The 57,671-nt window shown below is 41.8% G+C and carries 39 protein-coding genes and 6 pseudogenes (2 of these 45 cut by a window edge); 21 read left to right on the top strand and 24 right to left on the bottom strand.

Annotated elements, in window-relative coordinates:
* Nucleotides 1–218: the 5' portion of a 2Fe-2S iron-sulfur cluster-binding protein gene (locus tag F6K53_RS16430; RefSeq protein ID WP_293022465.1), read on the bottom strand. The gene continues 121 nt to the left of window position 1, outside the view; 218 of the gene's 339 nt are visible here — the first part of the coding sequence; the start codon lies at nucleotides 216–218; its stop codon lies off the left edge, out of view.
* Between the two features lie 244 nt (nucleotides 219–462).
* Here F6K53_RS16430 and cimA point away from each other — a divergent pair, with 244 nt between their 5' ends.
* Complete coding sequence (gene cimA, locus F6K53_RS16425) at nucleotides 463–2,307, top strand: citramalate synthase (RefSeq protein WP_293081354.1); 1,845 nt, start codon at nucleotides 463–465, stop codon at nucleotides 2,305–2,307.
* Nucleotides 2,308–2,347: 40 nt separating this feature from the next.
* Here cimA and F6K53_RS16420 read toward each other — a convergent pair whose 3' ends face one another.
* The 5 genes from F6K53_RS16420 to F6K53_RS16400 all read right to left on the bottom strand — a co-directional run bounded on the left by F6K53_RS16420 (nucleotide 2,348) and on the right by F6K53_RS16400 (nucleotide 6,491).
* Entirely contained in the window at nucleotides 2,348–2,920 is a 573-nt protein-coding gene (locus F6K53_RS16420; protein ID WP_293067304.1) for a DUF1131 family protein, read from the bottom strand.
* A gap of 284 nt (nucleotides 2,921–3,204) precedes the next feature.
* On the bottom strand, nucleotides 3,205–4,059 hold the full coding sequence (locus tag F6K53_RS16415; protein WP_293067301.1) for an alpha/beta hydrolase: 855 nt from the start codon (nucleotides 4,057–4,059) through the stop codon (nucleotides 3,205–3,207).
* A gap of 18 nt (nucleotides 4,060–4,077) precedes the next feature.
* A complete protein-coding gene (locus F6K53_RS16410; RefSeq protein WP_293022457.1) occupies nucleotides 4,078–4,908 on the bottom strand; it encodes a bile acid:sodium symporter in 831 nt (276 codons plus the stop codon).
* On the bottom strand, nucleotides 4,902–5,747 hold the full coding sequence (locus tag F6K53_RS16405) for an acyl-CoA dehydrogenase family protein (RefSeq protein ID WP_293022526.1): 846 nt from the start codon (nucleotides 5,745–5,747) through the stop codon (nucleotides 4,902–4,904). The genes F6K53_RS16410 and F6K53_RS16405 overlap by 7 nt, the downstream gene beginning before the upstream one ends.
* Nucleotides 5,748–6,491: an acyl-CoA dehydrogenase family protein gene (locus tag F6K53_RS16400; protein WP_293022455.1), complete on the bottom strand. Its 744-nt coding sequence runs from the start codon at nucleotides 6,489–6,491 to the stop codon at nucleotides 5,748–5,750.
* Between the two features lie 228 nt (nucleotides 6,492–6,719).
* Between F6K53_RS16400 and F6K53_RS16395 the strand changes: the two are divergent.
* Nucleotides 6,720–7,904 (top strand): annotated as a pseudogene (locus tag F6K53_RS16395) (IS4 family transposase); the annotation flags it as partial.
* A 506-nt stretch (nucleotides 7,905–8,410) separates the two neighbouring features.
* Here F6K53_RS16395 and F6K53_RS16390 read toward each other — a convergent pair.
* On the bottom strand, nucleotides 8,411–9,778 hold the full coding sequence (locus tag F6K53_RS16390) for a chloride channel protein (protein ID WP_293022452.1): 1,368 nt from the start codon (nucleotides 9,776–9,778) through the stop codon (nucleotides 8,411–8,413).
* Between the two features lie 802 nt (nucleotides 9,779–10,580).
* Here F6K53_RS16390 and F6K53_RS16385 point away from each other — a divergent pair.
* From F6K53_RS16385 to F6K53_RS16370, 4 genes and pseudogenes are all read left to right on the top strand, one after another.
* Nucleotides 10,581–10,817: pseudogene (locus F6K53_RS16385) on the top strand (IS1 family transposase); the annotation flags it as partial.
* On the top strand, nucleotides 10,810–11,007 hold the full coding sequence (locus F6K53_RS16380; protein WP_293022449.1) for a hypothetical protein: 198 nt from the start codon (nucleotides 10,810–10,812) through the stop codon (nucleotides 11,005–11,007). The pseudogene F6K53_RS16385 and the gene F6K53_RS16380, both read left to right, overlap by 8 nt.
* Before the next feature lie 337 nt (nucleotides 11,008–11,344).
* Entirely contained in the window at nucleotides 11,345–13,540 is a 2,196-nt protein-coding gene (locus tag F6K53_RS16375; protein WP_293022446.1) for a transglycosylase SLT domain-containing protein, read from the top strand.
* 56 nt (nucleotides 13,541–13,596) lie between these two features.
* The gene (locus F6K53_RS16370) at nucleotides 13,597–13,773 is read left to right on the top strand and encodes a hypothetical protein (protein ID WP_293022443.1); all 177 of its coding nucleotides are present in this window, start codon (nucleotides 13,597–13,599) and stop codon (nucleotides 13,771–13,773) included.
* Nucleotides 13,774–13,797: 24 nt separating this feature from the next.
* Here F6K53_RS16370 and F6K53_RS45865 read toward each other — a convergent pair.
* Nucleotides 13,798–14,052: pseudogene (locus F6K53_RS45865) on the bottom strand (transposase); the annotation flags it as partial.
* Between the two features lie 82 nt (nucleotides 14,053–14,134).
* Between F6K53_RS45865 and F6K53_RS16365 the strand changes: the two are divergent.
* A pseudogene (locus F6K53_RS16365) lies at nucleotides 14,135–15,443 on the top strand (transposase).
* Here the strand turns inward: F6K53_RS16365 and F6K53_RS16360 are convergent.
* Nucleotides 15,431–16,078 carry a hypothetical protein gene (locus F6K53_RS16360; RefSeq protein ID WP_293067295.1) on the bottom strand — a complete coding sequence of 216 codons (648 nt, stop codon included), beginning with the start codon at nucleotides 16,076–16,078 and terminating at the stop codon, nucleotides 15,431–15,433. The pseudogene F6K53_RS16365 and the gene F6K53_RS16360 overlap by 13 nt on opposite strands.
* 116 nt (nucleotides 16,079–16,194) lie before the next feature.
* Between F6K53_RS16360 and F6K53_RS16355 the strand changes: the two genes are divergently transcribed.
* Entirely contained in the window at nucleotides 16,195–16,371 is a 177-nt protein-coding gene (locus F6K53_RS16355; RefSeq protein WP_293081351.1) for a hypothetical protein, read from the top strand.
* A gap of 534 nt (nucleotides 16,372–16,905) precedes the next feature.
* Here F6K53_RS16355 and F6K53_RS16350 read toward each other — a convergent pair.
* The 3 genes from F6K53_RS16350 to F6K53_RS16340 all read right to left on the bottom strand — a co-directional run bounded on the left by F6K53_RS16350 (nucleotide 16,906) and on the right by F6K53_RS16340 (nucleotide 23,392).
* Nucleotides 16,906–17,040, bottom strand: coding sequence for a hypothetical protein (locus F6K53_RS16350; protein ID WP_293067292.1), 135 nt, complete (start codon nucleotides 17,038–17,040; stop codon nucleotides 16,906–16,908).
* Nucleotides 17,041–17,082: 42 nt separating this feature from the next.
* Entirely contained in the window at nucleotides 17,083–22,131 is a 5,049-nt protein-coding gene (locus tag F6K53_RS16345; RefSeq protein WP_293067289.1) for a caspase family protein, read from the bottom strand.
* Between the two features lie 229 nt (nucleotides 22,132–22,360).
* A complete protein-coding gene (locus F6K53_RS16340; RefSeq protein ID WP_293067286.1) occupies nucleotides 22,361–23,392 on the bottom strand; it encodes a PfkB family carbohydrate kinase in 1,032 nt (343 codons plus the stop codon).
* 594 nt (nucleotides 23,393–23,986) lie between these two features.
* Between F6K53_RS16340 and F6K53_RS16335 the strand changes: the two genes are divergently transcribed.
* On the top strand, nucleotides 23,987–24,553 hold the full coding sequence (locus F6K53_RS16335) for a hypothetical protein (RefSeq protein ID WP_293022432.1): 567 nt from the start codon (nucleotides 23,987–23,989) through the stop codon (nucleotides 24,551–24,553).
* 345 nt (nucleotides 24,554–24,898) lie between these two features.
* Here F6K53_RS16335 and F6K53_RS16330 read toward each other — a convergent pair whose 3' ends face one another.
* On the bottom strand, nucleotides 24,899–26,557 hold the full coding sequence (locus F6K53_RS16330; RefSeq protein WP_293067283.1) for an AMP-binding protein: 1,659 nt from the start codon (nucleotides 26,555–26,557) through the stop codon (nucleotides 24,899–24,901).
* Nucleotides 26,558–27,109: 552 nt separating this feature from the next.
* The gene (locus tag F6K53_RS16325) at nucleotides 27,110–27,967 is read right to left on the bottom strand and encodes an FkbM family methyltransferase (protein ID WP_293067280.1); all 858 of its coding nucleotides are present in this window, start codon (nucleotides 27,965–27,967) and stop codon (nucleotides 27,110–27,112) included.
* A gap of 543 nt (nucleotides 27,968–28,510) precedes the next feature.
* On the opposite strand from F6K53_RS16325, the gene F6K53_RS16320 reads away from it, so the two are divergent.
* Nucleotides 28,511–28,717 (top strand): hypothetical protein, encoded by a 207-nt coding sequence (locus F6K53_RS16320; RefSeq protein WP_293030268.1) that lies wholly within the window; start codon nucleotides 28,511–28,513, stop codon nucleotides 28,715–28,717.
* Between the two features lie 59 nt (nucleotides 28,718–28,776).
* Here the strand turns inward: F6K53_RS16320 and F6K53_RS16315 are convergent.
* From F6K53_RS16315 to F6K53_RS16285, 7 genes and pseudogenes are all read right to left on the bottom strand, one after another.
* Nucleotides 28,777–30,304: pseudogene (locus tag F6K53_RS16315) on the bottom strand (IS66 family transposase).
* A gap of 113 nt (nucleotides 30,305–30,417) precedes the next feature.
* Nucleotides 30,418–31,677: a Gfo/Idh/MocA family oxidoreductase gene (locus F6K53_RS16310; RefSeq protein WP_293067277.1), complete on the bottom strand. Its 1,260-nt coding sequence runs from the start codon at nucleotides 31,675–31,677 to the stop codon at nucleotides 30,418–30,420.
* Nucleotides 31,678–31,687: 10 nt separating this feature from the next.
* Nucleotides 31,688–33,046, bottom strand: coding sequence for a D-arabinono-1,4-lactone oxidase (locus F6K53_RS16305; RefSeq protein WP_293067274.1), 1,359 nt, complete (start codon nucleotides 33,044–33,046; stop codon nucleotides 31,688–31,690).
* Between the two features lie 100 nt (nucleotides 33,047–33,146).
* On the bottom strand, nucleotides 33,147–33,827 hold the full coding sequence (locus F6K53_RS16300) for a hypothetical protein (protein ID WP_293026001.1): 681 nt from the start codon (nucleotides 33,825–33,827) through the stop codon (nucleotides 33,147–33,149).
* Nucleotides 33,828–34,508: 681 nt separating this feature from the next.
* A complete protein-coding gene (locus F6K53_RS16295; protein ID WP_293025999.1) occupies nucleotides 34,509–34,640 on the bottom strand; it encodes a hypothetical protein in 132 nt (43 codons plus the stop codon).
* Nucleotides 34,641–35,092: 452 nt separating this feature from the next.
* Nucleotides 35,093–35,404: a transposase gene (locus tag F6K53_RS16290; protein ID WP_293025997.1), complete on the bottom strand. Its 312-nt coding sequence runs from the start codon at nucleotides 35,402–35,404 to the stop codon at nucleotides 35,093–35,095.
* Nucleotides 35,405–35,471: 67 nt separating this feature from the next.
* The gene (locus F6K53_RS16285) at nucleotides 35,472–35,999 is read right to left on the bottom strand and encodes a hypothetical protein (protein WP_293025995.1); all 528 of its coding nucleotides are present in this window, start codon (nucleotides 35,997–35,999) and stop codon (nucleotides 35,472–35,474) included.
* A gap of 629 nt (nucleotides 36,000–36,628) precedes the next feature.
* On the opposite strand from F6K53_RS16285, the gene F6K53_RS16280 reads away from it, so the two are divergent.
* Complete coding sequence (locus F6K53_RS16280) at nucleotides 36,629–36,925, top strand: transposase (protein ID WP_293081366.1); 297 nt, start codon at nucleotides 36,629–36,631, stop codon at nucleotides 36,923–36,925.
* 728 nt (nucleotides 36,926–37,653) lie between these two features.
* Here F6K53_RS16280 and F6K53_RS16275 read toward each other — a convergent pair.
* On the bottom strand, nucleotides 37,654–38,604 hold the full coding sequence (locus F6K53_RS16275; protein ID WP_293046417.1) for a glycosyltransferase family 2 protein: 951 nt from the start codon (nucleotides 38,602–38,604) through the stop codon (nucleotides 37,654–37,656).
* A gap of 93 nt (nucleotides 38,605–38,697) precedes the next feature.
* Complete coding sequence (locus F6K53_RS16270) at nucleotides 38,698–39,981, bottom strand: pentapeptide repeat-containing protein (protein WP_293046421.1); 1,284 nt, start codon at nucleotides 39,979–39,981, stop codon at nucleotides 38,698–38,700.
* Nucleotides 39,982–40,266: 285 nt separating this feature from the next.
* Here F6K53_RS16270 and F6K53_RS16265 point away from each other — a divergent pair.
* The 6 genes and pseudogenes from F6K53_RS16265 to F6K53_RS16240 all read left to right on the top strand — a co-directional run bounded on the left by F6K53_RS16265 (nucleotide 40,267) and on the right by F6K53_RS16240 (nucleotide 48,259).
* A pseudogene (locus F6K53_RS16265) lies at nucleotides 40,267–41,717 on the top strand (IS66 family transposase).
* Nucleotides 41,718–41,732: 15 nt separating this feature from the next.
* Nucleotides 41,733–42,026: a hypothetical protein gene (locus F6K53_RS16260; protein WP_293067262.1), complete on the top strand. Its 294-nt coding sequence runs from the start codon at nucleotides 41,733–41,735 to the stop codon at nucleotides 42,024–42,026.
* 1,033 nt (nucleotides 42,027–43,059) lie between these two features.
* The gene (locus tag F6K53_RS16255; RefSeq protein WP_293067259.1) at nucleotides 43,060–44,247 is read left to right on the top strand and encodes a glycosyltransferase; all 1,188 of its coding nucleotides are present in this window, start codon (nucleotides 43,060–43,062) and stop codon (nucleotides 44,245–44,247) included.
* 134 nt (nucleotides 44,248–44,381) lie between these two features.
* Nucleotides 44,382–45,524, top strand: a complete 1,143-nt coding sequence (gene rffA, locus F6K53_RS16250; RefSeq protein WP_293025983.1) for a dTDP-4-amino-4,6-dideoxygalactose transaminase — start codon at nucleotides 44,382–44,384, stop codon at nucleotides 45,522–45,524.
* A 378-nt stretch (nucleotides 45,525–45,902) separates the two neighbouring features.
* On the top strand, nucleotides 45,903–46,934 hold the full coding sequence (locus tag F6K53_RS16245; protein ID WP_293025981.1) for a GNAT family N-acetyltransferase: 1,032 nt from the start codon (nucleotides 45,903–45,905) through the stop codon (nucleotides 46,932–46,934).
* 182 nt (nucleotides 46,935–47,116) lie between these two features.
* Nucleotides 47,117–48,259 (top strand): glycosyltransferase family 4 protein, encoded by a 1,143-nt coding sequence (locus tag F6K53_RS16240; RefSeq protein WP_293025979.1) that lies wholly within the window; start codon nucleotides 47,117–47,119, stop codon nucleotides 48,257–48,259.
* Nucleotides 48,260–48,414: 155 nt separating this feature from the next.
* On the opposite strand, the gene F6K53_RS16235 is transcribed toward F6K53_RS16240, so the two are convergent.
* The gene (locus F6K53_RS16235) at nucleotides 48,415–50,082 is read right to left on the bottom strand and encodes an alkaline phosphatase family protein (protein ID WP_293025977.1); all 1,668 of its coding nucleotides are present in this window, start codon (nucleotides 50,080–50,082) and stop codon (nucleotides 48,415–48,417) included.
* 442 nt (nucleotides 50,083–50,524) lie between these two features.
* Between F6K53_RS16235 and F6K53_RS16230 the strand changes: the two genes are divergently transcribed.
* From F6K53_RS16230 to F6K53_RS16215, 4 genes are all read left to right on the top strand, one after another.
* Nucleotides 50,525–52,252 carry a cellulose-binding protein gene (locus F6K53_RS16230; protein WP_293081346.1) on the top strand — a complete coding sequence of 576 codons (1,728 nt, stop codon included), beginning with the start codon at nucleotides 50,525–50,527 and terminating at the stop codon, nucleotides 52,250–52,252.
* Nucleotides 52,253–52,425: 173 nt separating this feature from the next.
* Entirely contained in the window at nucleotides 52,426–53,469 is a 1,044-nt protein-coding gene (locus F6K53_RS16225; protein WP_293025974.1) for a glycosyltransferase, read from the top strand.
* A gap of 459 nt (nucleotides 53,470–53,928) precedes the next feature.
* Nucleotides 53,929–55,152, top strand: coding sequence for a glycosyltransferase family 2 protein (locus tag F6K53_RS16220; RefSeq protein ID WP_293081343.1), 1,224 nt, complete (start codon nucleotides 53,929–53,931; stop codon nucleotides 55,150–55,152).
* Nucleotides 55,153–55,879: 727 nt separating this feature from the next.
* On the top strand, nucleotides 55,880–57,671 hold the 5' portion of the coding sequence (locus F6K53_RS16215) for a tyrosine-protein kinase domain-containing protein (RefSeq protein WP_293067238.1). The gene runs 401 nt beyond the window's last position; only the first 1,792 of its 2,193 coding nucleotides appear in the window; its start codon is at nucleotides 55,880–55,882; the stop codon falls past the right edge of the window.

The following is a 57,671-nucleotide window of genomic DNA, read 5'->3' as shown; positions in this document are numbered from 1 at the left end:
TGGGGCGGAAGCGATCGCCTAGCTTTATCCTTCCAATTTGGCTCGGATACTTCCCCGTCTATCTCAACCGCACAGGTACCACAGCTACCTAATCCTCTACAGTTAATTAGTTTAGCGTTGCCGTTGTATAGGGCAACCCCATGGTCTAGTAACACCTTGCGCAGATTACTGCCCTGGTCACATTCAAAGCTTTTTCCTTGTGCTGTTACTTTAGGCATTATTCAAGATTACTCCTTATCTGTAGCTTATTTTTTAATACAATTAGATGCAGCTATGTTTAGTGTTGTGAACAAAGCCAATCTGGCAATACACTAAGGTGCTCTTATTGTTTGATGGTTCTAGATAAGCTGCGTTTATAAATATCTAGAGGTCTAGTCCTCTGACTAAGCTTTAGGCCCTCAAAGCTTACCCTTAACTACAATTTACATTTCTTTACGATAAAGTCAACTTTTATAACTGCCCATGACTTCAACAACTTCTCACCCCATCTGGATTTACGATACAACGCTGCGGGATGGTGCCCAGCGTGAAGGAATTTCATTGTCTCTAGAAGATAAGTTACGCATTGCTCGACAACTGGATGAGTTAGGTATTCCCTTCATTGAAGGAGGATGGCCAGGGGCAAATCCGAAAGATGTGCAATTTTTCTGGAAGCTCAAAGAAGAACCTCTCAAACAAGCAGAAGTAGTAGCCTTTTGCTCAACTCGACGGCCAAACATGATCGCTGCAGAAGACCGGATGCTGCAAGCTATTTTAGCTGCAGGAACGCGCTGGGTGACGATTTTTGGGAAATCCTGGGATCTTCATGTCACCGAAGGGCTGAAAACTAGCCTAGAGGAAAACCTAGCCATGATTCGGGATACCATAGAATACCTCCGTAGTCAAGGGCGTCGGGTGATTTACGATGCAGAACACTGGTTTGATGGCTATAAAGCCAATCGAGACTATGCCCTCAAAACCCTGAAAGCTGCTAAAGATGCGGGTGCAGAATGGCTAGTACTGTGTGACACCAACGGTGGTACCCTACCCGATCAAGTTAGTCAAATTGTTAGAGATGTAGCTAAAGAGTTGAACGTTGGAAGGTTGAATGTTGAAAGTGAGTTGAACGTTGGAAGGTTGAATGTTGTTCGCGAAGCGTGGCCAAAAGGCCAAGGTTCTAAGCTTCAACCCGCTAAGCTTCAACCCGCTAACCTTCAACCCGCTAACCTTCAACCTGCTAACCTTCAACCTGCTAACCTTCAACCTGCTAACCTTCAACCTGCTAACCTTCAACCGCCTAACCTCCAACCCATGTTAGGAATCCATACCCATAATGATTCAGATACAGCGGTTGCTAATGCCTTAGCTGCGGTATCTGAGGGAGCCTGTATGGTTCAGGGAACGATTAATGGTTATGGTGAACGTTGTGGTAATGCTAATCTCTGTTCTGTGATTCCTAACTTACAGTTGAAGCTTGGTTATTCCTGTATTGAGGATAATCAGCTGGCCAGACTGACCCAAGCTAGTCGTTTAATTAGCGAGATTGTCAATCTTGCTCCCAATGACCATGCTGCCTTTGTGGGTCGTTCAGCCTTTGCTCACAAAGGTGGCATCCATGTGTCAGCGGTGGCAAAGAATCCTCTGACCTATGAACATATTCAGCCAGAACAGATTGGTAATCAGCGTCGGATTGTAATTTCTGACCAGTCGGGATTGAGCAATGTCTTAGCAAAAGCCCGTAGTTTCGGTCATGATTTGGATAAAAAAGACCCCGCCTGTCGCGAAATCCTGGAACGCCTCAAAGATCTAGAAAATGAAGGGTATCAATTTGAAGCAGCGGAAGCCAGTTTTGATTTGTTGATGCGGGATGCTTTGGGATATCGAGAACATCCCTTTGAACTCAAAGGCTGTCAGATACATTGCGATATGCTACAAGGGGTCCGTAAACCCTACAGTAATTCTGTGGCAACCATTAAAGTATCTGTTAACAACCAGGATATTTTGGAAGTAGCAGAAGGGAATGGACCAGTGTCAGCCCTTGATGCAGCCTTGCGCAAAGCCTTAGTGAAGTTTTACCCAGAGATTGCTGATTTTCATCTAACTGACTACAAAGTGCGGATTCTAGATGGTGCTGCTGGCACATCGGCTAAGACAAGGGTGCTAGTGGAATCGAGCAATGGAGAAGAACGCTGGACAACTGTGGGGGTTTCTAGCAATATTCTCGAAGCGTCCTATGAAGCTGTGGTGGAAGGCATTGAGTATGGTTTGCTGTTGGAATCTTCAGCAAAAACACCATTGAGCAATTCCCCAGCCCTGAAAGAGCGGTAATTAGAGCGCTAATTAGTAATTAATATTTGCTATTTGCGCACTAAGGTGATACCCAAAGTAGACTATCTAGCTTAGCCTTGGTGAGAACCTCTTGGGGAGGTAACTTATGATAAGGTCCTTCCCAGTTAAGGGGTTGATAGACGTATAGGATTGAGGCATTTTCCTCAAACCTACAAATCACTTTACCAGTGGACCCTTCCTCACCTGGCAAGCAGTCTAGTTTCTCTTGTCCAGGAGTGGCTGAGTAGGCTATTCCTACTTTCACATCCTTTGGACCAGGGATGCGATCGCTTAGTATTTCAATCCTGCCGATTTTTTGCTGGGAGATGTCGGCATCGATTTCCACTACCGGGCTATCTTGCCAGTATGCTTTGAAAATATCGTAAGTTTCGCCTTCAGCAGAGGTGGTTTCTTTTTTTACGGTATAACTGGGCAAAGCACTCTTGATGGTATCAGCATCAAAGTTGCTGGTTTTGTTGAGTGTTCCCAAACCTTCCGGAGTCAGCCTGAGATTAGACTTAGTTTCAGGCGGGGAAGGTTCCTTGGTGCAAGCGCCCAGGATACTGGTGACTAGGACTATGCTGGTTAGGGTAAACAGTGTTTTTCTATACAATAGACCTCTCCAAAAACTTGAAAGTATCTCAGTAACTGCTTTTCAGCAGCCAAATTGAGCAAGTCAATTTTAGGTTGAGTTAACGCTATAACAGGCTTGACGAAGCTATTGATGTTAATTTAGCACCAAAACTATGAGTATAGAAAACCTCAATTGTTTCAGCCCTTTAATGAGATGCCTTTACCCTGCAAGTGAGTTTGAGTAAGCTTAATGAAGGCAAGCAGCAGGAACAGCAGGGAGATGGAAAACCTCCGGGTTCAGCAAAACCGAGTGTCTGGCTTAGTTTAACACTTTTCCCCCTGTTGGTTAAGCCACTCAAGTAAATGCTTATTAATTTCTTGTGGCTTTTCCAATTGAAGCCAATGATTGCATTTAGATATTTTTATATATTTCCACTCCGACTGCACTAGAGCACTCGATTTCCTCATCTGTTCCTCAGCCATAAAGTTGTCTCCAGAACTCCAAATACCAAGAGTTGGAACTTTTATTAAAGTTAGCTGTGATTGTTGTTGGCGAAGTGAAGATAAAATAAATGGAAGTATCGGATTAGCTTTTTCCCAGACTTGAATATAAAAAGGTTTTTTTTCAAGTAAAAATTTTTCAACTACATTTTCTTTGTCGGGGTGACCACGCAGTACCCACCTAAAAATCAATCCATTCATTGCACGATATATAGGGATTGCCACAGGTAAGGGGTTGAAAATTAGATACCAGCTTTTTAGGATTGACTCTAGGGAAAAGTTTTTTACTAATGCCAGAGGATGCCCTACTGATAAGGCAACATATGACACGAGCCGTTCTGGATACCTTGTGGCTAATTCCCAACCTACTACTGCACCGTAATCGTGAGCAATGCAATGGGCTTTTTCCAGATTCAGTGCGTCCATCAATCCGATCACATCAGCAGATAGGGAGGCGAGGGTATATTTATTTAAGTCTTCAGTTTTTTCACTCTGCCCATGACCAAGCCAATCAAGACAGATAACACGGTATCCAGATTGTATCAGAGCCGGAATCTGAAATCTCCATAAAGAACTGTCATCCGGCCATCCATGTAGCAGGATTACGCTATCGTTTCCATTACGCGAATCTTGGACATAATATTCACAACCGTTAATTTTGATATAAATTTCTTCCATATTCCCGTTAATCCGAACTTAGGTTGAATAAAACCAGCGAAAGTAGACCGCTACCAGCAGTGTAATTCCTAGCTCAACAATACCGAAAGCGATGACAGCACCCTCTATACCCATTTTTTGAAAATTCTCTACTGCAATCAGTAGTACAATTCCTAAGTTCCGCGAGGCAGTCGTCAAGGTCACTGATTTCCGCGTGCGAGTTTGAGAACCACCTAGTCCCCAACCACTGACCAAAGTCACGACGGTAAATAGTACCATAGCGGTAAAGGACAGCCATCCAATACTAAAGAGTATGTCGAAATTTTGGCACAGAACCAGAAGCAGGAGTGCTACAAACAGAATATCTGAGAGCATCTTGACTGGAGAAAGTAAGCGCTTGGCAAGTCGCACACTCTTGTGGCGAATAGCAAAACCAGTAAGTAAAGGAAGTAACTGAAAGAATACCAGGCTCCAAATAATGGGCAGAGTGTTGATGAGTGTATCTTCAACCCCAGCGTAACTTAAGCGAACCATCAAGGGTGTGATGCCCACTGCTAAGATCGATAAAGTAAATGTCAGGCCAATAGCAGAAGCCAGATCGCCACCAGCAATAACAGCTAATTTTGGTGCAAAGGGTGCTCCTGGCGCTGCTGATGCAAGCAAGAGAGTTACTGCTGTAGTTTTTGGTAAAGCAAGCCCCTGTGTGAGTAGCAAAGCCGCGATCGGTACAATCAGGAAGTTGATTAACAACGAACGTACTATCAAATCTGATTTGCGAAATGTACGCAGGATATCCTCTATCGTAAGTTTAAAGCTAACCGACAGCATTAGGGTTGTAATGAATAATTGCAACAGAAATGTAACTAGCACGAGCAATACAGCATCTCATCTAATTCGCGTTCTTCTCCTGGGAGAGTCTGTTCAATTTCGCCAATTGCGTTGGAATAATCGGATATTAGCTCAGTAATAGTGTCAGAGCTAGACATTACCAGTTCTGCCGGTGTCCCAGATAAAACTCTTTCAAGTTTCTGTTCAAAATTAAGTTTTGCCCAAGTAACAGTACGATATAGACGCTCCGAACCAGAACGTTTAAAAGCACCTTCAACTGCAGCTAGTAGGATTGCTAGAGTAACTACTTCGCCAGTACAAGCATAGAGCCAGCGACTAGCGACACTCCTCTCGGAAAAAGGAATTTTAGAACTAGTGTAGCGAGCGTTAATTTGTTCCACCGCTACTTTTAAGATATCAGCAATTTGAGGTGCTTCCAGACCCTGGCAAATAAATTGGTATAATTCTTCGCTTTTATTGCTGATTTTAGAGCCAATAAACATATTCAAGGTTTCAGTAGGTCCTTCATAAATGCGAAGAATCCTAGAATCGCGCAGAAGTTGAGGTGCAATATTTGTTTCGATATAACCCCGACCTCCTAGCATCTGAACCAGGCTATCAGCCGCTTGCCAGAAGAACTCTGGACCAACTATTTTGCAGGCAGCATAAGCCTCTACAGGAATAGCACATCCGTCATCCAGTAGCTTAGCAATTCGAGTTACTAAGCTTTCAACAGCCATAATACCTTCTGTAATATCGGTCAATTTAGCCAGTGTTACTGGATTTTTTAGCAATTGACCTGTTGATATATTTCGGCGTTTTGCATAACGAAGCATTAATTGAGCGCAACGTTTCATTCCCCCAAGACTAGCTGCTGTAATTCATAATCGCCCGTGCATCATCGCATCTTGGGCAGCTTTCATGCCTACGCCCATTTCACCTAACAAATGCTCTGAATCTATAGAAACGTTATCTAGATAAACAGCATTTTGAACCATACCACGCAACCCCATAGTCAGTGCTTCGGGACCTTGCCGTAGACCAGTGGTTCCTTGACGAACTACAAAACCACTAACTCCTAGGTATTGCCCTTCAGCATCAAAGGTCTGGACAAAAACATTGATTACGCTTGCCCATGCTGCGGAGCCAATCCAGATTTTTGTACCTTGCAATCGCCAACCTCCTTGACTATCGGGTGTGGCTTTTGCGGAAATAGCTTGAGGGTTTGACCCTGCTCCTGGTTCTGTGAGGGCAAAAGCAGCTAATTCTCGACCTGTAGCAATGAGGGGAAGAAGTTCATCTCTGAGTTGATCACCAGCATAGTTCATCAAGGGACGAATCCCAAGGACATTATGAACGCCAACAAATGAGGCCAAAGTCGGATCGATAGCCCCTAATTGCTGTATTACACGCAAAGTATCTTGATTACTCAGACCAATACCACCGTAGTTCGGTGGAACCTGCATCCCCAAGAGTCCACGATTTCCTAGATCGAGCACGATATATGGTGGGATGCAACGGCGTTCATCGATTAGCCGAGAATTGATGCGCTCATTTGCGTAGCTACGAAGCCACTCGAGTAAATCATCAGCACGTGCTTTGCTTTGTTTATCTTGAGATAACATCTGTTAATTGGTTCTTATTCCAAAACTATAACTCTTGACAAATCTTCATGTATTTGTTTTTATTAGTATTTTTATACTTACTTTATAAAGTAGTTTTACCTTCTAATGTAATCAGGTTTGTAGTTAACCCTAAATACCAAGTAATCAGTCGATCTAAGACCAGGTCTGGCAATAGTTTTGATAACCAAATATTGATCTTGGCATCTAATCCGATAACATATCGAGTTTTTGGCCTTTTCTCAATCAGTCTCAAGCTTGGGTACAATTATACCTCACGATCCCATAGCACAAGCGATTGAACAGAGCCAGAGTCAACATCAAAGAAAGCGTAGCCTCCCTACGGATGTAGTAGTTGCCCTGTTAATAGGGATGAGTTTCTGGGCAACTGACTCGATTGTCGATGTCTTCAAAAATCTGATGGCGGGACTGAATGGGACTTGGATTCGTCAGCTAGTCCGTCTAAAAACTCCAACTTCTTCATCAATTAGCGAAGCCCGCCAACGAGTTGGTCCAGCGGTAATGACTCGTTTATTTGAGTTAGTAGCACGTCCGATGGCAACAGTTAAAACTAAGGAAGCTTTCTTAGGTGGACTAAGATTGATGGCAATTGATGGCACTGTCTTTGATGTGCCCGACACCGAAACTAATAGCAGAGTTTTTGGCTATCCAGGAACGAGAAAGGGAACGAAAGCAGCTTTTCCGAAAGCCAGATTGGTGTTGTTAGTTGAGCTAGGGACTCATTTAATTACGGATGCCTTGATTAGTCCTTATCGAATCGGAGAAAGAGTCAGAGCCAGAAAACTCCTTCGTGGAGTTGGACCGGGAATGCTTGTCATGTGGGATAGAGGATTACATTCATTTAGGATGGTGTTGGAAGCCCTTAAGCAAAAATGTCACATTTTGGGTCGTGTTCCTGCTAATGTTAAGTTTGAAGTCGTCAAAATTTTGCCGGATGGCTCTTATCTATCATGGATTGCTCCTGACCGAAAATCCAAGAAGAAAGGAGCTACCCGGAAACCGGTTCGGGTGATTGAATATGTGATAGAAGAAAACGGAGTTGAACAAGTATATCGTCTGATTACAGATTTGGTTGATGTGGATCTATTTCCGGCTCTGTTACTGGCTCAAGAGTACCACTGGCGCTGGGAAGCCGAGAATACTCTTGACGAAATGAAGACTCATCTCAACGGTCGAAAAACGTTGATTCGCTCGAATAATCCCCGTGAAGTTATCCAAGAAATTTATGGTTGGTTGTTAGCACATTATTGCATTAGATGCTTAATGTTTAAAGCCGCCGAAAAAGCTGAAATTTCTCCTTTAAGATTAGGATTTACTGGAACCCTCAGAATAATGCGTCGTGCTGTTCCCTTGTTTCAGCAGGCAGTACCAGAAGAGATAAATTTATTTATGAGCTGGCTAATTGCAGAGATTTTAGATAATCAAATCCCTGCAAGAGAGGGTAGAATTAATCCACGAGTTGTCAAAAAGTCTCGGTCAAAATTCAATGCAGCTAAACCATACCATCGAAAACAAGGAACCAAATTACAACAATTAACCTTCAAGACGGTTAAAGTTGCTTAGATAAACAATGGTTTTGTTCTAACTCTTCAATTAAGTTACCTTATTATCAATTCTTCTGAGTTCTTCTTTCTTAGCCTCTTCTGATAGTTTGACACAAGGAAGGTAAAAATTCAGAATTAATCTGAGCCCTTGTTCGCGTAAATAACACGCGAACAAATACTTCCCTCTTTCCTTAACCGAGCAGTATTGGCCCAGCGCCTCCTAAGCGATGGCCGGATTGCCTGGGAAGTCTACACTGAACCCAACGGGTCAGTGTAGGAGCTGTCACCTAACTTCTCAACAAAAAAACTGATTTTGTTGACTGACTCAATCCTTTACTAAGTTAGACTTAAGTCTTCTTAAGCCATTACTGGGATACCCTCCTGACTACGCGATCGCTGAGTTTTCAGCAAAGAAATATTAGTAGTTAACAAGAAACTGGCAAAGCTAGCAATAGCAATAATTGGAAGAATCGATGTATCAGACAGAACGCTAAGAATAACCGTGCTACTGACCGGTGTTTTGGTGACCGCCACATTCACCGCTGCCATCAGGCAAAGCATAGCAATGGTGGGGTGAATTCCGGGTAAGGCGATGGAGATAGCTAAACCCAGATTGGCACCGATGAAAAATAGAGGAAAGATAAATCCGCCTCTAAACCCACCGTGGAGGGTAAAACTGATCGCAAACATTTTTGCCAAGGCAATCCCTAGTAACATGGTTACCCCCAAAGTGGGACCTTGTTCAATCACTGTTTCAATTTGCTCCTCACTAAAAAATAGGGTTTGGGGAAAGAATACAGCAATCAACCCAATAGATAATCCGCCTAGTGTAGCTAGCAAAATATGGCGATGTTCAATAGATTTAATCCAAGACTTGGTAAAGCGAAAGATATAGATAAACACGATAGCAGCTAATCCACCAGCAACCCCGAGTAATGCACCCTCAATTAAATTTAGCCAGGATAGAGCAGGTAACGTATCAAAAAGGTTAAAGCGGTAAATTCCTCCCACATCTAACCCAGTACCAAAGCGGAAAACAGAGAAGCTAAAAATTGACGCGACAATGGCTGGTACGATGGCTTCATAGTATTCCAGACTCCGGCGGTGGGGAATTTCTAGGGCAAACAATGCCCCCCCGATCGGCGCACCAAAAAAGGCACCAAGAGCAGCACTCATCCCGCAGAAGGTCAATATCCGGATATGGCTGATTGCCAGTTTAAGCTTGACTCCTAGCCAGCTACCTAAGCTACCATTAATCTGTACCAATGGTGCTTCTGGTCCTGCACTCCCCCCAGCGGTGATGGAAATTAGAGAGGTCACAATCATGCCAGGAGTTTGACGAGGCTCCATCCTACCTGGATCGTGGACTTTTTCGATCACCAACGCCATTTCACCGGGTAACCCCAAGAAGTAGAGGGATAAGCCCACGAAAAACCCACCAATGGTAGTGGCAATCCACACATAATTCCAAGAGGGTAGCCAACTCGGGAAATAGGGTTCTAGAAATTCGGGTAACCAATGCCAAACAAAATGCAAACACTGTTCTAGGACAAAATAGTAGCTAGTTGCTACTAATCCGCCAGCAATGCCAATTCCTGTAGCGCAGAGGATTAGCTTGATATAGCCTAGCTTGACGGGTTTATTGTCGCTATCTGATTTTTCCGTCTGATTAGTCCTTTGATTTACTGATGATACTTTAGCCGTCTCTGATGTCATTGTTGTCATGACCCAGTTGTCTTTTACGAAAATTGGTTATTTTTTCATCATGGACAACAAGAACTTAAATAGATAGAGTTACTATGTATGGGGTACATGAAATTAAATTGCTTTTTACATAAAAAATTGTTTAATGTATATTTTGCATAAATTTAAAATGTTTTTTGCATAAAGTAGTTTTCATAACCTTTAAAACTGACTTATCATTAACAATGGAAGCCCTTGGTGAATCAGGGGTGATCGGTTAGGGGAATTTTGCCCTCGTCTAGTCTGATGGTTCAATACCTAACATTGATTGAGGTAAGCCTGACAAGAGTTTGCCTGAGTCGGGGGTGTTGCTACAGACTACAACAAACCCTCCGAGTGCAACTCCTCTAATTGGTAAGCCAGATGCAGCAGCTAGTCCACAACTGCTCGCTTCAAATCATTGGTCTAGCTGCAAAGCACTGGCTTAAGGTTTTAGCTGTAAGCATTCAGCTGTAAAAAAAAAACAAAATTTGGGTTTGAGACGAAACCTTGGAGAGGGTAGCCAATGAGCGTCGGCAGGTTATGAGTAATAGTTTTAAGTCTTTTGTAATAAGGCTACCCTCTCCTACGGTAACTTTAAAGGACAGCAGCTGACAAGAAGTATCCCGGGATTTTAAACTTTATAGTTGGTGACCGTAGTGCTGAAACTTTTAAAAAGCTTTGGAAAATCGTAAAGCGATGCAGCGCGGTCTTGGGGAGGCAGTGCGGTCTTGGGGGTTCCCCCCATGAGCAACTGCCGTGGTTTCCCCCATGAGCGACTGCATCAAGACAAGGCTGGCATAGCTTTTGGTATGTCACTGATAAATATATTGTTTATCAAATATTTATCAGTGACATTGACCATTTAACAAAAAAAAGTTATATGACTAGAATCGAGAGTGAAAATACGAGATTGAGACACTACTTGGCTAGGCTACATCGACGAACTCTGTGTTACTCTAAATCTCAAGAGATGTTGAAGTTATCAATCAGGCTTCTTATTTATTATTTAAAGTTTCATACAATCCCAGTTTTTGCTTAACCATTCTATTATTCAGCAACGCCTGGCGTTTTACCACAGAAGATGCACGAGTCAAACTCAAACACCAAAACCGCTGTTTTTGAAACTACTGATGAAGACTCCTCTGTCTAATGCACTCTTTAAGAGTGGTCATTCCACTACGCCACTCCCTATTCCCTACTCCCTACTCCCTGTTCCCTTCGCTAAATAACAAAATTATAGGCAATCTTACCATAAATCACCACAATTTCAAGTTATCCTTGTTCAAAGATGTGGGATGGGGCGCGGGAAGGGTGGGAATAATGTGCCTCATCAGGATGAGAAACAATATAGTTACCATAATACTTATCATAGTTATCTAGTTATTGCTGGCTTCGTGCTCTGTTAAATCTGACCAAGTCTGACCAATTCTGACTAAGTACGGTTTCAGGTTCTTAGCCAAGAAATTTTTATAATGGTTCATAACTCAAGAGGGAAACCAGATTCCCCTGGTGAAGGGTCATATGCTAAGAGACTTTCAACTGCTGAACTTTGTTGGGTGAGGATTTATGTTAAAAGAGCGTAAACAGCAATTTCGGTTATTGGCTGGAGCCATAGTGTTATTGGTATCAGTATGCCTGGGAGTTGTATTCTTAGGTGTCACCGTAGCAAATCAACTAGAGGAAAAAGAGGAAAACAAGACTGCCAGCCAAGGCTTAACGGAGTCAACAGGCAAATCCGCTGTAGCACGGCTGGTTTCCCTGCCACCTCAACAACGAGCAACTAACCTAGATGCCTTTGCCTCCGGTCCGAAGTCTCGGGAACAGTATCGCGCCCGTTATCTGTTGGCATCGGATTTAATTCAACAAAATCAACCAGAACAAGCCCTAAACCATCTCGAAGGACTTGAGTCAGATTATCCGGTTTTAGCATCCCACGTTGTCCTCAAACGTGCTCAAGCTTACCAAGCCATGGGGGATAGCGCTAAGGCTACAGCAGCCTGGGGTACTATCCTGAAAAAGTACCCCAACCAAGCAGTGGCAGCAGAAGCCCTTTATCATCTAGGCAAATCTAATCCTAAGCACTGGGACGATGCGATCGCAAAATTTCCCAGCCATCCCCGTACTCTAGAAATTGTCCGACAGCGCCTCAAAGCCAATCCCAACCAACTCCCATTACTATTACTCTTAGCCAAGCACACTCCTAAAGCCTTAGGAATGCAGGAGATCCGAGACCGGATCGTTGACAAGTACCCTGAGCAACTCACCCCCGAAGACTGGGAAATGATTGGCACTGGTTACTGGGAAACCTGGAAATATGGCAAAGCTGGTAAAGCCTACGCTAAAGCCCCCCGCACTCCCCGCAATCTCTACCGGGCAGGTCGAGGGCTTCATTTAGATACCAAAGCAACCAAAGGCAAAATCTTTTATCAACAGTTAATCAGCGCCTATCCCAATGCCAAAGAAACCGGATTAGCCTTAAGGCGTCTTGCTAGTATATCTAAGCCACCAGAAGCCTTAGCTTATCTGGATCAAGTCATCCAGAATTATCCCGATGAAGCTCCTCAAGCCTTGCTCGACAAAGCCAAAATCCTAGAAAAGCTCAACAGCAAAGTGTCTGCTGGCCAAGCTCGGAAGTCGGTATTGACCCAATATGCTAGTTCTGATGCTGCGGCTAATTATCGTTGGCAAATGGCTCAAAAAAAAGCAGCAAAAGGCCAGCTACAACAAGCATGGCAATGGGCGCAACCGATTACCACCAACAATCCCGATAGTGACATCGCTGCCCAAGCTGGCTTCTGGGTAGGTCGATGGGCAAGTAAGTTGGGGCGTCCTAATGATGCTAAAGCTGCCTTTGAGCATGTACTAGCTCGTTATCCAGAATCCTACTATGCATGGCGGTCGGCCAACTATTTAGGCTGGAATGTAGGGGACTTCACCTCCGTGCGCTACTTAATGCCAAAAGTGGTCAGACCCCAAGCTAGACCTTTACTAACCGACGGTTCTGCTACTCTCAAAGAACTGTACAAGCTTGGTCAAGATCAGGATGCTTGGGCTCTGTGGCAAGTGGAATTAGGAGACCGTAAGGAACTCAGTGTCTCAGAGCAATTTAGTGATGGTTTATTGCGGCTAGGGATTGGGGATAATCTCAAAGGCATTAACCAAGTCTGGAGCCTAAAACGACGAGAGACTCCCCAAGAACAAGCCGAATGGGCAGCACTGCGTGACGACCCAAAATACTGGCATGCTCTATTTCCCTTCCCTTTCCTAAATTCAATTGTTAACTGGTCTGGTCAACGGGAGCTTAATCCCTTACTCGTAACTGCCCTAATTCGCCAAGAGTCTAGATTTGAACCAGAAATCCGTTCCGTTGCTGGTGCCATGGGTTTAATGCAAGTGATGCCAGCAACAGGTAGTTGGGTTGCCCAAAAAATCCAGTTGAAAGAATACAATCTTAAAAACCCTGATGACAACATTAAATTGGGGACATGGTATCTAAGCTTTACCCACCAACAAAATAGTAATAACTCCCTATTAGCCGTTGCCAGTTACAATGCCGGTCCCGGTAATGTATCCAAATGGGTGAATAGATACGGTTTTAGTGACCCCGACGCCTTTATTGAAAAAATCCCCTTTCGAGAAACCAAAGGTTACGTGAAAACAGTGTTTGGTAATTATTGGAATTATTTGCGACTCTATAATCCTGATATTTCCCGGATGGTAGAAGCTCACGCTGCTACTAAATCCGTAGCATCATCCAATTAATTTTAGGGAGTAGGGAGTAGGGAGTAGGGAGTAGGGAAGTGTGGGGAGATGGGGAGATGGGGAGATGGGGAGATGGGGAAATAGGGAGATGGGGAGATGGGCAAATTTTTTGGTGTTTTGATCAATCACCATTGGTTTTCATATTAATGAGATACAAAGCATTTTTTCCCGATTCCCGATTCCCGATTCCCGATTCCCGATTCCCGATTCCCTGTTCCCTTTTATCGCCATAAAACTGCCCTTTTGTATTCAGAAAATCAGTAACGAATCAATCTACTGGTTACAGTTTTGATATTTGCTATTAACTTAACCGGAGCTACTTTAGGATTGAGATCCACGAGCAGATGGAGGTGGTCACTTTCTCCGTTCAACTCTATCAGGTTGCATTCCCACTTAACACAAGTTTCAGAGCAGATTTGCTGCGCGCCTGTTCGCGCAGCGGAGGCCGTAGGCCACATCAAAATTTGTTGTGATCTAACTTGACGTCTGTTTATCGTCTTACTGTACACCTTGTAATAGTAAGACGATAAACAGACCTGTTTTCTTTTGTATAATTACCTTTCATAACTATAGGATAAATGCTACAATACTAGTATGATAATCACTTACTGCTACCGAATCAAGCCAAGTCCTGAACAAATTGTCACCATGGAACGGTGGCTCGAATTGCTTCGACGCCACTGGAACTATGCATGTTTGACAAAGGCTTGATTGGCTCAATCGGACTCGTTCCCCGATTGATAGGTGTAGTCTGGTAAGTGAGCCGATCGGTGAGATTCCAGAAGAGGTAAATTACTACACTCAACAAACAGCCCTTAAGGAGACAAAACGACTGTTTCCTGAATATAAAAAAATTTATGCAGAGACTCAACAAGTTAATCTGCAAAGGTTAAACAAAGCCTGGGAAAGATGGAGAAGACCTGACGCAAGTGGTAAACGTGGGGGTAGACCTCGCTTTAAAAAAGCTGGAGAACTTAGATCGTTTGTATTCCCTAGGGTCAATAATTCTAAGGCTGGGGCACACTTGGTTGATGGTGTTTTAAAGTTAAGTCGAATCGGGTCAATGCCTGTTGTAATGCATCGACCATTGCCTGTTAGCGAAGCTTGCCCGAAGGGCGTGGGTTTTGTCCTTAAGCAATGCACCATTGTCAAGAAGGCTGATGGTTGGTACTGCTGTCTTTCAATGAAAGACGACACTGTACCTGAACTACTATCCATAGATTCAGTTAAGTCTGCCGTTGGTATTGACGTTGGCCTAGAGAAATTTTTGACCACATCTGACGGAGAGGCAGTACCTATTCCGCAGTTTTACAGGAAAGCTCAGGATAAACTTGCTCAGGCTCAAAAAGTAATGTCGCGCCGCGTCAAGGGTTCTAAGAATTGGAAAAAATCAAAGCATAAAGTAGCTTTGTTGCACCTTCACTTAACCCGTTGCCGGAAGGAATTTCATTATCAGGTTGCTCATTGGCTATGTAGTAAATACGACCTAATTGCTCACGAAAATTTAAACATCAAAGGACTCGCTAGAACTAATTTAGCAAAATCAATACATGATGCGGCCTGGGGAGCATTCTTGGAAATATTGCAAGCAGTGGCGGTTAAACGCGGTTTGTTAGTTCAGGAAGTTAACCCACGTGCCACAAGTATCGAGTGTTTTAGTTGTGGTTCTAGGGTCGAAAAAACTTTAAGCGTTCGCATTCATTGTTGTTCCAGTTGTAAAGTTAAAATTGACCGCGACTGGAACAGTGGTATCAACATTTTGAATCGTGGACTATTGGCGGTTGGACTGCCGCTTAATGGCTGTGGTAAATCGGTACAGGATATCGTTCGCGTAGCGGAGGCATCCGCCGAGGAGCAGCAAGTCTCATTCGTGAGTTTGAGAAGCCCACATCATAATCTTTGATTTGATGTGAGAGTAGTCACAGCAGCTAATCCTAAGAAACCTAACAGTGATGTGGTTTCAGGAACAGGGGCAGGCTGAACATCAAGACTTTGGTTAGCTGGTTTAAAAAGACTGCTTACCTCTATACCATTGGCATCAATTGCAGAAGTAACAGTAACTGCTAAGTCAGGCAATCCATCATTCTTAAACCCAGGAAGTACTTCGTAAGTTGCCCCAACTATTTCTAGAGTAGAGTTTGGAGAAACTCCAACTGAATCACTACGTTGAAAAAGTACTGTAGGTATTCCAAAGGGTGGGTTTTCTACTGGGCTCCCGCTAAAGTCTGAAAAAGCAGCTCGATCTGCATCTGTCCTAAATACGTCTAGAGTAATAAGCTCAGTAGGATCTTGTTGAAAAAGAAGGTCCAATGACTGTAAATTAGCGGTGAGACCGCTAGTATCTAAAATGAAAGAGAAATCAATGGTGTCACCAACATTGACTTCAAGGTCATTGATGGCATCTTGGTCTAATTGTGACCCAGTCGGAGTGAAGGATACCGAGGCTCCATAAGCTGGAGTAACTGCGATCGGCGAAGCCGCGCCAAAGGCGATCGCTCCCAGGAATACTAAAGAAGCACTAATGTGAGTTAATTTCATCAGTTTTGATATAAAAAACTACTATCAATAGTTAATCAAACATTGTTTGATTTAATTTTGAAGAGTAAGTAAAGTTAACTAAAAGATTAAGTGATGAAAGGAAAAACTAAGCCTAAATGCGATTGACCTTGGCCTTTGGGCCACGCTACGCGAATGGTCACGCTTCGCGAATGCATCTGAATATATGGTTCTTCAGTACCTACTATGCTAAGAGGATATCTGAAAAGTTTTTTGATACTGAATTTTGCCCCCCTAGCCCCCCAACTTTGGGGGAAGAGTCAATTTGCTTCTAAAAGTCCCCCGAGCGAGGGATTGCTCGCTCGGGGGATTTAGGGGGCTTGGATGTAGCAAATGAGACTTCTCAGACAACCTCTAAATTTCCAGTTAAAAAAACTCAGAAAGCTTGCTGAATAAGGGTTATAAGGCAATTTAACTAATAAAATTTTCTGAATACTGCCTCTTTACCCTGCTCCCTGCTCCCTTTGCCAAAGTGTTTATTAGACCTCTTGTAAAAGTATTTTTCTGATAGTGTTTCCCTGGCCGTAGGCCACGCTACGCGAACAATTCTTGTCCACTGTTCCCTATTCCCTGTTCCCTGTTCCCGACTTCTGCAAGAAGTCTAATATTAAGTTATCTCCTTTACTTTAAGGGGTACCCAGAGCCAGCCTGTGGCCTAGGAAAACTCTTAGGCTGGCTCTTCCCGTGGATTTGATTGTCCACACTTTGATTATAGCATAAAAATTTAAATATTATAGCATATTTTTAAAAGTTTTGTAACAAATTATTGAGAGAGTCGCCAGAGGTATAGCGCTACGCGCTTTTCAGATTTATTTGAGGCTGATTTCCTGTCTTGATGCAGCGCAAAGTAGCCGATAATCTATCCAAGATTTCGGCTCTAATGGTAATCTATTTAGTTGGTAGACACCCGATGAGGCGTTCGCGTAGCGTGGCCTAAAGGCCATGGCTTGAGTATCTACTTCATTCTTCTGTGGACAGGCATGTGATTATTTCGAGTCTGGGGCTAACTGTTGCACTACTGTTTTGGGATCTTTGTCTATTTCCTCTGTATATGGATTGAGGTCAATATCAGGATAGAGTTTTTGCGCTTCTTTGAATTTTTTAACAGCACTCTTGAGATTTGGCTCTTTTTGTAAAATAGCCCTACCTTGTCTCACCAGAAATTCTGCTTTGGTTTTATCTTCCCAACTGGCATGCTTAAGACAAGCTTCTCCTGCTTTATTATTTTTAGGTGCAACGAGGTCAGGATGAAATTGCAGCTGATCACATCCCTCTTTTAACCAATCTTTCCAATTTCCACCCCGCCACAACCGCACTGTTTTGTCCCAACTCCCACTGAGAATCTGTTTGCCATCTGGGCTGAAGGCGATATCAGTGACATTATTAGTATGACCTTCTAATATATGGAGAGGTTGACCGGATTCTGTGTCCCACAAACGCACTGTTCTGTCCCAACTGCCACTGAGAATCTGTGTGCCATCTGGACTAAAGGCGATATCAGTGACAAAATTAGTATGACCTTCTAATGTATGGATTAGTTGACCGGTTTTTGTGTTCCACAACCGCAAGGTGTTGCCGGAACTGCCACTGAGAATTTGTTTGCCATCTGGACTAAAAGCGATATCAGTGGCATCCTTAGTATGACCTTCTAATTTATGGATTAGTTGACCGGTTTCTGCGTCCCACAACCGCAAGGTGTTGTCGTCATTGTCACTGAGAATTTGTTTGCCATCTGGACTAAAAGCGATACCAGTGGCATCCTTAGTATAACCTTCTAATGTATGGAGAGTAAGACCTGTTTCTGTGTCCCACAACCGCAAGGTGTTGTCCCAACTGCCACTGAGAATCTGTTTGCCATCTGGACTAAAAGCGATCGCATTGACAGTATTTGTATGACCTTCTAATTTATGGATTAGTTGACCGGTTTCTGTGTCCCACAAACGCACTGTGTTGTCGGAACTGCCACTGAGAATCTGTTTACCATCTGGACTAAAAGCGATATCAGTGACATCAGCTTTATGACCAACAAATGTATGGATTAGTGTACCGGTTTCTGTGTCCCACAACCGCAAGGTGTTGTCGAAACTGCCACTGATAATCTGTTTGCCATCTGGACTAAAAGTGATCGCATTGACCCCACTTGTATCACCTTCTAATGTATGGAGAGGAAGACCTGTTTCTGTGTCCCACAACCGCACTGTTCCGTCCCTACTGCCACTGAGAATTCGTTTGCCATCTGGACTAAAAGCGATATGATCGACAAAACTAGTATGACCTTGTAATTTATGGATTAGTTGACCGGTTTTTGTGTCCCATAACCGCACTGTTCCGTCCTCACTGCCACTGAAAATCTGTTTGCCATCTTGACTAAAAGCGCTCACATTGACACTACCAGTATGACCTTCTAATGTATGGATTAGTTGACCGGTTTCTGTGTCCCACAACCGCATTGTGCTGCCCATGTTACTGAGAATTTGTTTGCCATCTGGACTAAAAGCGATATCAGAGACAAAATTAGTATGACCTTCCAAGGTATGGAGAGGTTGACCGGTTTTTGTGTCCCATAACCGCACTGTGTTGTCGGAACTGCCACTGAGAATTTGTTTGCCATCTGGACTAAAAGCGATATCATCGACACTATCTGTATGACCTTCTAATGTATGGATTAGTTGACCGGTTTTTGTGTTCCACAAACGCACTGTGTTGTCCCTACTGCCACTGAGAATTCGTTTGCCATCTGGACTAAAAGCGATATCATCGACCCAGTCTGTATGACCTTCTAATGTATGGATTAGTTGACCGGTTTCTGTGTCCCACAACCGCACTGTGTTGTCGGAACTGCCACTGAGAATCTGTTTGCCATCTGGACTAAAAGCGATATTATAGACTCCACCTATATGACCTTCTAATGTATGGATTAGTTGACCGGATTTGGTGTCCCACAACCGCACTGTTCCGTCCCTACTGCCACTGAGAATCTGTTTGCCATCTGGACTAAAAGCGATATCATCGACCCAGTCTGTATGACCTTCTAATGTATGGATTAGTTGACCGGATTCTGTGTTCCATAACCGCACTGTGTTGTCCTGACTGCCACTGAGAATCTGCTTGCCATCTGGACTAAAAGCGATCTCAGTGACACTACCAGTATGACCTTCCAAGGTATGGATTAGTTGACCGGATTCTGTGTCCCATAACCGCACTGTTCCGTAGTCACTGCCACTGAGAATCTGTTTGCCATCTCTGCTAAAGACAATATCATAGACCAGCTGGCCAACATTTGTATAACCTTGTACGCGATTCCTTTCTCGAACCTTATCTAAAGCTGTCAATAAGATAGAATTAACTTCATTGATTACCTTTGGTTCTAAATTGATTACCTTTGCTTGTAAGGATTTTTGGTAATCTTGAATTTTAGCGGTTGATTCAATAGCTTGGAGCAATCCTTTTGGAGTAGATTCTACTGATAGAGAATACTTGATATTGGCAGCTTTTACTCGTAATTCTGAGTTAATTGCCTGTTTACGAGATTGTAAGCCAAAATAAGTCGATAACACTAAACCTGTACCTAACCCCAGCATAACTGCGATCGCAACACCCCAATTCCGACGAGTATTGAAGCTTTTTTGCCTGACGCTACGCTGCACAAACTCAGCTTCTACTTGGTTCAGCCAGTTATCATCAGAATTGAGTTCTTTATTCAATACATCAAGATAAGGATTGGCATTCCAAAGAAATTGTACGGTTTTATCTCTCGAATCTTTTTGTTGCTCCGGTGTCCGTTGCCACAATCGAGCCAACTGAGTATTTTTGAGTGTGTTTATTTTGTTAAAAAAGTTTTCAGCAAGGTCAAGTCTCCCATTCAACCAATTAATCGCAGCTTCAGCCTTGGCTTCAAAACCGGATGATTGTTTTTTGCTTTTAAGATTTTTCCACTCCACCGCCGCAGGAGTCAACCGCCGTTGTAGAAGTAAATTTTCCTCGTCTTTTTGTTTCCACTCCAGCAACCTTTGCCAACCCCGCACCAAAGCATCATGGGCTGGTTCCACATAGGGATTGCGATCAGCATCAACTCCATTAACCAATAACCGTACGTTAGTAAAGCGCCCAATTACTTCCTTCACTAAACCATCTTTCTGAGGCGGATATTTCAATTCTGATAACGATACGCGCCTACGGGCTAATTCTCCTCCACCTAGTGCCACCATCCGTAACATCACATGACGGATAACTTGGTCATAAGCGGGGTTTTTATTAACTAGCGCCTTATATTCTTCATCAGCCCTTTGAGTTAGTGATCGCATTACTCCCCCCAATTCAAGATAATCGGCTTGAGTCAACGCCCGGTCAATAGTAATACCCCTGTATTGTGCCTCCCGTTGCCGCCTTAAATACTTGATGAAGAATTCACTCAAGGCAAAAGACAGCAGGGGTAATGCTCCCGGCATATCCGCCACTTCATCAATTAATTGTTCAACTAAATCGTGGGGTTGAAAATACATTACCCGTGCTTGAGCCGGTTTTTCTATCGCTTCCCTTAGTTCCCCTCGTGTCATCCCTGGCACAATAAATCGTCCACTTTGCCAAAGATTTATCAGTACCGTAGTTCCCAATTGATTTAGTACTTCCGGTGCCAACTTTAAGCCCACATCTGTGATTTGGGGTTCAAAATCAGAACGTAGGGATAGTACTACCCGTAATTTATCCCCATGGGCATTTATGGCTGTGAGTATCTGTTGGAAAAACTCCTGACGCTCATCTAAGTTTTGACAGAGTGTAATAATTTCTTCGCTTTGGTCAATAAACAGTAATAACTTAGAGTTGGGGTTATTTTTCGCCCAAACATCAATGCTCATTGCCAGATTCTGCTGTGGGTTTTGTGGCTCTACCAAGGGTAACTTAGCTTCAGTCAGCACATTATTTAACCCTTGCAAGGGAGTCTCACCAGGACGGATGGGCGGCAAAATACACCATTTCTCGGTATTATCTTGCCGTAGTTTGGGAATTAATCCTGCCTTTACCAAGCTAGATTTACCCGAACCGGAAGCACCCAACACCACTGTCAGGGGATGACTTTTCACAAAATCTTCTAACTTTTCTATTAGTAATGTTCTACCGAAAAACAGTGAACTGTGTTTCTCGTCAAAGGACTTTAAACCGCGATAGGGATTTTGTGACTCATCTAATGGTGGTGCGGGGGGTAAATTAAGTTCATGTCCCGGAGAAAGAAAGATATATTCTCCCTTATCGTGCTTATTTAAACACCAAATACCAGGCGTTTGTCGTATCCGGCATTTTTCTGTGGGTATTTCGACTCGATCCCGTAAATATAAATATAATTCTGTGGCTGTAATTACCCCATCTCCAGCCGGTTTACCATTGGTAGCAGGAGGATAGATATCTGCTGCCCCTTCGAGGGCTTCTAATAATGCACTAGCAAAAGGGGAATGATGGCCGACTTGACTGCGTTCGCTATCTAAATAAAAGTTATCGAAAGCTTTTTGGTCAGAAGCTGAGGAGGTAATAATTTGCCAGGCTGGGTCACTAATAAAACGGTCGTATCGTTCTTTGTGAATTACTTCTGGTGATGTGAGTAGATCCCTAGTACTCGACCAACGGAAAGCACCAGCAAAACAGCAGTCGAGGATACCCAAGAAATGACGACAAGGTAATTGACTTAAAGCATCGTGTAACTTGGTCATGGGCAGATAACTATTAGTATCCCCCAGTAAAGCATCTTGAGGAATTAAGTAACCCGCCGGGCCATCATCCCCATTGAGAGCGACTCCATGACCAGCAAAGTAAAATAATAAGCGGTCATTTTCAGTAACTTGTTCGGGTAAGGTATGAGATAAAAATTTGTTAAACTTAGACAGAGTTGCCACTTCGTCTAGGCATTCCCAGACTTCGTAATCATGCTTCTCGCGGAGAATTTCTACTAGTTTTTTGGCATCGTTTACGGCAGTGTTGAGGGGAGAAATGCCGTTTCTGTAGTTATTGATACCGATGATAAAGGCGAGATTGCGAGAAAACATGTTATTCTCAAATGACTTCTGACTTCTGACTTCTGAACTTCTGACTTCTGACTTCTGACTTCTGACTTCTGACTTCTGCTATATGTGGGCAGTATAATCACGCTCACACAGCAGTGAGATGCTCCCTATTTATTCCTCAAGATAATCTGTTGACTTTACGCAGAAATTATTTTTTTCGTAATAAATCTTTACCTATTGATGAAAGCATCGAACAGAGAATTGCTATAGTTTATGCTTCAAGCTCCAACAATCCCCGTAAAGCCTCTTTCATCTCATCCTGACTAGTGGTGGCTGTCCCAAACTGACGCACCACAATGCTAGCGGCCAAATTCCCCAAAACCGCTGCTTCCCAGTAGGAAGCCCCCAGACACAAGCTCAAGGTCAGGGCTGCTACTACGGTATCCCCAGCACCAGTTACATCAAATACATCGGTGCGATTAAAGGCTGGGATATGCTCAACCTTACCATCACGACCAAACAAACTCATCCCCTGTTCACCACGAGTAATCAGAATTTCTTCCCCTTGAGTCAGTGCCAACAAATCTCTACCAGCTCTCAACAAATCCTCAAAACTCTTAATCCCATAGCCCACTGCTCGCTCCGCTTCTGGCAGATTGGGAGTAAAAACTATAGCGCCATGATAACGGGCCAGATCCTTCTGAGTATCTACAATGGTGCGGTCGTGAGACAAAACGGCTTCAATCACTGGTGGTGTAAACACACCATCTCCGTAATCAGAACAAACTACAGCATCCACCTGATCTAAATGCTGTTGTATTTGTGCTGCCAACTCTAACTGCTTATCCCGGTCGGGCAATTCATCTGACTTGCGGTCTATTCGCACAATCTGCTGAGTCACCGACTGACGGGCATGACCAGCAATCCGGCTTTTGGTCACAGTTGGTCGGTCTGGATCAATCACGATCGCACTAGTATCAATCCCCACCTCTTCAAACATCGTCCGCAGCACTTGCCCTTGAGGATCTTTACTCAAAAACCCAGCTACCTTAACCTTTGCTCCCAGCTTAGCCAGATTATAAACAGCATTTGCCCCACCACCAGGAGTTTGACGAGTGGTTTCATGACGTATTATTAATACTGGTGCCTCTCGTGAAATTCGTTCCACTTCACCTGTGAGAAACTCATCAAGAGTTAAATCACCAACCACCAGTACCTTGGATTGCTTAAAACCATCAATGAGCTCAAACAAACGTTGAGCTGAAGCAGCTACTTGAGTTTTGAAAGACGCAAATTCAGTCATATAGCAAAGAGAGTAGGGAGTAGGGAGTAGGGAGTAGGGAGTAGGGAGTAGGGATAATAAAATTTAATGTACTTGATAACTGTGAGCAACGCTATAGTTTAGTATTAATTAGTTTCTCCTTACTGTTACTTGAAATACCAGCGTGTCGCGTATCACCGTGTCGCGTATCAGCTTTTACCCAGACTTTCAATTCCCATTAATCTCGAACTATTAAATGCTCTCCTTTGGCCATTGCGCATTGCACATTGCCCACGCTACGCAAATGGCTGTTCGCGCACGCGTGGGCGTAGCGCATAGGCTGACGGATTAGTTGACCAGAATGTGTTTGGGATTTATTAACAAGTTTTTAACTAACTACTTGGACATCAATTCTGTTAACTGTGTTAATAAATTTAACGTTTATCAACCCTTTTCTATTCCCTGTTCCCTATTTCCTATTCCCTATTGCTATAGTATCAACCGTTATTCACATTTTTATGTAAACTTTATGTAAACTTTATGTAGTGTTTATAAATTCTACTGACCCTTGGTATAGACTTAATTTAAAAAATTAAAAATAAGTAATATCAACAAGTAATTTTCAGGGATAAATCAATGTTAAAGCTACAAAGTATCTGCCAAAACTTAGCACTAATCACTACTGGTGCGGCTTTAAGCCTAGCAGTGATTGACACTAATCCTGCCCAAGCTATTACCATTACCTATGAGTTTTCAACAGAAGAATTTTCTGGTAAGTTCAGCTATGATGACGCCAATGAAACTCGGAGAGAATTTGATTATCGTGAGCCTGATATTACCGTGGTCGAGTTAACGTATCCAGTAGATGAGATTGAGTTTTTTTTCAACAATAGAACCTATACCAAGGCGGATTCTACGAGACAGCCTGTATTGTCACTGTTTGAAGGTGCGGTAGGAGAGAGCGAGCAATTAAGTTGGGCTACAGAAGATTTTAGATTTAATCCTTATAGTGGTCCGAGTATTTTCGGAGACTTATTTACTGGATTCGAGGTAGATGGAGAGTTCGTAGACACAGCGATTGTTAGGCGGGTAGAAAATGAATCACCAGCAAGTGTACCTGAAGCTGGTACGGTTATAGGACTTAGTATTTTGGGTTTAGGTTGGCTCTCACAGAGAAAGATAGCATCTTCGCCAAGGGTATAGAAAAAACAGACTAAAAAAACCTAAGCATATCCGCTACGCGCACGCTACGCTAACAGCTATCAGCCGTCAGCCTTCAGCTTTTGAATGAAATAGGTAAGCATTTGCTAAATCTCAGTTCCCTGGCCTTTCGGCCAGGAATTCATAGTCTTTAGCCACGCTACGCGAATGGCCAACGGTTGATAGCTGAATGCTTACTCTTTTTCGAGCTGATGAGGCTTTCAATACGTGGAAGTAGCTACCATAGTTGAAACCCTTGACAAACCTTAACATACCTTGGTTAATTCACTACATATTTACCACTACCATTGATATTATTTACCTAAAACCTAGAGTTAATTTTCCTGACTATAGTACCGAAATGCAATCCCTTTTCAGGCGAACATACCGACCCTGACGTAACGCAAAATGTGGATATTTTTCAATTTGCTTAAACCCCTCAGTCTGTAGATGAGCTTTGATAATCTTCATAGTGGAAGTTGTTTCGTGATGCCGATCAACTAATCGAATAATGTGTGGGATAGCATAGGGAGATAAAAGTTCTTGCAAGTGAGTCAAGAAATCATCAAGAGTTTCACCTTCATCCAAAGACTCAATAGGTAAAATAGATGCCATCCCTACTTTACCCGATGCACCAGGAATTGGAACTCCATAAACAACCGCTTCTCGGACTTTACCCGTCGATAAAATTGCTTCCTCTACTTCCACACAAGAAACATTTTCTCCTTTCCAACGAAAGCTGTCACCCATACGGTCAACAAACATAAAAAAGCCGTCAGCATCTCGACATAGTAAATCTCCAGAACGCCACCACAAGTCACCTGGTTCAAATAAATTTCTCCAGAGTTTATCCTCATCTAGTTTTGGGTCAAGATAACCTCGATAGAAATTACCCGGAACCCGCAACACAGCCTCTCCAACTTCTCCCGGTGCAACAACTTTTCCTTGCTCGTTAACTAACGCTACATTGTTGGCATCAGGATGGTCTGGGGGAATAAAACCACAATAACCCGGTCTTCCCGTCCAATTTGTCAGTGCTGATGCTGGCATTTCTGTCGCACCGTAATGTTCTACTACTTTTTCAATCCCAAATCTTTCGATCACCTGCTCCCAGAGGGGAGATGTTAAACCATTACCAAAAATAACGCCCAGGGGATTTTTGGCATCCTCGGGTTGTTGGGGACTGTTGCTCAGATAACGCCACAGTTCGCCAATATAAACAACTGAATCACAATTGTAGGTACGCACATCCGTCAGAAATGCTCCCACAGAAAATTTATCGCGGACTACAGCACAAGCTCCCGCTTCTAAACAACTAGAAAAAGCCACAGCTAGCCCATTTCCATGATAGAGAGGCAAAGTGATGTAACACTTACTGTCATAAGACATCCCTGTTCGCAACGACCAAGCAATTCCCGCACCAATCATCCGGCGATGACTAAAGAGTGCGGGTTTACTGCGACCGCTAGTTCCGCTAGTAAAGATAATCACAACTGGGTCATCAAGCGTAACTTGACGACGGTGTTTTGCTGAAGTGCGACCCGACCAGGAACGTTCAAGAATCCAGTTTGGGTCATAGGTTTCTACTGATGGGATGGGCTGACCTATGGTAATCTTGACTCCTGAATTATGGGCTAAAGTTGATAATTTTTTATCTGATTCTCTGGCATTAAATAAAACTGCGACAATTCCTGCTTTAGCTAATCCCAAGACAGTAGCTAGGAAAACAGCACTGTTGTTTTGGTGAACCCCGATGTATTTTTGATTTGAGGAAATCGCCCATTCTGCTATTTTATCGGCTGCGCGATCAAGTTCTTGATAGCTCCAAGGGGATATAAAACCTACCTCATGAACTATTGGGCGGTGAGACAAATGAGCTACTGATTGTTCCCAGACATCCGCCCAACTATTGACGTTTTGTGCTGCTAAATCTTGCCATCTTTTGCTTTCATAACTTGCATATTTGTTGTATTGCTCAACAAGAGTATGTTCAGATATTTTTATCATCACCGATAATTCCCCTAATACCAACTGTGACAAAAGTTATATATAGCGCTTTTTATCCTAATGAAACACACAATATTTTTTCGATCTTACATGTTCCCTGTTCCCTGCTCTGAAGGCCCTGTTCCCTAACACAAAAAAATGTGTACCCCAGCTAATTTAAAACTCCTATATTTTTAATTAAAATTACTGATTACTTAACTTTTGTAGGTTTATTTATATTTTTTAAATCAATTTGTGGGCGTTAGTAAAATTCAATAGTCAGGGTTAATACTATCATAAAACTTATTTTGTTTGAATTTTATATAAAAAAATTACCATTAATTAACGCCATTTTTAATGGTTTTTTGTTGGGTATAACGAAGTTATACCCAACCTCCGATTATTCGTAATAGCCACCGTATGGGGTTATACAGTGAATTAAAAAACATATTTTTATCAAGTATTTTAAATTCATGTTTTTCATAAAATTATACAATTTATTTTCAAAAATATGTTTAGCACCATCATTTACAATCGTTATTTTATTCTTTTTGCATAGATAGTATAAAGTAATTATTGTGAATAATGATTGGTGAAAACTGGATTAGTGACTCCTAAAATTGAGTAAGCTAAAAATTTTGGTGGTGAACCTGCTTCTACATAGCATTCAAAGCCTTCTTTTTCTAACATATTTTTGATGATATTTAAGCGGTCTTGGATGTCATGAACTTCTATAACCAACTGCTGGATTTTTTGCCAGTCTGCGGAATTGATTCCCTCAAGAATTTTAAGTTCAGCTTTTTCAGTATCTAATTTAACTAAATCTATCTGACATAACTCATGTTTTTTGATTATTTCAGATATACTCGTTAAAGTTACACTAGCTTGTTTGGTTTTCAAGAAAAACTTTTCTAAAATAAATTCCACTAATCTTGCTTTCCATGGAAACGGACATATTTTAATGATTTGTGTTATGATATTATTAGTTTTTTTTGCATTTTTATTATTTAAGTTGTTAATAATTAAGTTGGTAAAGTTGTTTTTCTCTGCCGGGCTAAACTTGGCATCTGCTCCTGATAATAATGAGTAATGAGGGAAGTAATCAAACGTTGCTTTACTATCTTCGTTCCACAATCCACAATTATAGCTAATAACATTAGTTAACTGCATATTTTTTTGCATAATTTTATAAATTTGTTTAATTGGTTCAAAACAAAATAGATTGATATTGCCTTGACAATATTGATGAGCAAAAAGTGCAAACAAACCTATGTTGGCACCAATGTCAAATACTGTATAACCTGGTTTTAAAGTTATCCCATGCTGCAAATAACTTTGTCTGACAAAAATATCATCATAAAGAAAAAGTGCTTCCTCCTCGTTGAGGAAATAAATTTTTTGTTGGTTTGGCAATTCTAGTGACTTTTTCATTGTTGTTGAATCTGGTGAATTGACATCCTCCTGACGCTGCTCTTAAAAGACAGCGCACCGATTCCTATCCATCAATCAAACAACTGTGCGTTGAACGAATGACTCAAGGCGGGCTTCACTTGCAGTGCAAGTACGTTTTAGGGGTAGATTTACGCTTCCTCCACGTCCATTTAGAGTCTCATTATGCCTCTCAGCGACTGTAAATAGTAAGAGTTGAATTGATTTTTTTCAACTTTTAAAGCTTGGTTTATCGGCTGTATTAATATGATACCATACTTTGCCACTTGTCATTCCCAGACGACGCCAAACTATCGTTATGGGTAACTGCTCACCGCAATAAAGATGCTCTATTGACAACGGAGAAGCCAAATTGAACACTTGGGTGTATATAGCAATCCTAAATAGGATGTAATAAGTGATCGGCTAAAACCCAGGTAGAGCAAGGATCGAATTTCAGAAATTACCACGACCTATTAAGGAATTGCTATATTGGCTCTTATGACTCACCGTTCGCTCACCCTTGGTGAGCCATTCGGAATCACAATGTCAAAAAGCTACGACATAAGGGTTGAAGGAGATATTGGGGTTTCCCAAGACTGGGATCGCGAATCTCAAAATGCGATCGCGAATCTCAAAGTGCGATCACGAATCTCAAAGTGCGATCGCAAATCTGAAAGTGGGTTGGCAAATGAACAAACAGTGAGATATGAGTCATTGTTAGCGGACAATATCCGCTTTCGAAGAACCTGAGGACTGGAATAGCTTTACCATTCGACCCATGAAAATAAAACTATGGTTTACTCTAATTGTCAGGAAAACTCCAAGCCTGGGGGACTTCGACCAGCCAAAGACAATAATTCACATAAAGCAGCGATGTTCCAAAAGAACCGCTTCGCGAACGCATTATTTCCTTGCAACCGCATCGAAACCAAAAAACTAAACATTTGGGCGACTAACTGTGCCCCCCAATCGCTTCAAGCCCCACCACTGACTTTGCGATGTATCACAATTGGGCCATTGCTCGCTCAGCATCATTGTTATCAGGTTTGACCTCTGGATGAGACAAAAAAGTGAACCACTCATTCCAATGACGCTGTAGTCGTTGAATCAATCTCAAAGTATCTGAGGGAGGGTATCCAAGAGTGTCTCTTCTAAGACTTTTTTAAGAGAAGCTTCTACACTTTCTCGTTGGTCATTGAGAGTTTGGCAACTAAGTTTTCCTTCTTGATAATCCTGATAGCAACTGCGAGCTTGCCACAACACTAATTGCACTTTGCTCGCAAACTGTCGATTGCCTTCAAAGCGACTGGTTAAGAGGGCTTTTAAGTCTCTCTCGAGATGGGCTAAACACTTCTGCTTGGCCTGAGCTCCTTGTGGAGAGTAGGCACTAAAACAATCAAAGCGTGAGTATTCCCTCAAACTCAGCTCCCAGTAATTTCTCTAGTTCAGCACTACTGCGTGTGGGTGCTAACATCTTAGCACATACCTGGTCACTGGTAGCTACCCACAACCAATACTTAATGCCATCTATACAGTAGGTCGTTTCATCCACACACCTGACCCCTGGCTGTCTGACGTAGGGAACGCCATTGTTGGTAAGAAGGCTCCAAACTCTCTTGGAACCAGCGTTGCATTTTTGCCAGACTTCCCTGAGAAATAGGAACCCCCAAGACATATAAAGGCAAAATATTCCTGTTTACGCCACGTCAAGTTGCCCCCATACCCTAACCAGCCCACAATGCTACAGAGTCGTCCCCCATAGCTGAATCCTTCTTTGACTCCCCAAGGCATAGAGCTATAACCAGACCATCCACAATTGGGACAATTGTATAGAGGGCGGCGATATTCTCTGATTTCTATTGGTTGCTCGACTACTTCAGCTACTTGCTGGACTTTTTGTGGAGCTTCTTCTACTACCTCTAAGGAAGTAGCGCACATGGGACAGCTTTAATGCTCGATAGTCACTATTTCGTGACTGAGTGCCAAATCCGTTACGGGTAATTCCAAAGATGATTATACTTGGGACCGCGCTTTTTCCCCTTTTTGCGCTTACTTTTGTTGCTGGGCTTTTGGAGTTGGTCAGAGGAAGGAGGGACTGAACTATTTTTCGAGGAGCGGTTTTTGAGCTTCAATACGCTCCTCCAAAAATTGTTCTATCTCTTGCTGCTGCCCAAAGATTTGTCTTTGCTGCTGTTCAATCACTCGTTGTTGAAGGGATAGTTGTTGTTGCAGCTTCACGAGCCACTCAACCAGCAGTACATTGGTCACCAACTGTTCGGAGGCGACGCTCATGACGGACTGGGAATTCTCGGTGGCGGTTGGAGTCATAAGAACCAATATACATCCAAGTGTTCAATTTGGCTTCTCCGTTGTCAATAGAGCATCTTTATTGCGGTGAGCAGTTACCGTTATGGCTCGGGTTTTCTGCCGACATTATGATAAAATTGTATTTAGGTGCGGTTGAGGTTGAGGTTGAGAGTTTCTGGTGTTAATAGCTCTTGGGAACTATATTTAATTTCAACGGGTAAACCACCACTATCTAAACTGAGACGACCAGCTTCAAGAATAGCTGTTGTCTGTAAAGTTCGAGCAGCAGTCGCTAGGATATTGTCAAAATCTTTGGGTTCCGCTTTTCCCTCATTAATACTGCCTACTGCATCCACAAATCTTTCAAGACTTTGATAACCGTAGGCTCCCTGTCCAGCAAATTTGCCATCAGAGGGTTCGTACTTCATAAATAGGGGGTTAATACTAGCATATCCCCCAGATACTGTTGCAGTTGTATAACCTCGATGAGCTTGATCGACTTGTAACTCTCCTTGATGACCCATGTAGAAAAACCGTTGTTGGGAATGAACGTCAGATTTAGGGGCAATCCATGATGCCGTATGAATGGAGATTCCTAAATTCCTACTCTCGATGTTTTCCCACTGAACCGTTAGGGTAATGGTATCTTCGGTATCAATGCCTAACTCTGTCTTGGCGACTCCAGTAGCAGCTAAAGCATTTACTTGGATGGGTCTGGCCCGATCCCCTATCATCCAGTCTAATAAATCTATGTGATGAGAGTTCAAATAGTAGCTAATGTCAGAAGAGCGCCCTGCCCATTGACCAAAAGTGTTAAGTTGACTTCTCGGCTGACTCATATAGCTACTCATATAACTAAAATCTCCATAGCTGCGAGCGCGATCGCGTGCATCAGAGTACATGGGGTCAAACCTCTTGTGCATCTCTATTCCCACCAGTACATTATGTTGCTTTCCAGCCTCGATTAATTTCTGATGTTCTGCTAGAGTTTTCACCAATGGTTTAGCAACTAAAACGTGCATTCCCTGACGAATAGCAGTCATGGCGATCTCAAAGTGGGTATCATCAGGTGTCACTACAATTACCCCACTTCCTGGCTTCATCTTCTCGATAGCAGTTTGATAGGCTTGGGGATTATAGTCATTGTCATCAGGAAAAGTATGGACGGAAGCATCTATTCCCTGATACCGAGAACTAATTTGTTCGGCAAAATGATGGCGAATCCCTGGAAAACGTTTTCCATCTCGTCCACAGAGGGAAATTTGCTCTACTTTTCCACGACTTCGGAGGTCGAAAAGCACCAAGGCTACAACACCAGCACTTTTGTCAGAATTAGCTGCTGCTCCGTGAACAAAACCTGTGACATATTCACCTGTTCCGATGACTAAAATATCTGTTCCCATGTTCGGATTTTTATGAGTAATACAAAGGCGTTTTTTTAGGTTTTACGAGTACGCGATCGCTATAGGAGTTACCAAATATATTATCTGGTTCAAGTTGAGAACGTACTTTATGAAAGTCGTTCCAGTGGGGATACATTTTTTCTAATTTATCAGCATCAGGCCCGAACCTTTTTGCCCAATGGGGACGACCATCTAATTTAGCCATAATTTTTTCATAGTCATCAAAATAGGATTGACAATCAACATATTTACCGTAGGGCATATAAGTAATAACCCCGATATAGCAGCTATCTCTACCCTGACAAGGACTTAACCAAATATCATCTCCTTTGACAAAGCGCACTTCAATGGGCAAATGAACTTGATAGTCTTTTTCTTTAATCATCTGGCGAATTTGCAAGATGGCTTCAGCCGTATGTTCTATAGGAATCGCCCACTCATTAACCTGCTGTTTAAATAGACAATCAAAATTGAATTGACTGACACTGTTCCCTCGTGACTGTTTTGACTTGCTGAACATTTGTTGAACGTACCAGCGATTAACCAGGGGAATCAGACGTTGATTATAAGTAGCTAAATATAAGAGCAGTTCAAATGTATAGTAACCAATAAGTTTTTCTCTATACCAACTCTGGAAGCGTTGGAAAAAATTTTGTTTGGGAGCAGTTTTTCCAGGTGGTTTGCGAGTTGCACTCCACTCCCACACCCTATCTGCATGGGGTAAATACCAAAAACGATAGTGGTCAGCTTGCAGGCGTTCTGGTAGTTTATCCAATACAGTTTCTAGAGTTTCTGGTTGTTCTCGTACTTCTAAGTCAAATTCTTTTGTTACTTGTAATTTAAGTTCTGTGACTAATCCCAAACTTCCTAGATGGCATTTGGCTGCATTAAATAGTTGATAATTTTCATCTTTGGAGATTTTGATAACTTCTCCTAAACCTGTTACCAGTGTAATTTCCTGAATAATTGTTGACAGTACCCCATAATTTAATCCTGTGCCATGAGTTGCAGTTGCCATTGCACCTCCTACAGTTTGAGCATAAATAGAACCTAGATTGGGCAAGGCTAGTCTATGTTTTGCTAGGCTTTGATTCAAATCTTTGAGGGTAACTCCTGCTTGAGTAACAACAGTTTGACTATCATAGTTGATATTTAGGATCTGATTTAAGCGATCGCTACAAACCAAATCCTGATTACTCATAGCAATATCGCTTGGGGAATGTCCTGAACCAAATACTCGGATTTTTGTTCCCTGTTGCATTACTTGGCAAACAATGTCTCTAGCTTCTTCAGTTGAAGCAGGGTAATGTACAGAAGTAGGTATGCACTGATACTGCTCAGACCAATTGATAAATTTATTTTGATTCATATTTCCTTGTTTACGGGCAAAAAATGATTGTGAGCCGATAAATTTATTATTCCAATATTGTGACAACTCCACGCTTAATTCTGGAGTGTTTTAGTTGTTTTTATGCTCGCAACAATTTTGTCAACATTTTTTTTTTATGGTACTTTTGGCGTTCTTGACTATTCCAGGTAGTAATCCACTTAAGGTCTGATAGTTTAACCAATTTTGCCTGAGCTTGATTTTGATAAAGTTGTTGCAGTAAGGAAATAGTGGTTACTTCTTCCATGCCACCAGGTACATCCTTTATAAGTCCACTAGAAATTCCTAAAAACCCTGTTATGTTTAACTTTGATAAGTTCCACAAAGCTAAAGTATTCCAAGGAGAGGTCATACCATCTATAAATTTTACTCCAGCATCTCCTCCATGGGTTGAAATCATCTTTGCCCCCACTACCAGAGTGTCAGAGGTAAGGTGAGAATTCAAGGTTTCCACATCTGTTGATGATATATAGACTTCTAGACTTTGAAGCAAAAGTTTATCACCACCCAAATAAGTTGCTTCACATACAATCGCATTTAGGGGATGAGCTAGTCCTTTCCAGGGATTTATTAGCAGGGAAAGTACCTGTTCTGCAAACACCGAAACAATTTTGCTAATTTTGTCAAATAGTTGATTATCTGTAGCTCTTACTATATAATCAGCGTATTCTAGTACCTGATCACACCAATTTTCCACTTTACCTAATTCAGGGATATAACCATCAACACCACTATGGATTCTGGTTCCAACAATCAGAGACATTGCTATACTCAACACTAAAATTGGCACTAGTATAGTATATTGATAGGATAATGTTTATATTTCCACAATATATAAAATAACATGAAGGTACTGAGTTAATTTTATGGGGGGGTAACATGCAAGCTAAAATCATTACTCGGTAATACGTTCAACCGATCAGGACTCGTGTAAAAATAACCTGAACAGTTTTTTTTCTGGAAGCTATATCTCACAATTTATTTCCGATAAAATTTGTACAACTTATTTTAACATGGCTCCTCAGTTACTTAAAGTGCGCTTGACCCATTAAGAATTAAATTCGCCGTTCGCGTTTGGCCGTAGGCCAAAAGCGTCGCCTACGGCGAACGGAAAGCGCACCTGAGCATTCGTGGCTTCCCTTAAGGGGATTGTGCGAAAAAATAGTGGACGAAATGCATGCAAATTAACCGTCGTTGCCTCAACTATTACAAGAAGGGTGAGCGGGCTATAGAGTCAGAATTGTCTACGTTATAAGCTTTATGTCCCAGGGTAAGCGCAAGAAAAAATTGCCCATAATGTGCATTGGCTGGATCTCGGTTGCTCGTGGCTCGAAACCCCTATAATCTCGTCGAACTGTACTCGCAATAGAGTTAATTTGTTGAGAATGACGTGGTTTTTTTCGAGGGTAAGCTACGGCTTATTGATTCTTGCGCTTACCCTGCTTTATGTCCCCCTGTCAGGGAACATGGCCAAAGTAAATAGCGGTAGGCACAGTGACAGAGTGTGGCGCTGTCCGGCACGACGACGAGGAGCTTCTAGTCCAGCTTTCGCTTCTATAATTGCGATTTGAGACACGGGAGTAGATGCATTAAATGGAATTTGCTCTGAATCGTACCATATTCCGATTAGATTATAGCGGTTTGCGCTTAAATAGAGTATAATATAATAGATATTATAAAAATTCAATTATGAAAGCATATTCTGTTGACATAAAAACGAAAATTATCACAGCTTATCTAGACTGTGTTCGCGTAGCGTGGCCTTTGGCCAAGGCTCAATGACCCGGTTAGATAAAAGGTTTAAAGTGAGTCGCAATTTTGTATTTAAAATTATTAAAAAATTCAAATAAACTGGAAATATATCACCGGGCAAACAAGGGAATAACCGAGCATCTAAATTAGAACCATTCACGGAATTTATCAAATCTATGTTGTCAGAGCATCCATCATTAACTCTCTCGGAAATGGTGGAAATACTTGAAAAAGATAAACAAATTACTGTACACCTAACTAAGTAGGTGGGCTTAATTAAACGTTAAAAACTTGATCATTTTTACTATCTATATTTTCAGATATTGTCCACTGTTGAAGCTGATAACCTACTTCGCAACTTCGTTTGTTTATACCTTCTTTAACTGCTAAAGCTAGATCGTATTCATCCTCAAACATTCTACCAGAGATTTGATGAGTTTTAAGTTGATGCCACTCCCCCTCTATTAGATTAAGTTCTGGACTATAAGTTGGCAGAAAGAATAAATACAATCCCATTTCTAACCATTCTTTTTCTTTAGATCTTACCTGATGACTTTTATGACTTGAGGAATTATCCAAGACAATCACTGTATCTATTCCTGTTTTTAGTCGAGCTGTTTTTGCTTCTTAAGCTTCTTTGTCTTGATGCAGTCGCTCATGGGGGAAACCCCCAAGACCGCGCTGCATCGCTATCCAAAACTTTGATCAAATTATCTTTTTTTAGACTACCAAGCTTTAAAGTATAGTTAAAGCTTTTTTGGGGCTCATATATTCCTAATATATTTAGACGTTTTCCTCGTTTTTTACTTTGGGGAATTTGTTTCTGTTTTCCTACCTTTATATAACTATAACTTACAGGACTCCAAAGACTGAAACCTGCTTCATCTAAGTATTTTAGTCTGACATCACCACAAGAGGCTTGCAGACGTAACATATCTAAATCTGCTTTTTTATATTCTTTTTCTCTGGGGTTAGGATGTCGTCTTGGACTTGTTTTTGTTCGCTTCCATAAATATCCTTTTTTTTTAAGTATCTTACGGATTCTTTCGGGACTTAATTCCACTTGACGCTCTTTTTTTAAAAGAACAGATAGCTGCTTACTATTGTAAGTTCTTTCTTCATCATTACAAAGCTCTTCTAGATAGTCTATATCCGATTTTTTCCAGGTTTTTTTTTCTACCACTTCTTGGCTTATCCCAGAGTCCTTCTTTGCCTTGTATTATCCACCTATGAATAGTTTTTTTCACTGTATTCGGTGACCAATATATCCAGTCAGATATTTGATTGACTGTCCATACTTTAGGATTTCAACAGATAAATTATACTCTTTTTATAGTTCTTTTTGGACAATTATTATCAGATTTTAATTCTAACAACTCTTGAAGTTATAACTCACTTAGACGAATTTTTAATCGAGCTGGCATTACGATTTTGGGATTTTTAAACTACTTTTCTATTTTACACTTAATTACGCCCACCTACTTACCTTGAGTAGATTCCTGAAAAAACTCAACATAACACGAAAAAAAAAAGTTTATATGCCAGTCAAGCTAAAACGGAAAGAGTAGCTAATTTAAGACTTTTATATTGGCAAACAGTTACTAGTTTTTTAGTCGAAAACCTAGTTTTTTTGGATAAAACGGGGTTTAATTTAGGGAAAAAGCGCATTTATGGTCGTTCTCAAAGAGGAACCAGAGTTGTCGATTATAGCCCTTATTATAGAGGAGAACATATCACAATCTTTAGTGCTATTTCCTCCCAAGTAATATTAGGAAATATGACCTTAAATGGCTCGATTAATACTCAAATTTTATTACTTATATAAAATATGTTTTAGCCCCATCCTTATGGCCTGGTGCCGTGGTAATTATGGATAATTTATCTAGTCATAAAAATCAAAAAGTTATAGAAATATTATCAGAAGTTGGAGCTAAAGTTTTATTTTTACCTCCCTATTCTCCTGATTTTAATCCCATTGAAAAATTCTGGTTTATTTTGAAAGAACATTTACGTTCATTAGTAACTATGACGAGAGATGAGTTAGAAAAGCGATGCAGCGCGGTCTTGGGGGTTCCCCCCATGACCGCGCTGCATCAAGACAAGGTCTAGTTGATTGTTGTGATTCTTTGACTAAAAAACAAATAACAAAATTGTTTTCTTATTGTTGCTATTGTAACTAATCTAAGCGCAAACCGCTATAGACCTATTGCAAAAGTAGTTTTCTGATAGTGTTCTTGATGCAGTCGCTCATGGTTTGAAGTTACCGTAAGACAGTTGAGCCTTAATCAATGGAGGCGCGCTTTCCTATGGCGAATTAAATTACGGGGTCGCGCCTCAAGTTTTACCCATGCATCTGCATAGCCTACCAACCATAAAGGCTCAACGTAATCAGGTTTCGTCTCCGGGGGGAACCACGGCAGTTGCTCATGGGGGGAACCCCCAAGACCGCACTGCCTCCCCAAGACCGTAATGGTGCGTTTTCCGCATTAAGAATTAAATTCGCCACGGGTCGCACCTCTGCATCGCTGTAAGCCCCGTGGGAACCCCCTTTGGCGGCGCTGCCCCCCCAAGACCGTAATGGTGCGCTTGACCCGTAATTAAATTCGCCACGGGTCGGACCTCTACATCGCTTTGCGTCAATTCTTCTCCACTTTTCCAGTGATATGCTGTTCCGGTGATCCGCTTTTCCCTAGTTCTGCAAGAAGTCTATTTAGAATAAAATAGCCCTGGGTAAGCATTAGTTTAATCTGAGTTATTTCACAGCGTCGAAGCCTGTGCCACAAAGCTCGTTTATTTGAAACATGATAGCTGTCAGCTGATAACTGATAACTTATCCCTTACTTTGATACTCCTTCCGACCCAAACCCCCTCACTTCTGATAAAACATACAATGGTCTTCCTTTAACTTCTTCATAAATCCGTCCTACATATTCCCCCAAAATACCAATAGATACTAACTGCACAGCTCCCAAAAAGAAAATTGCAATCATAATAGTGGCAAACCCAGTCACAGGAGAATTCGGTTCAAAAATCCGCCAGTAAAGCACTAACCCTGCCATCAATAGCGCTATCGCTGTTGCTAATAATCCCAGATAAGTAGCGATTCGCAATGGCACTTTAGAAAAAGAAACCAGTGCATCTACTGCTAGGGCTAGGGATTTACGAATGGTGTACTTGATCTCACCAGCAAACCGGGGGTCACGCACATAGGAAACAGAGGTTTGCCGCAACCCTACCCAAGAACGCAATCCCCGCACGTAACGGTTGCGTTCTGGCATGGCATTGAGTACATCAACCACCCGTCGATCCATTAAACAAAAGTCCCCTGTATCTAACGGAATCTCGACATTGGCTAGACGGCGCAGTAAGCGATAAAATAGGTAAGCCGGAAAGCGCTTTAACCAACTTTCACGACGTCTCTGGGTGCGCTGAGCATAAACAATTTGATAACCCTGCTGCCATTTTTCCACTAGCACTGGAATGATTTCTGGTGGGTCTTGTAAATCAGCATCTAGGACAATAATCCCTTGACCCCGCACAAAATTTAGACCGGCAGTGACAGCAATTTGATGACCAAAGTTACGGGAAAGACTTAGGTAACATACCCTTGGGTCTTTTTGATGAAGGTCTCGCATCAGCTCTAAAGAGCGATCGCAACTGCCATCATTCACTAGAATTAACTCCACCTCCCCTAACTGATCCATTACTGTACTAATGCGTCGGTACAGTTCTGAAATACTGTTTTCCTCGTTATATACAGGAATAACCAGGGAATAGGTTGGGTTCATCGTTCTTCAACATTTTTGAATTAAGAATGTAGAATGCAGAATGTAGAATTCTAAAGTCTTAATTCTACATTCTGCATTCTGACAGACGACCTTCTAGCGCCCTAATTTATTAGGAATTCCCTGACAACCACCCGGGATTGTTTTTCTTGACTTTTCACCGCACCAAGCACAGCTGTAGTAGTGCTGCTTTTCATCCATCCGCTGGACACCGGTGAAGTTAACATTTTCCACTACTGCACCGGTGTAAACTCCAGTGCGATAGTCAGGGGGATGGGTACGACTGCGGGGACTGGCAGTTTCTACTGAACCATAGAATAGGCGGACTCCCTTGAGGTCAGCACCAGTGAGGTTGGCTTCATATAAAACAGTGCGGGATAGATTCGCTTGCACTAAGTCACAGAAGCTGAGATTCGCTCTGACCATATTAGCTTCGCCGAGTTCTGTCCAACGCAAATCTGTATGACTCAGGTCTGATCCAGCTAACATTACATTCAGGTCAATAACCCTTATACCATAAACTCGGTCTTCTTGGTATCCTCCATAGCCATCCAACATGGGGCGTCCTAAATGATTATCCCGTCTGAGGGGAGTTAGTAAACGGGCTTGGGACAAAAATCTGAGCACTTTGGCTTTCCCATGGGCATCCACACTACTGAGAATTGCAGCGGTTCTTCCTTCGCAAAATGCCCTCTCCTGGGGCCAATCTTCTAGCAATCCCTGATCATCTAAGGCTAAATCTGAAACTCCCTGAAAGTAAGCATCAATGGTTTGCTGCTGGGTAATCATATTTTGCTGGATGGTCAGGTCTTTGGAAATGACATATTGTCGCCAAGCAATGAATACTGCTAGGACGGCAATCAAAATCTGTCCCAAAGCACCCACCCAATCAGCCCATGACCCAAATTCATCCCATTTAATCTGAACTAACCAATTGCTGATGTTTTGGTAAACACCAAGAAAGTTCAGTAAGCCACTTATTGCTGCTACCACTCCGATCGAGGCAATAACTTTGATTCTTTGTTGGGGTGGCAACAAATCAGTAAGCCATTGTTTGACAACCGGTAAAATCACTGGCAATGAAACCAGCAGCGCCACAGTAGCTCCGGATATCCCAATCCAGAGGTTATCAATCACTACCCCAAAAATCATGATAGCGATCGCACTGAGAATAATTACGCTTAGGGAGCGATTAGCAGGACTAACTGATCCAATAGTTGGTTTATTGGGCAGGTTTGACAACGGCAGGGTAGATAAATGTTGCTCCTCTTGAGTTTGGGGAGGAGATGGTGGTGAATTACCATTGGCTGAGTTCTTGGCGGTACCGTTGTTACTATGTTCAGGCTGATTGGGTGGCACAGGCTCAGGCAAGTTAGTCATGGCATTCCCAGGAAAATGAGCTCAAGGTAAAGCAACATTACAAAATAATACAGCTCTTGGACACTCTGATCGTTTTTTAGCATATTTGCACCTCAACAGATTAGCAAATTTTCAAGTGAAATCCGGTAGACTTGAATTGTGTTTTTTTGTAAGGATTCAGGTCACAGGCATTGCTACAATGCCAAAGAAGGGAGCTTCTTGAAAGTCTGCGGGATTGACTTTGAAGCAAACTAGGGTAAAGTAAACACATGAGTCACTCACCTCTCCCGCTAACTCGAGAAAGCCGTGCGCCAGTTGTCAAAAGCGGAACTGGTAAAGATGCTATTGACTCAACAGAAAGTGATTGAGGAACTACAGCTCGAAATTGAAAAATTAAAGCTTAGTCGGGACCCACGATAGTAAGACTTCCTCGAAACCCCCATCAACTGATCTACTGAAAAAATCCGAAAAAGCCCTAGAAAAGGAGGATTGTCCCACCACTGAGGCCAAAAAGAGAAAACCCGGAGGACAACCAGGTCATCGGGGAAAAACTCGTAAAGGGTTTTCCAGAATAGACCGAACCGAAATCTTGCAACCGTCTGTGTGTAGTCAGTGTGGTCAAAGAGAATTTTTAGATCAACCTATATTGGTAGACACTCAACAAGTAGCCCAACTGGTGAACAAACCAATCGAGGTAGTTGAGTACCATCGTTACCATTGTCAATGTAGCGGCTGTGGTGCGGTGACATCAGCCTCTTGGTCTGTTGAGATGATACCCGGACAAGATTTGGGGGTCAAGGTACAAGCTTTTCTGGGATGGTTAGGGAATTATGGACATCTCCCTTATAAAAAACAACAAGAGATGTTATGGGAACTGGGCAAGATAGAGATCGGTAATGGGACTTTAGTGAACACCAATCAACGGGTTGAACTGGCGATTAAACCTCATGTTGAGCAATTGTCAGAATGGGTAAAAACAGAACAACCATCTATTCATGTAGATGAAACTCCTTGGCCTGTAAAGGGAATTAAGGAATGGCTCTGGGTCTTTAGCAATCGAGATTTTTGTCTATTTCGGGCCGCTGACACCAGGGGACGTGCCGAACTGGAATCTCAGTTGGGCAGTAAATACAGGGGTGTTCTTAGTAGTGATGACTTGAATGTGTATAATGGCTATCCAGTCAGCGCTCAACAGAAATGCGCACGCCCATCTACGTCGTCATTTTCTGAGGTTAATCAAACAGCCTGGACTACACAACCGAGCGATGGTCGAAGCACTCGTGAGTCTGATTGATGAAGCTTTTCGCCATTATCGCCTCTGGCCAGAAAATGGCGATGAGACAGAGTACCAACATCTGCGTTAGGGGATTCAAAACTCAGGTACAGTTGACTCATTAAACCTGGTGGTCGGTGGCAGGAGCCGAAGCAGGTAAGTTACTGCGCTCCCTCAAACAGAAGGCTTCCCAATGGTGGTATTTTTTAGACCATCCCCAAGTTCCACCAGATAATAATCTCGCCGAGAGGTCAAAACGTTTGGCAGTCACCAAGCGTAAGGGAACGTGGTGGCTCTCGTTCTCTCTAAGGTTTCGAGCAGACCGCTAATTTACTACACGACCAGTCCAAACTTGCCGTTTTCAAAAACGGTCGGTGATGGATTTTTTGACCTTTGGTCACGCTACGCGAACGAGCAAGCTCTTATGGCTCAATCGGGTCATTTAACCCAACCTCCTTCCCTCATCCCTTCTCTCCACACCTGAATCCTTACGTTTTTTTTGGTTTTATACGTTATATCAATCCAAGCGGGAGCGACAATAACCCGTAACGTTATACCAATTTTTCAAAGTATAGACTTCTTTCAGAAGTCGGGAACAGGGAACTTCGGATCAGGGAACAGTGGACAAGAATTGACGCAAACAGTACTCCCGACTCCCGACTCCCGACTCCCGACTCCCGACTCCCGACTCCCGACTCCCTGGCCTTTGGGCCACGCTACGCGAACAAACCCAGAACTTTGTACCTCACCCGATGGAGAAGGGGTGCATCTCATATTTGTAAAAAAGATGTGAAGTGTGGGAAGTGTGGGGCGGGGGCGCGGGGCGGGGGCGCGGGAAGTGTGGGAAGTGTGGGGCGGGGGCGCGGGAATTTTTGCCTAATTGCAAAACTGAGATGCACCCCTTCCTTGGAGAGGTAGCTTAACCCTAGGTGGTCAGACTCAGCCAGTCAGTGGAGTGATCTTGGCGCGTCAGCTGGGTAAAAATGTGGTAGTGATGCTCATTTGCGCCAGAGAATCAGCTGAGGGAGACGTTAAAGATGCGATTGCACTTTTGGACATTACTCTCAAACCTCTTTAAAGTCAATGGCATGCTCCTTACGCTTTAGGGAAGCTGGTATTTGTCTATCGTCTATGGTGCATTAATTTTTATCCGCCAAACCTGCCTTTACTTACCAAATATAGGCAGTTTTTTGTGCTGATAACTTCTAGTAACATCGGATTAATTACCTCCTTGGAGGGTGGTTATTACTTTAGGATTTAGTAGTTAGTAAAAAAAATCAACTAACTACTAATCACTAACCACCCTTAACAAAATTTTCTGTATAGACCAGGGCACTCAGTTTTACTTTATTTCTTTTTAAAAATAGGAACAATAATCCGGATTTATTTGATTGAGCTTGTATTGATAATTAAGCTTTCACCCATGTAAATTATGAATCGGGGCTGATTGGGAGATTGGGAGATGCATTGAAGGCTTTTGCACAACTGGATCGATAATAAAATTTATAGCAACGGAAGTATAGTTTAAGACATAGTATTTTGGTTTAAAGGGAGCAGGGATCAAAAATATATCTTAAGCTTTACTTCCACTACTATAAATCCCTATTAGTTTACACCTGATGCTCTATAGCTTTTTTGGATCTATTTTTTTAATTAAATGGATAGTAAAATCAATCATAGTGTATGCATTTTGTTTTTTTAAATAACACCAACTTTATCCTAAAAATTAATATATATCTATTTTTTCTGAAAATAAGGATATTAATATAACGGTAAAATGGTAATACTTTTTATAAAAAATTATTGAAAACAAAGGAATTAATTTTATGCGTTTATTGATTATTCAGTATGCTGGAGATTACCGTAAAACCTTTGAACGCTTAGCTAACGGTGGACCTGAGACATACTATGCTCAGAAATATTCTGTAGATGCGGTAGCTGAAATTGGCAAACAAATTGGGGAAGTTGCAACTCTCTGTTGTATGACCGAAAAACCATACAATGAGCTACTGGAAAAAGGAGTTCGTGCCATTGGTGCAGGGTTTGATGGAAAGATTAACGTTAAAAAATTAATCCAATTGGTTGAAGATTACCATCCAACTCATTTAGTTGTTCGCACACCCATTCGGGAAGTTTTTCGTTGGGCAATTCACAATAATGTTTCAACCCTAGCCCTATTTGCTGAATCTATTCCAACCAGAAAGGTGCGTAACAAGTTTCGTAATTATTTACTAAGCCAATTATTAAATAATGATCAAATCCAATGGATTGGTAGTTATGGGATTGATTCCTCCCGAGTACTCCAGGACATAGGAGTCCAATCTGACAAGATAATTCCTTGGAGCTTTATTGTTACTGAAACCCCAGAATCTTGGTTACCAAAAACTCTACGATCAGAGGAAAAGTATTGGCAAATATGTTATGTTGGCTCAATGAATTTAGCTAAAGGGGTTGGTGATATATTAGAATCTATCGCTAAATTAAAAGCTAATAAATTTCCAATCAAATTGAAGCTAGCTGGTTACGATAAAACCGGTTTCTTTGTCAATAAAGCTAAGCAGCTACAAATCGAAGACTGTGTAGAGTTTCTCGGACTAGTACCAAGTAATACGGTAGTTCCTCTGATGAGAGAATCTGATCTGGTATTAGTTCCTAGTCGCCACGAATTTCCAGAGGGTTTCCCACTAGTAATTACTCATGCCCTTTGCGCTCGAACTCCAATTATTGCTTCAGATCACCCAATGTTTATCAATAAACTAAAAGATGGCATCAATGCGAAAATTTTCGAAGCTGGCAACTCTGTTGCTTTAGCAGAATCTATTCAAAAGCTGCTTTCCGATTCAGATCTTTACCATAATCTGTCTATAGCCTCTTACGAAACCTGGAAGAGTTTGCAGCTTCCAGTAAAATTTGCTGACCTAATTCAGCGATGGCTACATGACTCACCAGAAAATGAACAATGGTTAATTGAGCATCGTTTAAGTTCAGGGCGCTACAACTCAACATCTCCCTAATAATAATTTAATCATAATTATTATTCCTAGCAACAATAAGCCATATCAATAATTTCTAATCTATAGGATTTAAGGTGCATCGTAAAAATTGATCGCATTAATACCAAGTAGAAACTAATAATTACTAACTAAAAATGGAAGTTACTTTGTCAAAAATACCTTTTAATCGCCCTGTTACTGTTGGAACAGAATTTGAGTATATCCAACAGACCATCAAGAACATGGATCTTTCCGGTGATGGTGCTATTACCAAAAAATGTCATGCTCTACTCGAACAAATATTGTCAGTTCCCAAGGTTCTGCTAACCACTTCCTGCACTCATGCTCTGGAAATGGCGGCACTACTATTAAACATCCAACCAGGGGATGAAGTAATTGTTCCCTCCTTCACCTTTGTCTCTACCATTAATGCCTTTGTCTTACGAGGTGCTCAACCTGTCTTTATTGACATCCGCCCGGATACCCTCAATTTAAACGAAGAGAAATTAGAATCACTGATTACCCCCCGCACCAAAGCTATTGTTCCCGTACATTACGCCGGTGTCGGGTGCGAGATGGATGCTATTTTGGAGATTGCTGGACGTTACGGTATACCAGTTGTTGAGGACAATGCTCATGGGCTATTTGCTAAGTACAAAGGCAAGTATCTAGGTACATTTGGTTGTCTAGCTACCCAGAGTTTTCACGAGACTAAGAACTTTACTTGTGGAGAAGGTGGCGCACTGCTGATCAACGACCCTGAGTTTATCGAACGTGCTGAGATTATCCGCGAGAAAGGAACTAATCGCACTCGCTTCTATCGCGGTCAAATTGATAAGTATACCTGGGTAGATATTGGTTCGAGTTATCTGCCCTCAGGCATACTCGCAGCTTTCTTGTATGCTCAGCTAGAAAGTCGCCAACAGATTCAGAGCAAGCGACAGCAAATTTGGGAGTACTACTACGAAAATCTCAAGGATTGGGCACCGGAGTACGGTATTCGCTTACCAATTGTGCCAGAGTACTGTGACCAGGCATACCATATGTTCTACGTACTCTTACCGTCCCTAGAGAAGCGCCAAGCCTTGATTGCTCACTTGAAAGCTCAAGGCATCTACAGCGTTTTTCACTATCTGCCATTGCACTTGTCTGATATGGGACGAGAGTTTGGGGGCAAAGAAGGAGACTGCTTGGTGACTGAGGATGTAAGCGATCGCTTACTTCGTCTGCCCTTTTACAACGATATGACTGAGGCTGACCAAGCAAGGGTTGTCGCATCAATCAAGAAATTTTTCTGAACTCTAGCAGAACTCTAAGACATACAGGACTGAGGTAAAACTGGGTAACAAACACTATAAATAGTAGGGTGAGACCCTACAAGTAGAGTTACTGCGTAAGTCCTGAAATAAATAGATAGGCGAAAATCAGCGCAGCTATCTAAATCGATAAATCCAATACTCAAGCGTTCGCGTAGCGTGACCTTTCGGGCAAAGCCCGACGCTGCGCGAACGGTCAATCGCATTTTTATCTTTGTTGATGTTTCCAGGTAAGCGATTGACCGTAGGTCACGCTACGCGAACGCTTACTTTGTCTTACCTTTGGTCAAGATTAATCAAGGAATTCACTAGGGCATTTCTAATACTTATGGTCACAAAAATTAATTATAGGAGTAGTGAATGAGCCTATCAATTACCAAAACCTATCTCGCTAATGCTGAAGAATGGGATAAAATTTGGCAAGAATGCAATTATTCAACTTATTTTCATTCAAGAGAATGGGCCGAAATCTGGAATACCTATACTCAAGGAGAATTTCGCCCAAACCCTCAAATGATCGTAGTCTCAGATCAAAAAAGAGCTTTAATCCCCCTTTCTTATAAACTTGGAAATCCGAAATTTATCAAGAAATACTCATCCTCACCAGACGGAACCTTTGGAGGATGGATTTCCGCAGACGAACTTACCATTGACCATGCCATTTTACTAGTTAAATTTCTCGATAAAAATTTTTGGGGTAAATTAAGTTGGCGAGTAAATCCTTACAATGAACTAGCTAGTAAAGCTGTAGCCCTAAGTTGTGTCAGTGAACAAGAGGAGGATACCACTCACGCCATTAACTTAGACGTGGGTTTTGAAACAATTTCCAAAACTTGGAAAAAGGGCGGTAGTTCTATGGCTCGAAAAGTCCGAAAAGCTATCAAGGAAGGAGTTTCAGTAACTACAGCATCTACCCTAGATCAATGGTGGGAATATTATCAAGTTTATCAAGATTCATTACGACGATGGGGAGATAATAGTCTTGGTAGCTATAGTTGGGAACTTTTTAAAACAATTTTTCAACTTAAGTCACCTAACGTTAAGCTTTGGCTAGCCCACTATCAAGACGAAATTATCAGCGGAGCACTATGCTTCTACGCCAAGAAACATGTGGTGTATTGGCATGGCTCATCTTTAGAAAAATACTTGAATCTAAGACCAGTTAACTTAGTTATGTATGAAATTGTCAAAGATTCTTGTGAACAAGGATATTCTTGGTTTGATTTTAATCCTAGTGGTGGATTGCCAGGAGTTATAGCATTTAAGAAAAGTTTTGGAGCAGAGCCTCTTGACTGTTATATGATATATGTTGATCATAAGTTGAGGCGTATGGTGAAACCCCTAAAACCTTTAAAGAAAATATTAATGCCGTATTACCCTAGAGCTAACTAAGCAAAATTGCTTAGTTAGTTTTAAATACCTAAAAATGATTACATTAAAAAGTAAACTACTGGGGAGCAATAAATTATCAAGCAATTTAATAATACGGCTGGTTTGACATCAAATACTTTACTAATAGGGAGCTATAATTGAAGCGGTACATTTGATAGCAAGATTCAACCTTGGTAAAACCGATGATGCAGCCCTTGAGAGTTGGTTTTTTATCTTCTCAGAATTATTTAGATAAAAATACTTTTTCTGGCACCCTTTATTATATGCATAGGTCTCTGGCATCAAGAGACCTTCAGTTGATTAATCTCGGCAATCCCAGAAAAGTATCCTATTGGCATAAGCTAGTCAAGCCTATCCAATTAATTGATTCATTTTTAGGTTTCAAGTCTTCTGATCAAAATGAACAGCTTAATCGATTCATAATTAACGTTCAAAGACAGTTAAATGAAACCCCATGTGATTTACTTTTTTGCCCTGTTGCATCAGCAGAAGTAAGTTTAATTGACACTAGTATTCCTATTATTTTTTTATCCGATGCTACTCCGAAGCTAATCAACAATGACTACTATAAAATTTACCGAAACCTAGAAGAATTTGAACTAGGAGAAAAACATGAATTTTCTGTATTATCAAAATCTCATAAACTAGTTTATTCTTCAGAATGGGCTGCCAAATCTGCCATTAGCGACTATCAGGCAGATCCAGAGAAAGTTGAAGTAATTCCCTTTGGAGCAAATTTAGATGATATCCCGTCAGTAGATCAACTATTTTCCAAGTGTAATGCTTCCCGTTGCCGTTTATTGTTTATTGGTAAAGATTGGCAGAGAAAAGGTGGAAATATTGCCTTTGAAACTCTGATGTCTCTGCTGAACATGGGAATTGACGCTGAGCTAGTTATGCTTGGTTGTGTGCCACCGGATGACATTAAGCATGAGCGGCTAAAGGTCATTCCTTTTTTGAATAAAAATAATCCTAAGCAACGAGAGGAACTTAATCAATTATTTCTGCAATCCCATTTTTTGATGTTTCCCACTCGTGCTGATTGTTCACCAATTGTGATTTGTGAGGCTAATGCATTTGGTCTCCCTGTAATCACAACTGATGTCGGAGGAATCCCGACAATTATTAAAGATGGCAAAAATGGTTATATGTTACCGTTATCTGCCTCAAGTGATCAGTATGCTAGTGTGATAGCAAATAACTTTGGTGATCGGGCAGTCTATGAACAATTAGTCAAGTCTTCTAGAGAGGAATACGATCAGTCTCTCAATTGGGATACATGGGCAGAACGTATACATCGTGTGATGATAAGCATGTTCAATTGATTCCTGTCGGATTTGTGAGATTTGGAATAAAATGAAGAGGGGAAAGAGGAGTAAAAATCTCCTCATCCCCTCTTTACCTTATCCCTCATTTCTAATTTACAAAGACTTAACTATGAGGGCAACGTTTCTGACCACACTCTAAGGCAGTAGGCATATTAACCGTTGACAAGCTCTTTTGCTAGCAATGGTAGTGGCTTACCTTCAAAGTATTCAGGAATTGGTGCACCCATCAATTCCAAAATTGTGGGGGGAAGATCAAGAGCATGACCGCCTCCGAAATCAACACCGGACGCAATATCTGGACCTGCGGCGATGATAAATCCCTCAGGGCGATGGCTGCCAGAACGATAATGGGGTACAGGACCAATACGTCCAACATCAGGACTTTCCACCACATCTGTGGCATACTCATCTTGCCAGACAAGTACCAAGTCGGCATCAGACAGCTTACAATTTCGCTCAGTGGGCGACTTCCGTGTCCTGATGATATCCTTGACCATCGGTACACCTTTTCGGGCATCTTTAAGAGCGTAAAGCTTTTGGATCAGTTCATCACAGAAGGCATCATACTCCGATTCCGGTACCAATCCTTGGGGTTCTCGTCCCTGAAGATTGATGCGGATATATCCTTCTGAAAAGCTTGGTAGGGCAAACGCTTTCATCTTGTGCCAGACCGGTGCATACCAAGCGGCTGGTTGGAAAGGTACTACATCGGTTTGCTTAGCTAGCCTGAATGGCGAGATTAGATCGGGTTCTTGAGAAGAATCTAACCATGGCTCGATTAGTTTGAAAAGCTTGGTGGGCATTTCTCGTCTCAAAAACCTTTTAATGGCATTAGGATCATACTTGGTACCCCACAGATGTCGCTCCCAATAGTTCCATTTCATTTTGGTAATTATCGGTTCAGGGGGTGTTCCCAACTCAGTACCATTAGCCAGGCCAAATTTGCCAGGGAAACTCAGGCGATATAGAAACTCAGGCAGGAAGGTCGTGCTGGGGGTATCCATGGTGTTAGGACCCATGCCATGAGCGGAGAAAATGACGACATGAGCATCCTTTGGTGCTTTGGCTAAAATCTTGCCGATTGCCCGATCAATGGCTTGAAAGCCTTCGAGCATTGGATCACCTGAAACACGGGAACTAAAATGCTCATACAGAGGATGCTCCGGTTGACTCAACTGCCAGAAATTGTGACCCAGTGCATGGGCTTCGCCAAACACTGTTAAAAACAAGTCCCAAGAACCTCGTTGCAAGAGATCTTGACAAATAGTAGCGCGACGGGAGATCCCTGTCTCAAGAACTTTCCGAAGTCGAAGTGTTCCTTTTAAATCAAGACACACTGCATAGTCTTTATGGAGTCCTGGATGTTCTCCATGTTTGTCAACCAGTTCTTGAAACAGTGAAGTCGGTAAAGACCCACTAGCTACTTGAGGAGAATGGGCTCCCCAAGCTAAAACCTGCGGACCATTTACCTTCTCAGAAAGCCGAGTTTGAGGCATGTCAAAAACTGCCACTCGATAATCTTCACCCAGGGCATAAAATGGAGGATACTCACTATAGTCATAGGCGGCCTTGGTGTAGCACTCATAGCTACCTTCTCGAAATCCCAAGGGAGACCAGTACCCAGTTGTGTGAGGCGAGCAGCCAGTCAAAAATGTTGTCCAAGGGGTTTCTGCACTAAACGCTTCAAAGTTTTTTAGGCGTCCATAGGTTCCCTGGTCGCGCAGACGACGCATAGTCTGGAGATGTCCCTGAGACATCCATTTCTCAAGGACAGAGGGCTCAGCTGCATCTAGTCCAATGGCAATAACGGGCTTGTTCATTTCTCTGAAAGTAAATGTTAATACTGGAGATGCAACCTGCAACTTAACCAGGGGCATTCGTGAATCTTGGCAAGTCTTAGAGTGACATTAAACTCGATTTGGTCTATGTTATACAACAGCTAAGTTTACCGTTATACCCCTGCTTTGATCTTTACCTATGGATTTCTAAAAATCCTTCTCGTTATTATAACTTTATAACAAGATTAACTTAAATTCATATATAGCGTAAGCTTTTGATAAAAATCTCTAGACCAAAAATCCGGATAGCTGTTTTTTATTAAGTATATATTAGTGGTGATAATTACCAGCCATGTAAGCAGTCAGCTAATGGGCGTGCGTCACAGGCTATAAGCCTGTGCCACGAACGCTACTTGAGTGAAGTCAGCTTACCAATAACTTCCAATTATCAAGTCAGTTTTGCTAGCCCTGATAGTTAAAATTAGTGTACAGTATAGTTTTCACAAAAAACCAAATAATTACATTATTTATTTTTAGTTTTTGTCTAACTTTATTCATTGCGCTTAATCCAACACATCCTGAACACTTTTATCAAAAAATTAATATTTTTTTCAGTAAATCAACGGTTCAAAACTCTCTGGATAAAACTAGTAACTTAGGAACTAACCTGAATGGAATTGCTGATTGGTCAACTGAACTTCCTTTCTTAGATGCCTTCAAATCGTCGAGACCATGGATTACTCAATGTGTCTCTGGAGAAACAGGCTGTAGTGGTTCGTGGGATACTGAGGAATACGATAAACTGGATTTAGACGAACAGGGCTGGGTTAAGTCTTTACCTGCTCCAGAAGCTCCTCCTGAATATACTCGTGTGGCTACACTACTTTTTACAGGGATGAAAAATTATCCAGCTGGAAAGTATGTGGTTTTATACGATGGAGAAGGCACTATAGAATATAAGTTTGATGCCACCAAAGATGAGGTAGCGTCAAGGCCAGGAAGAGATGTAATTAATGTAACGCCATCCGGGGCTAGTATCTATTTAATAATTACCGCTACGGATCCTAATAACACGGGTAATTATATTCGCAACATTCGTGTTGTTCAAGCTAAGGATGAAGATACTTACGAGTCTGAACTTTTTAATCCGGAATTCATCAATAAAATTAAAAAATTTAAAGCCATCCGTTTTATGGACTGGATGGAAACCAATCATTCTAAGCAAAGGGAATGGGCAAATAGACCAAAAGTAGATGATGCCTCCTACGCTTACGGTAAAGGTGTACCTGTAGAAATCATGGTTAAACTAGCCAATCGCATTGGTGCTGATCCATGGTTTAATATGCCCCATCAAGCTACAGATGACTATATCACTAATTTTGCCCAAATAGTTAAAGATACCTTAGATCCAAATCTAAAGGTTTATGTGGAACTGTCTAATGAAGTGTGGAATTGGCAATTCCAACAAGCTAACTATGCCTTAGCTCAAGGTCAAGCTAGGTGGGGCAAGGATAAAGGAGATGCATACATGCAATGGTATGGCATGCGTACTGCTCAAATGTCTGATATTTGGAAAAATATATTTGGTAGTGACAGCAATCAAGTTGTGTCTGTTATGGCTACCCATACCGTGTGGCTTGGTTTGGAAAATGCTGTTTTAGATTGTCCTCTGTGGGTAGCAGAGGGTAATGCTCCTTGTTATCAACATAGTATTGATGCTTTTGCGATCGCGGGATATTTTAATGGCAGCTTAAACGCGGAAGAAAATGAAAGCACCATAGAATCTTGGTTGAATGAACCCGATGGCGGAGTGTCAAAAGCGTTTAAGCAGATCAAATCCGGGGGTTTACTTCCCACAGAAGAAGACTATGAGAGTTTAAGTGATATTGATAAAATTTTTAAGTATCATCAACAAGTAGCAGCTAAAAGAAAACTACAGTTAGTGGCTTACGAAGGTGGTCAACATCTTGTCAAGTCCGATAATCAAAAACTAACTGAGTTTTTCATTGAGCTTAATAGACATCCAAAAATGTACAAAATTTATACAGAACTCCTGAATGAATGGAAGAATCAGAACGGTGGCTTATTTATGCACTTTTCTGATATCAAGAAGCCGAGTAAATGGGGAAGCTGGGGGGCTTTAGAACATGTATACCAAAAGAGTTCACCCAAGTATGATGCCCTGATAGACTTTATCGATCAAAATTCCTGATCCTGTAAACTTCCCTAGAAAGCTGTACAAGGGTGAATCTGCTACAGTTTAATCTGGCTAAAATCTTTCACCCACAACGAGAGCGTTAGGGAAACAGCGTTTCAGTGCTACCTCTACGTTTCAATTCTTTGCCTCGTCCAAGAAAAGAGCTAAATTCTCAAAGCAGTTAAACGATGAACACTCTCTCAGCTGTAGAATACAAACCCCAAGGTGTGAAGCAAATTGGATTAGTTGTGATTGGACGCAATGAAGGTGAACGCCTACGTCAGTGTCTACTGTCTGTAATTAAGAACGCCGCTCGTGTGGTTTATGTCGATTCTGGCTCCACAGATAACAGTGTGGAAATCGCTCATTCTTTGGGGGTAGAAGTAATTGGACTCGACCTATCTAAACCGTTTACTGCAGCTCGTGCTAGGAATGCGGGATATATCTATCTTAAACATTTAGAGCCAAATCTTAAGTTTGTCCAATTCGTGGATGGGGATTGTGAGGTAGTAGCGGGATGGCTCGACTATGCTCAAGGGGAACTGGAAGCCAACCCTAATGTCGCTGTAGTCTGTGGTCGCCGACGAGAGCGCTTCCCTGAAAAATCTATATATAACCGATTGTGCGACATGGAGTGGGATACACCAGTAGGTGAAGCTTCCGCTTGTGGTGGTGATGCAATGATGCGCACAGAAGCTTTTGAACAAGTCGGAGGGTTTAATCCGACCCTAATTGCTGGTGAAGAACCGGAACTGTGCTTGCGGCTGCGCCAGAGGGGTTGGAAGATTTTTCGCCTAGATGCTGAAATGACTTGGCATGATGCCCAAATGACACGTTTTAGTCAGTGCTGGAAACGGTTCTTAAGAGCAGGTCATGCTTACGCTGAGGGAGCCTGGTTACACGGTCACACTCCAGAACGCCATTGGGTGAAAGAAAGCCGGAGCATTTGGTTCTGGGGGTTACTCTTACCCCTGTTAGTATTTGCGATCGCATGGCTCACCCATGGCTTGAGCTTATTGCTGTTGCTGGGTTATCCTCTGATGACTTACCGGATCTATCGTCATAAGTCCCAGACAGGTTTTAGCTCAACAGATGCTTTACTTTATAGTCTCTCTTGCATGATCGGCAAGTTTCCTCAGGTCCAGGGTCAGATTCAATTTCACCTAAATCGATTGCTAGGACAGCGTAGTAACTTGGTTGAGTACAAAACTGTACTTAATAGTAACAGTTAGATATAGCAATTATCATAGCTATGAGGTAGACAATTTCTGGATTTTAGGGAACAGGGAACAGGGAACAGGGAAGAGAGAATAGGTAATAGGTAATAGGTAATAGGTAATAGGTAATAGGTGATAGGTAATAGGTGATAGGTGATAGGTGATATATAACATTATTAAATAGAGCTAATTAGGTTTTTATTATACTTTAAAGAAAATTATATAACTTACTTATAGTTAGTTTAGAGCTGGTTATAGTTTACTAATTAGCGATTATTTATTGGATTTAATATATAGTCTATTATTCCTATTAATGATGATGGAAACAAAAGGTTTATTTTTGTTAAATTAACCCTCTTATCTGTTCCCTGTTCCCTGTTCCCTATTCCCTATTCCCTATTCCCTGTTCCCTGTTCCCTGTTCCCTGTTCCCTAAAAAAAAATAACTTATTTTAAGCTTTAAGGATGTTGAATTGTGTTAGCTAATCAGCCATTAATCTCATTTATTGATATTCCATTTTTGGTAATAGCATTTGCCCTTATCGTTCCAATTACAGTTCTTTTTATTGAATGTAGTGCAGCAATTTTGCCTAATGCCTCTGAGCCATGGTCGGATGCTAGGAAACCCCGACCAACGGTGGCTGTTTTAGTTCCAGCTCACAATGAAGCCTCTGATATCAGTGCCACCCTGGAAACATTACTACCTCAGCTTACGGAGCAAGACCGACTAATAGTCATTGCTGATAATTGCACTGATGACACCGCAGCAGTGGCTCGGAAATCTGGTGCTACCGTAATTGAACGACAGGATCATGAGCGCAGAGGTAAGGGATATGCCTTAGACTTCGGTATGAGCTTTATCGAGCCTAATCCACCGGATGTCGTGGTGGTGGTTGATGCAGACTGTATCGTTGCTGAAGGAACTATTTCACAGATTTCCCGCCTTGCGTACGCTACACAACGACCGGTTCAGTCAACTTACTTAATGACACAACCAGACAAACCGGTAGTAAAGGATTTGATCTCTACCCTGGCGGTTAAATTCAAAAATACAGTCCGTCCGAGTGGGTTACATCGACTGGGCTTGCCTTGTTTGTTAACAGGTTCAGGAATGGCGTTCCCTTGGTCAGTGATTCGCAAAATCTCTTTGGCTGGCAGTAAAACAGTTGATGATATGCAGTTGGCTTTGGATTTAGCGATCATCGGACATTCCCCAATATATTGCCAACAAGCAGGAGTGACAGGTCGTCTGATGAAAGACGCTTCAGCAAAGAGTCAAAGGTCACGCTGGGAGCATGGTCATATCGAGACTTTGCTAAACCAAGTTCCTAAGTTGCTCAAAGAGTCTATTCGTCAAAGACGTTTCGATCTATTAGCGTACGCATTAGACTTATGTGTGCCACCATTGTCCCTATTGGTTCTAATTTGGGTAGCTGCTACAGGGGGAGCTTTACTCGGGGGAGCATTGGGAGCATCATGGATAAGTACCATTGTGTTACTAATAGAAGGGGTGCTGCTGTTAATTGCGATTGTTGAAGGTTGGGCTAAATTTTGCCGAGCAGACTTTCCGATCCTGATGCTCTTAGCTGTTCCAATTTACATTCTGTGGAAAATTCCCCTCTATCTGGCTTTTCTGGTGGAACCTCAGACCAAGTGGATTCGCACAGAGCGGGATGCAGTCGATACCCCATCATCCTAATCAACTGATTCTACTAGGGGAGATCAATTTCTGGTCTTTTCTTTAGCCTAGGTATAGGATTCTTAAGTAATTGTTTGAGAATCCGGGTTAATTAAATTTTTAATACCATAATTTAGCCCAAGTAATTATCCTTGGGCTTACCTATTTTGGATATAAATATTTGAGATTTATACCACAAAATATAGCAGAAGTCAGAAGTCAGAAGTCAGAAGTCAGAAGTCAAACTCTTGCGCTTACTTAGGTTTGAGACTTTTGTCATGTCCTAACTGCCCTGGCGACTGCTATAAATCAAAAAAATTAGCATCCTAAGTGTATATTAAAAGATAATTTAAGCGGGGAATAATCCCAAGTATTAAAAGTAATAATCAAGAGCAATATCAGGATATTTTAATATTAAATTAATCTGTCAAATTAATTTACATAATTGGTATAAAATATTTTGACATTTATTAATATAAAAATATTTTGAAATTACCAAAGTCTTTTGAAAAAAAAAAGACTATAAATAACCGAAATAAAAGGAGTTGAGGGCACTCCGGAATATTGATAAATTTTTCTTCGACATCGATCAACTATAGCATCGATGTGAACAGGGTTATAAACCTGGACAATCCGGATTATTGCCCTGAGAGTTGGTAATTATTAGTGTCTCCCTGCAAAAATTAGCATCCTCTTGGATATACAACAGGGGGCTGAAACCTTATCAACTAGTAAAAGGGGCAGACAATTGCAACAAATAACATTAAACGAGCAAGATGAGTTAAATACTCCTCAAAAAGGATTAAATCTCGGTCCGCTTTTGAGGATTGCCCGACGCCAAGCCATGGTGGTTGCAGGGATTGCAGGTTTAGTGACTGTTGCTGCTACCTTTTTGAGTAGCAAATCTCCCTCTACATATTCAGGTAATTTTCAGCTGTTAGTGGAACCAGTCACATCTGCTGCAGCAATATCCACTGAACCAATGACACTTACTCGGGGTCAGGGAAGAATACCTGGTGAGAGAAATTTTGAACTGGACTATGCAACTCAAATTAAAATCCTAACCAGTCCTGAAATCTTATCTAAAATCGTCAATAAAATTAAATTCCAGTATCCAGAGTTTAACCTTGGACTACTTCAGTATTCTTTAACAGTTGAACGTCTCGAAGAAGAAAGTCAAGGTGAAAATACTAAAATCCTATCAGTTAGTTATAGTGGGACAGATCCCAAACTAGTAGAGTTGGTCTTAGAAACAACAGCTGAAGAATATGAAAAGTATAGTTTAGAAGACCGCACAACCCGCATTGGTCAAGGGGTTAAGTTTATTAATGATCAACTTCCTGAATTACAGAATCGAGTTAAGAGTATCCAAGGAAAGTTGCAAAATTTGCAACAGCAGTATCAGCTAATTGAACCTCAATTTGATGGGGGACAATTGTCAGATAAAGTTCGTCAAATTAGCGACCAAAAAAGAGATACAACCAGGCAGCTACAAGAGCTAATCAACTTAAAAAACAGCTTACAAAGACAATTAAAGCTATCGCCAACGGAAGCTTTAGCTTCTTCTGCCTTGAGTGAAGATCCTAACTATCAGAAGTTACTGGCGGATCTTAAAGAAATAGAAAGTCAAATTGCCATAGAATCCGCCCGCTTTCAGCTAGAGAGCCCTAATATTCAAACCTTACTAGAGCAACGGCAAAACCTAGAAAACCTTCTCAATCGGGAAGTACAACGGATTCTGGGTCAGAACTTAGGAGGTCAACCGATTAACCCCCGAGTGCGAACCCTTCAAAATCCAATTCGTTTACAACTGATTCAACAATTGGTTGATACCACCAACCAAATTGAGGTACTACAGGTTCGTAATCAGGCTCTGATACAAACCAAAAACACTGTTGATCGCGAAGTCCAAGAATTCCCGATTTTTGTCCGTAAGTATAATGATCTACAGCGGCAGTTACAAATTGCTACTCAAACTCTCAACCAACTGGAAACTCAGAAAGAGACCTTGCAGGTGGAGAAAGCTCAACGGGAAGTACCTTGGGAGATAGTTTCTCAACCTCAGCTTTTGCGCGATCCGACCGGTCAACCGATCGCAGAATCTAGTCAGAATAAGTTGATACTTCTAGGAGTTATGGGTGGTTTAAGCTTAGGGATGGGTACAGTTCTCCTTTATGATAAGTATCGGAATATCTTCTATGAAATCAAGGATATTGAAGAAGGCCATAATTTACCTGTTTTAGGAGAAATACCATTTAGTAAAAATCCTGAACTATTCAATAATTTGAGTGTAGATTATGACAACGATGAGGACAGAAGTTCTGAGGATAGTCGATTTCAAAAAGCATTCGACTCTCTCTACACTAACATGCATTTCCGCTTCTGTAATCCACCCCTTCGCTCCATCGCCATTTGCTCGGCTATGGCTGGGGATGGTAAGTCTAGTGTCGCCTTAAACCTAGCGCACATCGCAGCCTCCAGAGGTCAGCGAGTTCTATTAGTAGATGCTAATTTCCATTCACCTCAACTTCACACCAATT

It is taken from the genome of Moorena sp. SIO4A1, from assembly GCF_010672065.1.
In the GTDB taxonomy this organism is placed as follows: domain Bacteria; phylum Cyanobacteriota; class Cyanobacteriia; order Cyanobacteriales; family Coleofasciculaceae; genus Moorena.
Note: the sequence above shows the minus strand (reverse complement) of the source record. Positions and strands in the feature narration are given on the sequence as shown.

Coding starts and splice junctions, on each gene's coding strand:
- F6K53_RS16390 (WP_293022452.1), bottom strand. CDS start 9,778: ATGACAACAATGACATCAGAGACGGCTAAAGTATCATCAGTAAATCAA.
- F6K53_RS16345 (WP_293067289.1), bottom strand. CDS start 22,131: ATGTTTTCTCGCAATCTCGCCTTTATCATCGGTATCAATAACTACAGA.
- F6K53_RS16355 (WP_293081351.1), top strand. CDS start 16,195: ATGCGATTGACCTTGGCCTTTGGGCCACGCTACGCGAATGGTCACGCT.
- F6K53_RS16370 (WP_293022443.1), top strand. CDS start 13,597: ATGGGGAGATGGGGAGATGGGGAAATAGGGAGATGGGGAGATGGGCAA.
- F6K53_RS16305 (WP_293067274.1), bottom strand. CDS start 33,046: ATGAATCAAAATAAATTTATCAATTGGTCTGAGCAGTATCAGTGCATA.
- F6K53_RS16360 (WP_293067295.1), bottom strand. CDS start 16,078: ATGAAATTAACTCACATTAGTGCTTCTTTAGTATTCCTGGGAGCGATC.
- rffA (WP_293025983.1), top strand. CDS start 44,382: ATGGAAGTTACTTTGTCAAAAATACCTTTTAATCGCCCTGTTACTGTT.
- F6K53_RS16340 (WP_293067286.1), bottom strand. CDS start 23,392: ATGACTGAATTTGCGTCTTTCAAAACTCAAGTAGCTGCTTCAGCTCAA.
- F6K53_RS16255 (WP_293067259.1), top strand. CDS start 43,060: ATGCGTTTATTGATTATTCAGTATGCTGGAGATTACCGTAAAACCTTT.
- cimA (WP_293081354.1), top strand. CDS start 463: ATGACTTCAACAACTTCTCACCCCATCTGGATTTACGATACAACGCTG.
- F6K53_RS16400 (WP_293022455.1), bottom strand. CDS start 6,491: ATGTTATCTCAAGATAAACAAAGCAAAGCACGTGCTGATGATTTACTC.
- F6K53_RS16275 (WP_293046417.1), bottom strand. CDS start 38,604: ATGAACCCAACCTATTCCCTGGTTATTCCTGTATATAACGAGGAAAAC.
- F6K53_RS16320 (WP_293030268.1), top strand. CDS start 28,511: ATGTCAAAAAGCTACGACATAAGGGTTGAAGGAGATATTGGGGTTTCC.
- F6K53_RS16325 (WP_293067280.1), bottom strand. CDS start 27,967: ATGAAAAAGTCACTAGAATTGCCAAACCAACAAAAAATTTATTTCCTC.
- F6K53_RS16415 (WP_293067301.1), bottom strand. CDS start 4,059: ATGGAAGAAATTTATATCAAAATTAACGGTTGTGAATATTATGTCCAA.
- F6K53_RS16375 (WP_293022446.1), top strand. CDS start 11,345: ATGTTAAAAGAGCGTAAACAGCAATTTCGGTTATTGGCTGGAGCCATA.
- F6K53_RS16330 (WP_293067283.1), bottom strand. CDS start 26,557: ATGATAAAAATATCTGAACATACTCTTGTTGAGCAATACAACAAATAT.
- F6K53_RS16240 (WP_293025979.1), top strand. CDS start 47,117: ATGATGCAGCCCTTGAGAGTTGGTTTTTTATCTTCTCAGAATTATTTA.
- F6K53_RS16225 (WP_293025974.1), top strand. CDS start 52,426: ATGAACACTCTCTCAGCTGTAGAATACAAACCCCAAGGTGTGAAGCAA.
- F6K53_RS16310 (WP_293067277.1), bottom strand. CDS start 31,677: ATGGGAACAGATATTTTAGTCATCGGAACAGGTGAATATGTCACAGGT.
- F6K53_RS16245 (WP_293025981.1), top strand. CDS start 45,903: ATGAGCCTATCAATTACCAAAACCTATCTCGCTAATGCTGAAGAATGG.
- F6K53_RS16235 (WP_293025977.1), bottom strand. CDS start 50,082: ATGAACAAGCCCGTTATTGCCATTGGACTAGATGCAGCTGAGCCCTCT.
- F6K53_RS16335 (WP_293022432.1), top strand. CDS start 23,987: ATGTTAAAGCTACAAAGTATCTGCCAAAACTTAGCACTAATCACTACT.
- F6K53_RS16300 (WP_293026001.1), bottom strand. CDS start 33,827: ATGTCTCTGATTGTTGGAACCAGAATCCATAGTGGTGTTGATGGTTAT.
- F6K53_RS16350 (WP_293067292.1), bottom strand. CDS start 17,040: ATGGCCTTTAGGCCACGCTACGCGAACGCCTCATCGGGTGTCTACCAA.
- F6K53_RS16270 (WP_293046421.1), bottom strand. CDS start 39,981: ATGACTAACTTGCCTGAGCCTGTGCCACCCAATCAGCCTGAACATAGT.